The organism is Thermostichus sp. MS-CIW-30, from assembly GCF_054058015.1.
The window spans coordinates 1-44099 of record NZ_JBSRZW010000030.1 but is presented as its reverse complement, the minus strand read 5'-3'; the positions used below and the strand labels follow the sequence as shown (position 1 = coordinate 44099).

General features: G+C 57.0%; 42 protein-coding genes, 1 other RNA gene and 2 pseudogenes. 24 read left to right on the top strand and 21 right to left on the bottom strand.

Annotation, left to right across the window (positions count from 1 at the left end):
* Positions 1 to 180: 180 nt before the first annotated feature.
* The gene (locus tag ACVWXW_RS12150; RefSeq protein ID WP_457404009.1) at positions 181 to 849 is read left to right on the top strand and encodes a PHP domain-containing protein; all 669 of its coding nucleotides are present in this window, start codon (positions 181 to 183) and stop codon (positions 847 to 849) included.
* Positions 850 to 872: 23 nt separating this feature from the next.
* Here the strand turns inward: ACVWXW_RS12150 and ACVWXW_RS12145 are convergent, their stop codons facing one another.
* Positions 873 to 1922, bottom strand: a complete 1050-nt coding sequence (locus ACVWXW_RS12145; RefSeq protein WP_414407990.1) for a potassium channel family protein — start codon at positions 1920 to 1922, stop codon at positions 873 to 875.
* Positions 1923 to 2010: 88 nt separating this feature from the next.
* Here ACVWXW_RS12145 and ACVWXW_RS12140 point away from each other — a divergent pair, with 88 nt between their 5' ends.
* Positions 2011 to 2223 (top strand): DUF2997 domain-containing protein, encoded by a 213-nt coding sequence (locus tag ACVWXW_RS12140; RefSeq protein ID WP_457404008.1) that lies wholly within the window; start codon positions 2011 to 2013, stop codon positions 2221 to 2223.
* A gap of 36 nt (positions 2224 to 2259) precedes the next feature.
* Here ACVWXW_RS12140 and ACVWXW_RS12135 read toward each other — a convergent pair whose 3' ends face one another.
* Positions 2260 to 2490, bottom strand: a complete 231-nt coding sequence (locus ACVWXW_RS12135; protein ID WP_457404007.1) for a hypothetical protein — start codon at positions 2488 to 2490, stop codon at positions 2260 to 2262.
* A gap of 183 nt (positions 2491 to 2673) precedes the next feature.
* On the bottom strand, positions 2674 to 3084 hold the full coding sequence (petE, locus tag ACVWXW_RS12130; protein WP_414373743.1) for a plastocyanin: 411 nt from the start codon (positions 3082 to 3084) through the stop codon (positions 2674 to 2676).
* Positions 3085 to 4653: 1569 nt separating this feature from the next.
* Between petE and ACVWXW_RS12125 the strand changes: the two genes are divergently transcribed.
* From ACVWXW_RS12125 to ACVWXW_RS12070, 12 genes are all read left to right on the top strand, one after another.
* Complete coding sequence (locus tag ACVWXW_RS12125; RefSeq protein WP_457404006.1) at positions 4654 to 5058, top strand: hypothetical protein; 405 nt, start codon at positions 4654 to 4656, stop codon at positions 5056 to 5058.
* A gap of 129 nt (positions 5059 to 5187) precedes the next feature.
* Positions 5188 to 5406, top strand: coding sequence for an NAD(P)H-quinone oxidoreductase subunit O (gene ndhO, locus ACVWXW_RS12120; RefSeq protein WP_011433398.1), 219 nt, complete (start codon positions 5188 to 5190; stop codon positions 5404 to 5406).
* A gap of 57 nt (positions 5407 to 5463) precedes the next feature.
* Positions 5464 to 6291, top strand: coding sequence for a cell division protein FtsQ/DivIB (locus tag ACVWXW_RS12115; RefSeq protein WP_457404005.1), 828 nt, complete (start codon positions 5464 to 5466; stop codon positions 6289 to 6291).
* A gap of 7 nt (positions 6292 to 6298) precedes the next feature.
* Positions 6299 to 7024, top strand: coding sequence for an energy-coupling factor ABC transporter ATP-binding protein (locus ACVWXW_RS12110; RefSeq protein WP_414343792.1), 726 nt, complete (start codon positions 6299 to 6301; stop codon positions 7022 to 7024).
* Between the two features lie 513 nt (positions 7025 to 7537).
* Complete coding sequence (locus tag ACVWXW_RS12105; protein ID WP_011430450.1) at positions 7538 to 7846, top strand: carbon dioxide-concentrating mechanism protein CcmK; 309 nt, start codon at positions 7538 to 7540, stop codon at positions 7844 to 7846.
* Positions 7847 to 7917: 71 nt separating this feature from the next.
* The gene (locus tag ACVWXW_RS12100) at positions 7918 to 8259 is read left to right on the top strand and encodes a carbon dioxide-concentrating mechanism protein CcmK (protein ID WP_011433395.1); all 342 of its coding nucleotides are present in this window, start codon (positions 7918 to 7920) and stop codon (positions 8257 to 8259) included.
* Positions 8259 to 8558: a EutN/CcmL family microcompartment protein gene (locus tag ACVWXW_RS12095; RefSeq protein ID WP_011433394.1), complete on the top strand. Its 300-nt coding sequence runs from the start codon at positions 8259 to 8261 to the stop codon at positions 8556 to 8558. The genes ACVWXW_RS12100 and ACVWXW_RS12095 overlap by 1 nt, the downstream gene beginning before the upstream one ends.
* A gap of 71 nt (positions 8559 to 8629) precedes the next feature.
* Positions 8630 to 10591, top strand: a complete 1962-nt coding sequence (locus ACVWXW_RS12090) for a ribulose bisphosphate carboxylase small subunit (protein WP_457404004.1) — start codon at positions 8630 to 8632, stop codon at positions 10589 to 10591.
* 66 nt (positions 10592 to 10657) lie between these two features.
* Positions 10658 to 11323, top strand: coding sequence for a hypothetical protein (locus tag ACVWXW_RS12085; RefSeq protein WP_457404003.1), 666 nt, complete (start codon positions 10658 to 10660; stop codon positions 11321 to 11323).
* A 32-nt stretch (positions 11324 to 11355) separates the two neighbouring features.
* Entirely contained in the window at positions 11356 to 12072 is a 717-nt protein-coding gene (locus tag ACVWXW_RS12080) for a carbon dioxide-concentrating mechanism protein CcmK (protein WP_457404012.1), read from the top strand.
* Positions 12073 to 12144: 72 nt separating this feature from the next.
* Positions 12145 to 12242: signal recognition particle sRNA small type (gene ffs, locus ACVWXW_RS12075), an RNA gene on the top strand.
* 68 nt (positions 12243 to 12310) lie between these two features.
* Positions 12311 to 12715, top strand: coding sequence for a hypothetical protein (locus tag ACVWXW_RS12070; RefSeq protein ID WP_457404002.1), 405 nt, complete (start codon positions 12311 to 12313; stop codon positions 12713 to 12715).
* A 302-nt stretch (positions 12716 to 13017) separates the two neighbouring features.
* Here the strand turns inward: ACVWXW_RS12070 and serS are convergent, their stop codons facing one another.
* The 4 genes from serS to ACVWXW_RS12050 form a co-directional block, all read right to left on the bottom strand.
* Positions 13018 to 14325 carry a serine--tRNA ligase gene (gene serS, locus ACVWXW_RS12065; RefSeq protein WP_457404001.1) on the bottom strand — a complete coding sequence of 436 codons (1308 nt, stop codon included), beginning with the start codon at positions 14323 to 14325 and terminating at the stop codon, positions 13018 to 13020.
* Between the two features lie 34 nt (positions 14326 to 14359).
* A complete protein-coding gene (gene ilvC / locus ACVWXW_RS12060; protein ID WP_414388787.1) occupies positions 14360 to 15352 on the bottom strand; it encodes a ketol-acid reductoisomerase in 993 nt (330 codons plus the stop codon).
* Between the two features lie 63 nt (positions 15353 to 15415).
* A complete protein-coding gene (locus ACVWXW_RS12055; RefSeq protein WP_457404000.1) occupies positions 15416 to 16897 on the bottom strand; it encodes a glycosyltransferase in 1482 nt (493 codons plus the stop codon).
* Positions 16898 to 17084: 187 nt separating this feature from the next.
* Complete coding sequence (locus ACVWXW_RS12050; protein WP_011433386.1) at positions 17085 to 17546, bottom strand: YlqD family protein; 462 nt, start codon at positions 17544 to 17546, stop codon at positions 17085 to 17087.
* A gap of 278 nt (positions 17547 to 17824) precedes the next feature.
* Between ACVWXW_RS12050 and hemC the strand changes: the two genes are divergently transcribed.
* Positions 17825 to 18811, top strand: a complete 987-nt coding sequence (gene hemC, locus ACVWXW_RS12045) for a hydroxymethylbilane synthase (protein WP_457403999.1) — start codon at positions 17825 to 17827, stop codon at positions 18809 to 18811.
* A gap of 1075 nt (positions 18812 to 19886) precedes the next feature.
* On the opposite strand, the gene ACVWXW_RS12040 is transcribed toward hemC, so the two are convergent.
* From ACVWXW_RS12040 to ACVWXW_RS11995, 10 genes are all read right to left on the bottom strand, one after another.
* Positions 19887 to 20750, bottom strand: coding sequence for a hypothetical protein (locus tag ACVWXW_RS12040; protein ID WP_457403998.1), 864 nt, complete (start codon positions 20748 to 20750; stop codon positions 19887 to 19889).
* 246 nt (positions 20751 to 20996) lie between these two features.
* A complete protein-coding gene (locus tag ACVWXW_RS12035) occupies positions 20997 to 21656 on the bottom strand; it encodes a DUF2157 domain-containing protein (RefSeq protein WP_457403997.1) in 660 nt (219 codons plus the stop codon).
* Between the two features lie 17 nt (positions 21657 to 21673).
* Positions 21674 to 22420, bottom strand: coding sequence for a phosphoribosylaminoimidazolesuccinocarboxamide synthase (gene purC, locus ACVWXW_RS12030; RefSeq protein WP_414344193.1), 747 nt, complete (start codon positions 22418 to 22420; stop codon positions 21674 to 21676).
* A gap of 10 nt (positions 22421 to 22430) precedes the next feature.
* Entirely contained in the window at positions 22431 to 23990 is a 1560-nt protein-coding gene (locus ACVWXW_RS12025) for a sugar transferase (RefSeq protein ID WP_457403996.1), read from the bottom strand.
* A 353-nt stretch (positions 23991 to 24343) separates the two neighbouring features.
* The gene (locus tag ACVWXW_RS12020) at positions 24344 to 25081 is read right to left on the bottom strand and encodes a class I SAM-dependent methyltransferase (RefSeq protein ID WP_457403995.1); all 738 of its coding nucleotides are present in this window, start codon (positions 25079 to 25081) and stop codon (positions 24344 to 24346) included.
* A 77-nt stretch (positions 25082 to 25158) separates the two neighbouring features.
* Positions 25159 to 26106, bottom strand: coding sequence for an FAD-dependent thymidylate synthase (locus ACVWXW_RS12015; RefSeq protein WP_457403994.1), 948 nt, complete (start codon positions 26104 to 26106; stop codon positions 25159 to 25161).
* A 174-nt stretch (positions 26107 to 26280) separates the two neighbouring features.
* The gene (locus tag ACVWXW_RS12010) at positions 26281 to 27039 is read right to left on the bottom strand and encodes a DUF4397 domain-containing protein (protein WP_457403993.1); all 759 of its coding nucleotides are present in this window, start codon (positions 27037 to 27039) and stop codon (positions 26281 to 26283) included.
* A 209-nt stretch (positions 27040 to 27248) separates the two neighbouring features.
* Positions 27249 to 28568, bottom strand: coding sequence for a bifunctional sterol desaturase/short chain dehydrogenase (locus ACVWXW_RS12005; protein ID WP_457404011.1), 1320 nt, complete (start codon positions 28566 to 28568; stop codon positions 27249 to 27251).
* Between the two features lie 145 nt (positions 28569 to 28713).
* A complete protein-coding gene (locus ACVWXW_RS12000) occupies positions 28714 to 29238 on the bottom strand; it encodes a DUF192 domain-containing protein (RefSeq protein ID WP_457403992.1) in 525 nt (174 codons plus the stop codon).
* Positions 29239 to 29310: 72 nt separating this feature from the next.
* The gene (locus tag ACVWXW_RS11995; RefSeq protein ID WP_414389705.1) at positions 29311 to 29487 is read right to left on the bottom strand and encodes a hypothetical protein; all 177 of its coding nucleotides are present in this window, start codon (positions 29485 to 29487) and stop codon (positions 29311 to 29313) included.
* Between the two features lie 36 nt (positions 29488 to 29523).
* On the opposite strand from ACVWXW_RS11995, the gene ACVWXW_RS11990 reads away from it, so the two are divergent.
* The 3 genes from ACVWXW_RS11990 to ACVWXW_RS11980 all read left to right on the top strand — a co-directional run bounded on the left by ACVWXW_RS11990 (position 29524) and on the right by ACVWXW_RS11980 (position 32270).
* The gene (locus ACVWXW_RS11990; protein WP_457403991.1) at positions 29524 to 30855 is read left to right on the top strand and encodes a serpin family protein; all 1332 of its coding nucleotides are present in this window, start codon (positions 29524 to 29526) and stop codon (positions 30853 to 30855) included.
* Between the two features lie 120 nt (positions 30856 to 30975).
* A complete protein-coding gene (locus ACVWXW_RS11985) occupies positions 30976 to 31590 on the top strand; it encodes a Uma2 family endonuclease (RefSeq protein WP_457404010.1) in 615 nt (204 codons plus the stop codon).
* A 92-nt stretch (positions 31591 to 31682) separates the two neighbouring features.
* Positions 31683 to 32270, top strand: coding sequence for a hypothetical protein (locus ACVWXW_RS11980; protein ID WP_457403990.1), 588 nt, complete (start codon positions 31683 to 31685; stop codon positions 32268 to 32270).
* A gap of 18 nt (positions 32271 to 32288) precedes the next feature.
* Here ACVWXW_RS11980 and ACVWXW_RS11975 read toward each other — a convergent pair whose 3' ends face one another.
* The gene (locus tag ACVWXW_RS11975) at positions 32289 to 33482 is read right to left on the bottom strand and encodes an RNA-guided endonuclease InsQ/TnpB family protein (protein ID WP_457403989.1); all 1194 of its coding nucleotides are present in this window, start codon (positions 33480 to 33482) and stop codon (positions 32289 to 32291) included.
* Between the two features lie 249 nt (positions 33483 to 33731).
* On the opposite strand from ACVWXW_RS11975, the gene ACVWXW_RS11970 reads away from it, so the two are divergent.
* Entirely contained in the window at positions 33732 to 37457 is a 3726-nt protein-coding gene (locus tag ACVWXW_RS11970) for a PAS domain S-box protein (RefSeq protein ID WP_457403988.1), read from the top strand.
* On the opposite strand, the pseudogene rpsU reads toward ACVWXW_RS11970, so the two are convergent.
* Positions 37454 to 37597: pseudogene (gene rpsU / locus ACVWXW_RS11965) on the bottom strand (30S ribosomal protein S21). The gene ACVWXW_RS11970 and the pseudogene rpsU overlap by 4 nt on opposite strands.
* A gap of 331 nt (positions 37598 to 37928) precedes the next feature.
* Between rpsU and apcD the strand changes: the two are divergent.
* From apcD to ACVWXW_RS11945, 4 genes and pseudogenes are all read left to right on the top strand, one after another.
* A complete protein-coding gene (gene apcD / locus ACVWXW_RS11960; RefSeq protein ID WP_099812040.1) occupies positions 37929 to 38402 on the top strand; it encodes an allophycocyanin subunit alpha-B in 474 nt (157 codons plus the stop codon).
* Between the two features lie 267 nt (positions 38403 to 38669).
* On the top strand, positions 38670 to 39155 hold the full coding sequence (locus tag ACVWXW_RS11955) for an allophycocyanin subunit beta (RefSeq protein ID WP_099812041.1): 486 nt from the start codon (positions 38670 to 38672) through the stop codon (positions 39153 to 39155).
* A gap of 39 nt (positions 39156 to 39194) precedes the next feature.
* Positions 39195 to 40595, top strand: a complete 1401-nt coding sequence (locus ACVWXW_RS11950; protein ID WP_457387765.1) for a chlorophyll a/b binding light-harvesting protein — start codon at positions 39195 to 39197, stop codon at positions 40593 to 40595.
* A gap of 293 nt (positions 40596 to 40888) precedes the next feature.
* Positions 40889 to 41461: pseudogene (locus tag ACVWXW_RS11945) on the top strand (Uma2 family endonuclease).
* On the opposite strand, the gene ACVWXW_RS11940 reads toward ACVWXW_RS11945, so the two are convergent.
* Positions 41439 to 43217 (bottom strand): flavin reductase, encoded by a 1779-nt coding sequence (locus tag ACVWXW_RS11940; protein ID WP_457403987.1) that lies wholly within the window; start codon positions 43215 to 43217, stop codon positions 41439 to 41441. The pseudogene ACVWXW_RS11945 and the gene ACVWXW_RS11940 overlap by 23 nt on opposite strands.
* 236 nt (positions 43218 to 43453) lie before the next feature.
* Between ACVWXW_RS11940 and ACVWXW_RS11935 the strand changes: the two genes are divergently transcribed.
* Complete coding sequence (locus ACVWXW_RS11935) at positions 43454 to 43684, top strand: DUF2555 domain-containing protein (RefSeq protein ID WP_457385214.1); 231 nt, start codon at positions 43454 to 43456, stop codon at positions 43682 to 43684.
* Positions 43685 to 43719: 35 nt separating this feature from the next.
* Here the strand turns inward: ACVWXW_RS11935 and ACVWXW_RS11930 are convergent, their stop codons facing one another.
* Positions 43720 to 44097 carry a hypothetical protein gene (locus tag ACVWXW_RS11930; RefSeq protein WP_457403986.1) on the bottom strand — a complete coding sequence of 126 codons (378 nt, stop codon included), beginning with the start codon at positions 44095 to 44097 and terminating at the stop codon, positions 43720 to 43722.
* Positions 44098 to 44099: the final 2 nt, after the last annotated feature.

Here is a 44099-nt window from a genome sequence, read left to right as displayed (position 1 = left end):
GTAAACCAGCCTAGAGGTTCGTGGTTGGCTTGCCAACTGCAGGGCTACCGAAAGCCCGCCCTGTACTGCGAAGCAGTCAGGGTCGGGTAGTTTACTAGTCTTTGACCCATAGCACTGACCCTTGCCCCTGGCTACAATGGGGGGACATGCTTAATAAAACTTCAGAACCCAAGGGTGGCTATGGTTGTCAGCTTGGAACGGGATCCCTGCGTGGTGCCTTCTGCTGGGGAGTTGCGGCAGGTGCTACAGGGGGTTGGCCCTCGTTCTTGTCCCTTGCAGTACAACTTTCACCTACACACTCGTTGTTCGGATGGGCAGATGGATCCCGTGGATCTGGCGGAGCAAGCACGCCGGCACGGTCTGAAGGGACTGGCCATCACCGATCACCACACCCTGAAGGGCTACGAGCGAGCCCGCGCCCACCTGGATCGTCCCGACGACCCCATCCTGTGGCCGGGGATCGAGATCACCGCAAACCTGTTGGGCTGTGAAGTGCATATTCTCGGCTACGGCTTCGATCCCACCAATGGTGTCCTGGATCCCTTTGCCCAAGGGGAGCAGGTTCCCGGCTTGCCCGCCGCCGACGCAATCCAGGCCATTCAAGCGGCAGGAGGCTTGGCGGTGTTGGCCCACCCCTTTCGCTATTGCCTGCCTGCAGAGGAAATTGTCCCAGCCGCAGCGGAGTTGGGAATAGATGGCCTTGAGGTCTACTACGCCTACAAAAACCCGGAGATTTGGATCCCTAGCCCGGAAGTGACGGAGAAAGCCGAAGAGCTGGCCGAGACCTACGGACTTTTGAAAACCTGTGGCACCGACTCTCATGGCCCCAGTATTCTGAGGCGGATTTGAGCCAGGCTACCCAGAACAAGCTGCTACGGGCGTGGATAGAGCAACTGTCCAAGCCGGCGCAACTGCTCTGCGGTGCCCATACACAGCAGCAGATCCCCCGGCTGCAACAGGGTTTCTCCGCTGGGGCCACCAATCAACTGGCCATCCGCCCGTCGAATCGCCACCACTAAAGCTCCGGATCGGTTGCGCAAATCGGCTTTCCGTAGGGTTTGCCCGACATAAGGACATTCTTGGGCTGCCAGCTCGTACTCCTCCAGGTAGAAAGTGCGATCCCGACCGACAAGGATGCCATCCACAAAGTCCACAACCCGGGGGCGTAAGGCAGCCGCCGCCATGCGTTTTCCGCCCGTGATGTAGGGAGAAATGGCATGGGCAACGCCCGCCCGCTGCAGTTTTTGCAAAGCCTCCTCCGTATTGGCGCGGGCAATGGTGCGAATGCGGGGGTTCAGGGTGCGGGCCGACAAGACCACGTAGAGGTTCTCGGCATCGGAAGATAGGGCGGCAATCAGCCCCTCCGCCTGTTGCACCCGCGCTTCCAGCAAAGTGGCATCTAGAGTACTATCCCCCTGGAGAGCCACATATCCCAGCTCTTGAGCCACCTGAATCGCCTCAGCAGACTGATCGATCACCAAAAATGGCACCCCTTCTGCTCGAAACTCTTGGGCCACCTGCCGGCCAATGCGCCCGAAACCGCAAATGATGTAGTGGTTGTTCAGCGCTTCCATCTGTTTCTTCCATTTCCGTTGCCGGATCCCTTCCTGAAAATGTCCCTGGATGAGGGCCTCTGTAAAGCGATTCACCATGAACCCGATGCTCAAGACCCCCATCAGGATCAAGGCCACCGTAAATAAACGCCCCCGCTCCCCCAGCGGCTCCACCTCCATAAAGCCAACAGTGGTCAGGGTGATGATGGTCATGTAAAAAGCCTCCACCCACGGCCACTGCTCCACCCCGTGGTACCAGAGGGTGCCGATCAGCACCACACACACCAATGCCCCCACGCCCAAGCCGAGGTCTCGCCGGATTCCGGGATCCTTTTTGGCAGCCTGGAAGAGGGGACGAGCAGAAGCCATAGAGCCCAGCCAGATCTAGCCCAGGAAAAGGAAGCAAGAACTAGAATGGGGAAGAACCCGTTGTTGTTCGGTAACAAGCGGAGTGCCGATGCCTGAATACATCAAAGTGGAATATCGGATCGACAAAAACGGACAGGTCGCCGAGACCGTACTGAATGGTTCTGGCTCCAGTTGTACCCTAGCTACCGCCGGCTTGGAATCGGCGCTCGGAGCCGTGCAGAAACGGGAGCTCTTGCCGGAGTTTCACCAACTGACTGAAATCGAGAGGGAGTCAGAAGTCTCTTTGAAGCAAACCCGCTGACTCCATATCCATTTGCCTAGGGTTCTCACCGTCTTCTCATTTTTTCTTTTTGCTCCCCTTTCCGGCCGTATTGCCGGCCCGTGCCGCTTCAACCGCAGCCTGAAACAGCCAAACAGCCAATGGAGCAGCGACAACCAAGATGATGCTGGTGGGGCCGACGCCAAAATCCGGCTCGCCAGAAGCCAACTCGAAAATTGAGCCAACAGCAGCAATGGCGCTGAGGCAGGAAACGGCCAAGAGCAGGTAACCTTTAACGCTGGTGGTCATAGAGAACCCGTTTGAGAACTACACTTGCGCAGTACAGGGCAAGCCGGTCGAATGCGTATTCATTCGCCAAAAAGCCCTCCCACTCCTGAGAGGGCTACCTTTCATGCTAAGAGCAGGGATCCCTGTCCAGCAAGGCAAAACCAAAAGTGGGATCCCTAGAAGTTCAGCACTTGGGGTGTGGATTTAGCCGTTCACGATGATCTTGCCGACCATTCCGGCCCCGCGGTGGGGCGTGCAGTAGTAGGTGTACTCACCTGGAGGAACATCAACAAAAGCCGACTCCACCACCTGCTTGGGAGCTGTAAGCAGCGCCTTGTGGGAGAGTTTGGCCGCCAAAGCCGCATCTCCACCGGGCACCTTGTCGAAGACAACATTGTGGGGGTAGACCTTGTTGTTCACCCACTGAACGGTATCCCCTTGGTTGATGGTGAGAGAAGGCGGATCGTAGACCAACTGGGCTTTGTCGGATCCCATTTTGACGATGTAGGTTTCGGCAGCAGCAGGGTTGGACAAGAGCGCCACAGCTACCCCCCCAACCACAAGGCTGAGCAGGATGAGCTGCAAACGCTTCACCAGGTTGAAAACTAGAGACATGGATTCCTCTCAAAACGTAACAGCAGTTATCCCAGACTTTGCGGCTCGGTTGCCCCTTTCCAGGTTGCGAAGAGCACCCAGCCAGGCGGATGGGCAGCAGGGACAGTTGAATTCCCAATGCTCATTATAAGAGGGCTCATCCCAGAATAGAGCAATGCCCAACTGCGGGGCGGCAACATCCATCCTTTACAGGGAGCCGCGGCAGACCGAACCCGCCAAACAGCACAGCTCTTCCAGAAACCTACGGCAACCCTGTTGCCAGGCAATCCGATGCGGCTGGATCCCCAACCACTTGGGGTAGAGCATCTTGGCAGTTGGCGAGCGTGCGCAGGGAACCGAGAGCCAGTTTTCCGGGTCGTCCTCATCTCTACCCAAAAGTGCTTCGCAAAGTTTCGCAAAGTAGAGATTCTTTTTCCGTGGGATCCCTTAAAGTCCAAGAGTGTCTTGCCTAACAAATCCGTAGGGTTGTCGATGCACAAGAAGGGCAAATCATCCTAATCTCAAAGAGCAGGTTCTTGGATGCTGCTGGTCGGTATTCCTTTGAGATTCCTCAATAACATCACCTGAAAGTCAGTTGGTTGTTCAGCCCTCACCAAAATAGGGAGTCTGTTAAGATGAGCGTACAGCGTTCACCCGTAGTTGGTCCAAGCAAGAGTCGGCTTGCAACAAGTTTAGAATCGACGGATCAGCGGCTTAACATTCAAATCTTGGCCCGGTGTATTGGCACTGCCTTGAACCTGGGCGCTCCCCTCAGGGTTGAAGTACACTACACCTCAAAAGTGCAGCAGTAAGGTTTTCTTACCAGGCCGATCTGGAGGCACAGCTTCATACTGCAGTTTTTACTTATCTGAGCCTGGAGTGAGTTTTTGGACTTCTTACTTCACTGTATAGCCATATAGCCACTGCTAGCTAAGACAACGCATCTAGCGTATGAGGAAACTCCTCTGGCTCTCTAGAAGAGAGGAGCGAGCGTAAGCCAATTTCTCGGCCAGAAGGTTGTATGGCAGTCGGCTACAGGGATCCCTGAACTTCCTGATCCTGAGATGCTTTGGGGATGAGTTACATTGCCATCGGCCAAACCCTTTGCCAGAGGTTGAAACTGATACATTCACGCTGAACTCTCCTGAACATGGTTCAGGAAAGAAGCGATCGCATCCTGCCTATCTCTGTTCGCGTCAGCGGGACGGAGTCCAAACAGGAAGGCGGTATCCCGCAAAGCCCTGAGGAATACCCCCCGAGCGCTTTCCCCCTTCACTTCCCGGCAACCGTTGCGGTGGACTCAAGGATCAGGGGGAAACTTGGTCTACTATATCCCTCTCAATGACTTTTGCCAAACCGCCTAAAGCTCAGTAAATTCAGCAAAGTTCAGGGTTTTGGGGGTTAGAGGCATGCTCTCTCCCTCTGAGGTGCGGGATCCAGAAACCCTTCTGCCCCGGAGGGCAGGGTGCTCTAAGTTGGCTTAACATTATTTCATGACCGGGCCTGGCCCTCACCTTGCCAAGGGCGGGTGGCCAATATCAGTGCCTAGGGATCCGGCTCAACTTCCTTCCCATTGCAGGCAAAACGACCATGGTAGGCATCTTCAAGCGCTTGTTCGGCTCGCGCGGCAAAGCTGCGGCCACGTCCTCACCGGAAACTGTTGCTAAACCAACCCCTACGAAAGAGAGGAAAGACAATACTTTTTTTCTCGACCCAGATGAAGCCAAAACCCTTGGCAACATCGAGTATATGCGCACCCCCAGGATCGTGAAGCACACCTTCCAGGATTTCGGCAGCAAGGAGAAGGTGGAGGTGGTGGAGCAGGTCTCTTCCCTCAGCAAAGTTAAGTTGTCCACAGAGCAAGCCAAAACTCCTGAAACTGCTGCTGAGCAGGGATCCTCCGCTTCAAGCAGCAGCGGAGCAAGCCCACGCCGTCAGGGGGGATCGGACATGGATACCTTCCGCAATATGGCCCGCAGCCTAAAACGCAAATAAGCCAAACTCAGGTTGATCCCTGTCAGAGCCAACCAGAGGCTGGATCCCAGCTTTCCTCTTCGCAGCAGCGACAGGCGTGATACAACTGCTATCGAACCGGCTAATCTGCGACTGAACTGAGGAGGAGCAATGGCGATTAAGCGAGGCACCTTGGTGCGGGCTATCCGCGAGAAACTGGAGGGTAGCTTAGAAGCGCAGGCAAGCGATCCTTTTATTCCCAACTACGTTTTCGAGACCCCCGGAGAAGTCGTGGATATCAAAGGTGACTACCTGCAGATTAAGTTTGGGGCTGTTCCCACCCCTACGGTTTGGCTGCGGGCGGATCAGGTTCAGGAGATGGCGGGTTGAGTAGAAGCACGGAATGTTCCCCATCTGCATACCCCGTGATGGGGTGAAGGGGGATCCATGGCACTCCTGGCTGCTCCCAACCGTGAACAAATCCTGCAGCGTAGGCAGCTTTTGCGTCGGCAACGGCGCAGCCGGTTTTGGCAGGGATCCTGGCGCCTGACCGGTTCGATGACCCTCTTGACGCTGCTGGTGCTGGGCCTACGGCAGCCCCACTGGCAAATTCGTCAGCCAGAACAGATTCAGGTAAAGGGTGCCCACCGGGTCGATCCCGCCTGGATACGGGCACAATTGCCCCTGCAGTATCCCCTCAACATTTGGCAGGTGCAACCGGCTGTTTTGGAAAGGGCTTTGCTGGGATCCCCGACCCGCCCCTCTCCCATCGAAAGCGTCCAGGTGCAGCGACGGCTGCTGCCGGTGGGTGTCATCGTCCAGGTGCGGGAACGGCAACCTGTAGCGCGCGCGCGATGGGGCGACCAGATGGGCTGGGTGGATGTCCAAGGCAACTGGCTGTCTCCCGATCCCTACCGTTCCCCCAAGTCTTGGCCTGAGCTGGAGCTGCTGGGCTGGGAGAACCACACCCCAGACCAATGGGCGCTGTTGCTCAAGGCTTTGCAGCAATCCGAAATCCAGATTAGGGCAGTGGATTGGCAATCTGGAGCGGGAATTACCCTGCATACTGAGCTGGGCAACGTCTACCTGGGGCCGATTTCCGACCGCTTGCCCTTGCAAATTCAGACCCTCAACCAAATGCGGGATCTGCGCCGCTACTGCGAGTGTACGCCCGACGACATCGTCCAGATTGACCTCACCAGCCCCAGTGTGCCCACCTTGCAACTTACCCCCACGGCCACCCAGGAGCGCTGGAAAGACGTGCGGATGCCCTAGCTTTGCTATGAACCCGGTGCCGGCGGTGGAGGTGAACCAATTGTGGACAGCTTATCCCGGTCATCCGCCGGTGCTGCAAGGGCTGGATCTACGGGTCGAGGTTGGGCAACATCTGGGGGTGATCGGCCCCAATGGCGCGGGTAAAACTACCCTGTTCCTCACCCTCTGCGGCCTGTTGCCCCCCTGCTCTGGCCAGGTGAGTTTGTTTGGCCAGCCGCTGCGGCCCGGCCAGTTTCGCCCTGAGGTGGGGTTGGTGTTTCAGGATCCCAACGACCAACTGTTTGCCCCATCGGTGGCCGAAGATGTGGCCTTCGGACTGCGCAATTTGGCCCGTCCTGAGGCGGAGATTGCGGCTGCCGTTCAGGCCGCCCTGCAGATGACCGGCACCCTCCATTTGGCCGATCGTCCCCCCCATCACCTCTCTGGTGGGGAAAAGCGCATGGTTGCCATTGCCGGGATCCTGGCGATGCAGCCCCAGTTGGTGCTCTACGATGAGCCGACGGCCAACCTCGATTTGCGAGCCCGGCGCCGGTTGATAGTTTTTTTGCAACAGGCCGCCCACACTTTTCTGCTGGCTTCCCACGATCTGGAGCTGATCCTGGAGGTGTGCGATCAGGTCATCCTGTTGGATCAAGGGCGGATCTGGGCCCAGGGATCCCCGGCCCACCTGATGGGCCGAGCCGACCTCATGGAAGCCCACGGCCTGGAAGTGCCCCCCTCGCTGCGCCGATAACGACAAAAGTTGAAAAGATATCAAGAATTATTTTTAAGCTGACAACATTTTTGCCTCTCTTAATAAAAAGCTATCGTGCTAATTAAAAATATTGATTTTCGTCCAGGATTAAATAGGGATATCATTTTGTTAAGTCGGGGATCCCTTCTCTGAGCTGTCCTAGTCAATTTTGTATGATCGATTTTGTACAAGAAAGATGTGGACTTAGCTCAGAGTTGGCAGCTTTGCCCGCCTGAGTGACAGTTGCGCTTAACCCTGATGGCTCCTACAACCTTTTCCGACTTCAGTCTGAGGTCTGCGGCTGGGCAGAGCCTTCTCCCCTCAGAGGGGGGTCTCTGGTGGCTGGGGTAGGTGTCGCCGGGAAAAGCTGTCAATCGAGATTTGGGCAGAGGATCTCTCTGATGAAATCGAAAGGAGATTGCATGAGCGAACCCAACAAGCGAGATCAATTTGCCTTGTTGCTGGGTTCGACAACGTTCAGGAACTGAGTGTGTTCAAAAGTGGAGAGTTGATATGCCTATTGCAGTTGGAATGATCGAAACCCGCGGGTTCCCGGCAGTGGTAGAAGCTGCCGACGCCATGGTCAAGGCAGCCCGCGTTACCCTGGTGGGTTACGAGAAAATCGGCAGCGGTCGGGTCACCGTGATCGTGCGGGGGGATGTCTCGGAGGTGCAAGCCTCGGTGGCTGCCGGTTTGGAGTCTGCCAAGCGAGTGAGCGGGGGTGAGATTCTCTCCCACCACATCATTGCCCGTCCCCACGAGAACCTGGAGTTTGTGTTGCCCATCCGCTATACCGAGGCGGTAGAGCAGTTCCGCACCTAGTCCCCACTTCAGTAAAGTTCGCACCCCAGAAAGTTCGCACCCCACTTTCACTTTCAGCGTAAGGAGTACCTATGGCTATTGCAGTTGGAATGATCGAAACCCTGGGCTTCCCGGCAGTGGTAGAAGCTGCCGACGCCATGGTCAAGGCAGCCCGCGTTACCCTGGTGGGTTACGAGAAAATCAGCAGCGGTCGGGTCACCGTGATCGTGCGGGGGGATGTCTCGGAGGTGCAAGCCTCGGTGGCTGCCGGCATTGACTCGGTGAAGCGGGTGAACGGCGGCCAGTTGTTGTCTTGGCACATTATCGCCCGTCCCCACGAGAACCTGGAGTACGTGTTGCCCATTCGCTACACCGAGGATGTGGCTCAGTTCCGCGAAGGGGTAAATGCCATCCGTCCCTTCACCCGTCCCTGATGCGTATTGCCATTGTGCGGGGCACCGTCACCAGCACTCAAAAGGATCCCAGCTTGACGGGCGTGAAGTTTTTGTTGGTGCAGTACGTCGATCTCGAGGGCCAGCCGCAACCCGATTACGCTGTGGCTGCCGATCCGGTGGGGGCCGGCATTGACGAGTGGGTGCTGGTTAGCCAAGGCAGTGCCGCTCGCCAGCCGCAAGGAAACCAGACTCGCCCGCTGGATGCGGTGGTGATGGCGATTATCGATACGGTCAGCGTTGGCGGTCGCTCTCTCTACAACAAGCGCGATCAACGCTAGCTGGGATCCCTTCCCTTCTCATCTCTCTTGCTGCCCTTGTCCGCCCTACTGCGTTCTAGAGGCTCACGGTTATGCCTGCTCACACCTATGCTGCACCGCCAACGCCCTGGTCTCGCCGACTGGCGGAGCCCAAGATCGATCCCACAGCCTACGTGCATTCTTTCTCCAACCTCATTGGGGATGTGCGGGTGGAAGCGGAGGTGCTGATCGCCCCGGGAACTTCCATTCGCGCTGACGAGGGATCCCCCTTCCACATCGGCGCCAGATCCAACATTCAGGATGGGGTGGTCATCCACGGCCTGGAACAGGGGCGGGTGATAGGAGAAGACGGCCAACCCTACTCCGTTTGGATTGGCAGAAACACTTCCATTGCCCACATGGCTCTGATCCACGGGCCGGCCTACGTGGGCAACGACTGCTTTATTGGCTTCCGCTCGACGGTGTTCAACGCTCGGGTTGGGGATGGCTGCATCATCATGTTGCATTGCCTGATCCAGGATGTGGAGATCCCCCCAGGCAAGTACGTGCCTTCTGGATCCATCATCACCACCCAGGCCGAGGCCGACCGGCTGCCCGACGTCCAGGATAGCGATGCCAAGTTTGCCCAACACGTGATCGGCATCAACCAAGCCCTGCGAGAGGGCTACCAGTGCAGCGAAAACCTCGTCTGTATCGCTCCCATCCGCAACGAACTGCAGCGCACCTCTAACTCAACGGCTACGGAGACGGCACCCATGACTCATTCTTCCCATCGCGGCAATGGCCGGAACGGCGGCGGATCCCCTCTCAAGCCGGAGGTGGTGGAGCAAATTCGTGCCCTGTTGGCCCAAGGCTATCGCGTGGGGCTAGAGTATGCCGATGCTCGCCGCTTCAAAACCTCTTCCTGGCAAAGCGAAAGCCCAATCACCAGCACCCACGAGGCGGAGGTGGTGCGATCGCTGGGGGCCATCCTGGCGGAGCACCAGGGAGAATATGTGCGCCTACTGGGGATCGATCCCAAGGCCAAACGGCGGGTGCTGGAGCAAATCATCCAAACCCCCGATGGGCCGGCGCTGGTTTCTGGGATGCCCAGCCGCGTCTCGGCAGCCGCTGCCCCGAGTTCTGGCACATCCGGCCCTCAGTCTGGCTCAGGGCTAGAGGAAGAAATCCGAACGCTGTTGGCGCAGGGGTATCGCATTGGCCTGGAGGTGGCCGATGCCCGCCGCTACCGCACCTCTTCTTGGCAGACCTTGGGCAATTTGAGCGGTCAGCCGCAGGAGATTCTAGCCGCTGTTCAGGCTGCCCTAGCAGAGCACCAGGGAGAATATGTGCGCCTGTTGGGGATCGATCCCAAAGGCAAACGGCGGGTGCTGGAGAAGGTCATTCAAACCCCGCAAGGCCAGGTGAGCAGCAGTCCTGCAGGAACCGGCGTGGTGGCAGATACGGCTCCTGCGGCAGGGAGCAGTGCCGGCCTGGATCTGGAGGTGCAGGAGGAGGTGCATCGGCTGCTGGCTCAGGGCTATCGCATCGGCTACGAATATGCCGACGAGCGCCGCTTCAAAACCTCTTCCTGGCAGAGTGGGCCGGCCATTCGCGCCACCCGCGGGCCAGAGGTGTTGGCTAAGCTGACGGCTGCCCTGGCGGAGCACCAGGGAGAATATGTGCGCCTGCTGGGGATCGATCCCAAAGGCAAACGGCGGGTCTATGAGCGCATCATCCAAACCCCTAGCGGAAAATCTGCTGCTGCTGCCGCGGCTCCTGCTTCTGCCCCCAAGGGATCCCCTTCTGGCACCCGCCTCAGCGCCGAGGTGGTGGCTCAGGTGCAGCAGTTGCTCAGCCAAGGCTACCGCATCGGCACCGAACATGCGGACAAGCGCCGTTTTCGCACGTCTTCCTGGCAAAGCTGTAGCCCCATCGAGGCCACCCAAGTGCCGCAAGTGGTGGCAGCTCTGGAAGCCTGTCTGGAGGAACATCGCGGCGAATACGTCCGCCTGCTGGGTATTGACCCAAAAGCCAAACGGCGAGTGCTGGAGCAGATCATCCAAACCCCTTGAGGGATCCCAGCTTTTTTTGACCTCTGTTGGTTCAAGCCCAACCCCCCAGCGATGAGGAGCACTTTGTTGGCCTCTACTTTGCCCAACTCCATGACGCTCCGCGCCTTGCCTGGCCAGAACGACGAAACTCGCTATTTTGTCAGTGGTGAGGTACAGGTGGAAGCCGGGGCGGGGATTGGGGCAGGGGTGCTGCTGCGGGCCAACCCCGGCTGTCGAATTCACATCGGGCGCGGCGCGTGTATCGGCATGGGATCCGTTCTGCACGCCTGTGGGGGATCCCTCATCGTGGAGGCGGGAGCAACCTTGGGAATGGGGGTGCTGGTGATCGGGCAGGGCACCATCGGCAAAAACGCCTGCATCGGCTCAGAAACCACGGTGCTGAATTGTTCGGTGCTCAGCCAAGCAGTCATTCCCCCCGGCTCGCTGCTCGGGGATCCCACCTATGGTTTCGATCTCCAGGAGGCGGGCGGCAGCAAGCTCACCCCGGCAGAGCCCTCGCCGGCGGCAGTGGAAATGGCTCCAGAGATGTCGCCTGAGCCGTCTCCCCCACCCAGTTCTCCGGTGGCCAATGTTGAAAAGCAAACCCGCCGTTGGCACCAAGAAAAATCCGACTCCCCAGAGACCAAAACCCATAAGCTCAATGGGATCCCTGGCCATTGGGAATTGGATCGCCTCTTGAGCAAGATTTATCCCCATCGACAGGTGCTCTCCTCTGGGGATAGCCGGATCTGATGGCTAAACTGGCGTGAGTAGTTAGGATGCCGATGTCAACCTCCCTGGGCCTGATTCAGACGCGCAGCTTTCCGGTCATCGTGCGCATTGCCGACGCTATGACCAAGTCGGCAGGCGTGACGCTGATCGGCTTTGAGAAAACCTCGGGGGGCTATTGCACAGCCATTGTGCGGGGGGGAATTGCCGATGTGCGCATTGCCATTGAGGAGGGAATTGAGCTGGCCCGCCAGTTCGAGCAAGAGGAGATCTCCAGTTTGGTGATCCCGCGCCCCCTGCCCAACTTGGAAGTGGTGCTGCCGATCAGCAGCAAGCTGTCTCAACTGGCACAAAACCGCGGCTACAGCCGCCTCAGTAACTTGGCCGTGGGCCTGCTGGAAACTCGCGGCTTCCCGGCAATGGTGGGAGCTGCCGATGTCATGCTCAAAACCGCGGATGTCCAACTGGCGGCCTACGAGACCATTGGGGATGGCCTATGTACGGCCATTATCCGCGGTACAGTGGCCAACGTGGCCATTGCCATCGATGCCGGCATGTACGAAGCAGAGCGCATTGGGGAATTGCACGCGGTGGCAGTGATCCCCCGCCCTCTGGACGAACTGGAGCAAGCGCTGCCCGTGGCCAGTTGTTTTGTTGCTCAACCGGTTACCCTGCCGGTAACCCTTCCTCAAGTTCAGGAACAGGAAGTGCAGCGCAACGATACGGCTGTGGAACGGATCCCTGTTTATCTGGAGCCGCCTGAAACTCCCTAGCCCCCTGAGCAATCCATCTGTTGCCCAAGAAAGCCGAGCAGGGCAGAACGGAAAAATGCTAGGCTACTGAAAGACCTGGGTCCGTGCAGCTCCGACGCCCAAACCGTGTCAGGATCGGAAGATAGCAGCACCACGGGATGCTCTGAGCAGGCGCGTCAACCCGGGTCGCCCTTTGCTACCCCACTTTCCTCTCTGCTGGGTCATTCCCCTTCTCGCCTTTCTCCCCCTTGTCCTAGCAATGTCCGAGACAGACAATCCCCTCGCCAACTGGGCTCAAAAAGCCTTTTACTTCGGCATGGGTTTGGCGGCTGTGGCGGCGGATAATGCTGCCAAGGTGGCCAGCAAAGCGGGTATCCGTCTGATGGAGTTGCGCAAGCAGGCGCAAGCTTTGGTGGACGAGCTGGTGGAGCGGGGGGCGATGACCGCTGAAGAGGCGCGGGCTTACATGGATGCCATCGCCGCCAACGCCAACCGCAAGGGAGAAGACAGACAAACTGCCGGTCCCCGCAAGATCACCATCGACGACATTAGCAATGCCGAGGGCGAGGCAGGCACGGCCATCGAACTTTCAGAAGCGGCCCGTTTGCGCCAGAAGATCGCCGAATTGCAAGCTGAGTTGGATCGCATCAAGGGCAAATCTTGAGCGGAAGGACAGCCCGGCAGGAAGGTAGGAATGCATTGCTTCCTAGCTCCTCTCCCCTTTTGCATAGCGGAAGCGGTACCGCAGAGCACTTGGGAAGTGTCTCAACCTAACTTGAAATGACCCTAAAGATTGAGGCTACCGTCAGGTGGATCGTCTCTGTGAAGTGTTAGGGATCCTCATCCTTGTAGAGCGAGGAGCAGGTCAAGCTGATTCATTTCCAAACTGCAGAAAAGATAAGGGCGTCTGCCGGGTGGGCAGGAGCGTCTCAATCGAGTCTCAATCAAACTGGGTTGAGTTTGAGCTCAGGCAGCAGGAATGAGGATCCCGTCTTCCGAGAGAAACCGGGAGCTGAGAAAGGGACGCAGCGCCTTGGGAATGCGAATCGAGCCATCCGGCTGTTGGTGATTTTCCAGCAGGGCAGCCAGAGAGCGCCCCACCGCCAAGCCAGATCCGTTCAGGGTGTGGACAAACTGGGTGCCTTTCTGGCCGGCTTCTTTGTAGCGCAGGTTAGCACGGCGGGCCTGAAAGTCCCAGCAGTTGGAGCAACTGGAGATCTCGCGGTATTGATTTTGGGAGGGGAACCACACCTCCAAGTCAAAGCAGCGGGCTGCCGCAAAGCCCAAATCGCCGCTACACAGCTCCACCACCCGGTAGGGCAGCTCCAGCATCTGTAAGATGGCCTCGGCATCCTGCACCAGCTTCTCGTGTTCGGCTTCCGATTGATCTGGGCGAGTGACCTTGACCAGCTCCACTTTTTGAAACTGGTGCAACCGGATCAGCCCCTTGGTGTCGCGGCCATAGCTGCCCGCCTCACGGCGAAAACAAGGGGTGTAAGCACAGAAGTAAAGAGGGAGGGACTCCGCAGGGATTACCTCATCCCGGTACAGATTGGTAAGGGGAACTTCCGCCGTCGGGATCAGCCACAGGTCGTCGTCAGCACAGCGAAAGCTGTCTTCGGCAAACTTGGGCAACTGCCCCGTCCCCTGCAAAGCGGCGCTGTTGACCAAAAAGGGTGGGATCACCTCGGTGTAGCCGGCTGCAACGTGGCGCTCCAGCATCATGGCAATCAAAGCCCGTTCCAGGGCCGCGCCCGCCCCTACCATAGCCACAAAGCGGCTTTGGGCCACTTTGACCGCACGGCCAATCTCCAGCAACCCCAGTTTTTCGGCAATCTCGTCATGGGGAAGGACAGGATGGGCCGGCTTTAGCTCCTCACCCCAGCGGCGCACCTCTACATTGTCGGCCTCATCTCGGCCAACCGGCACGCTGGGCAGGGGCAAATTGGGCAGGGTAAGCAGCCGAGCACGAATCTCCTCTTCCAGCTCCCGTTCCTGCTGCTCCAGTTGGGCAATCTCGGCCTTGAGATCCACCCCCCGCTGCCGGAGGGCCGCCACTTCGGGGCCTTGGGGATCCGCCCCCTGGCGGAGGATCTCGCCGACTTTTTTGCCGAGGCTGTTGCTTTCGGCCTGCAGGGATCCCTTGCGGGCCTCCAACTGCCGCCGCTCCCGATCCAACTGCAGGATCCCGTCCAGATCGACTGTGGCCCGGCGGTTTTGCAGGGCTTGGCGTACCTGTTCAGGGCGATCCCGCAGCAGCTTCAGATCCAGCACAGAGACGGCCTACACTTAGCTCCAGATATCCGACCTATTTCTTTAGCCAGCTAAACATGGCCCGCAGCTCCCTGCCCACCTGTTCAATGGGGTGTTCGGCCTCGCGGCGCCGCATCGCAGTAAGCCCTGGCTTGCCGGCCTGATTTTCCAAGACAAATTCACGGGCAAATTGGCCGCTTTGAATCTCGGCGAGGATGCGTTTCATCTCGGCGCGGGTTTGCTCCGTAATGATGCGGGGGCCACGGGTGTAGTCGCCGTATTCTGCCGTGTTGGAGATGCTCTGGCGCATTTTTTCCAGGCCGCCCTCGACGATGAGATCCACGATCAGCTTCACCTCGTGCAGGCACTCGAAGTAGGCCAGTTCCGGCTGGTAGCCCGCTTCCACCAAGGTTTCAAACCCCGCTTTGATCAGAGCCGTCAGCCCACCGCAGAGCACCACCTGCTCGCCAAAGAGGTCGGTTTCGGTCTCTTCCCGGAAGGTGGTTTCCAAAATGCCGGCCCGCGTGCCACCGATGGCTTTGGCATAGGCCATGGCCCGCTCCCGTGCCATTCCCGAGGCATCTTGATAGACGGCAAACAGGCAGGGCACCCCTTCCCCCGCTTGGTAGGTGCGCCGCACCAAGTGCCCAGGGCCTTTGGGGGCAACCATGATGACATCCACGTCTGCCGGCGGCTGGATCTGCCCGAAGTGAATGTTGAAGCCATGGGCAAAGAGGAGCACGTTCCCCGGCTGCAGGTGGGGACGGATTTCGCCCTGGAAAACGGCCTTTTGCACTTCATCGGGCAGCAAAACCATTACCCAATCGGCGGCAGCGGCAGCATCCGCCACCGTTTTGACCATTAAGCCGTCTTGCTCGGCTTTGGGCCAGGAAGGGCTGCCAGGGTAAAGGCCAACGATGACCTGGACACCGCTATCGCGCAAATTGAGGGCGTGGGCGTGGCCTTGGCTGCCATAGCCGATGATGGCAACGGTTTTATCGGCCAAAGGCTCCAGGTTGGCGTCGGTGTCGTAGTAGAGGCGGGCCATGGTCGAGCAGGGCGTGAGCAGGTGCTTGACTAGGATAGCAGGATTGGATCCAACTTGCTGACCTCAAGCGCCGTGATGAACAGTTTTCACCCACCTTAGGCGCTTGGGCTGTACACACATGCGAGCGGTTGTGGCGATCATAACCGGCAGCCAGTGGAGCATGTAGACCAAGCCCAGGGCGGTGTGCCACCAAAGTCGCCGTCCGCGCAAGCCCTCCACCTGGCGTAGCCCCCGGTAAAAAGCCACCGTCAGGCAGCCCATCACCAGAGCGTTCAAGGGGAGCAGCACCGAGGAGTGGCCCGCCAACAGCACCCAGAGGGTGTCGGGAACCAAGGCCATCGGCAGCAAGTACTGAGAAATAAAGAAGGCCCAGAGATCTACTGTTTTGGCCATCCCCATGCGGCGACCGAGGATCCCTGGCCAGTAGTCGAGATAGCGCTGGTAGCCCCCTTCCGCCCAGCGGCAGCGCTGGTGCCAGAGACTTTTCCAAGAGGTGACCCCTTCTTCGACGATGGCCGGCTCCGTCAGAAAGGCGATATCTACGCCCGCCAGGTGCAGCTTGAAGGTGAGATCCAGGTCGTCAGTGAGGGTGCTCTCATTCCAGCCGCCGCACTTTTCCAAGACATCTCGCCGCACCAGTTGGCCATTGCCGCGTAGCTCGCCAATGCCCCTCACGGCCACGCGCTGCTGCTGAAAATAAGCGTCGGAGGCCATTTCCGCCACCTGCCCCAGAGTCCAGAAGTTGACGTTGGGGTTGCTCAGGGCCTTGCGCACCTGGACAGCGCCTACCGTCCGTCTGCTGAAACGGCTGCGCAGGCTTCCCACTTGAACAAACAAGGGCAGAGTGCGGGCAAGAAAATCCGAAGGCACCACAGCATCGGCATCGCAGACCAGGATGATCTCCCCTTGGGTGAGGGGCAGTACCTCGTTGAGGGCGCCGGACTTACCCCCGCCCCGCCCCGGCTGCCGCCGGTAAACCCGCAGATGGGGGATCCACTTTTGGGCTTCCCGCAGAACTTCAGGGGTGGCATCGCTGCTGTTGTCGTCGATGGCCCAGAGCTCCAGATGGCTGGTGGGGTAACGGAGCTGGGTCAAGCTGTGCAACAGCCGTGGGAGCACTGCGCTCTCATTCTTGGCTGGGATCAACACAGCCACACGGGGCAAGGCCAGCCCGCCCAACTCAGAAAGCCCGCTCTGCCCATCCCGTTGCATTGGCAGGACAGAGTCATTGTTGTTAGGGTCATCGCTGTTATCTGTTGACCTGGGATCCCGGCGGGTCGCAGCGGCAGGAGGAAGTCTCAGAGGGGGCAGGGAGGTCGCCGGTTGCAGGCGAAATAAGCGGCTAATGTGGATCACCATGAACGTGGCCAAACCAACGGTGATCCAACGGGCCGTCGGCACCACATGCATCAGGCTGACCAACCCCCACACCATGGCCAGAACCAGCAGAGCCTTGAGACGGCGGCGCTGGGCCGAGGTGAGCAACCAATCGGGAAGATGAAGATCCTCGAGAGGCTCTGGCTCTGACCAGACGAACTCAGACATGGGAATCCTCCCCCGGCCGGCAATGTTACCCAACCTCGCCAGCCTGTGCGAGCGTTAACCCAAAGGCTGTTAAGAGGTTGTTACCTATTGTCACCCATTGTGTTGGCGAAACGGAGTTCTCGAGAACCTACAGGCGAGAAAAATTGGGGATCCCGACTGCCGCTTCTCCGGCAAGGGGGTGAGTAGCCTATGGGTTACCGCGAATCTCTTTGATCACCCCATCTTCCAGAAGGATCTCGACCTGCATTTTCTGGATCAGGTTGTCTCCTTTTTGGACTCGGAAGAAGCTCTCCACATTGCCCTGCAGCACTTCTTGGTTAAGCTCCAGGGTGCTCAGTTGGTTGATCTGCTGCAACAATTGGTTTTTCTGATCCAAGAGGCGGATTTTCTGCTCGTTCACGCGGCTTTTCACCGCTTCCACCTGTTGGAGCACTTGGGGGCTGTTGGGGTTGGGGCTCTGTTTCTCCAGTTCGGCAATAGCCCGCTTGCCCTGAAACTCCAGTTGTTGCATCTGAGCATCGGTGGCTTCGATCTGCCGCTCTAATTGCTCCTGCATTTCCTTTTTCCAAAGGGGTGTGACCACCACCTTAACGGGAATGTTGCGTTTGAGCAGTAATTGAGTGCCGTTGCTGACGTTGTTTTCTTCCATAAGACTCATCCAGGCAGACGACCAACCAAACCAGGGGCTTGTGCCCATTGTAGAAAGCTCCCCTCAAAAGCTCTGGGGTTGGGGAAGAGGAGCTTGACAGACCGGATCCTCCCCCGCCGAGCCGGAGAATCCATCTACTTATCCTACCGGCTGGGATCCCTGCGGTAAAGTCCTGATTTCGGGAAACTGCAATTTTGGTTAAGGATCTTAAAGGCCGCCGCCTTGCCCTGGCACAGATTCGGCTAGCGTGAGAGACAGTGTTCTTTTTTGCGGCAGCCATGAGCGAACGGGCCTCGACCCCTTCCAAGCCCTCTGCTGGGATCACCGAGCCGGTGCGGATTGCCTCTCGAAAAAGCGAGTTGGCTTTGGTGCAGACCCAGTGGGTGATGGGTCAGTTGCAAGAACACCATCCGGGATTACCTCTGGAGCTCAACACTCTCTCCACCCAGGGAGACATCATCCTGGATGTAGCCCTGGCCAAAATTGGAGACAAAGGTCTCTTTACCAAGGAATTGGAGGTTAGCCTGCTCAACGGCAGCAGCGACTTGGCGGTACACAGCCTTAAAGACTTGCCCACTCGCCTGCCGGAGGGCTTGGTGTTGGGGGCGATCACGCGGCGGGAGGATCCGTTGGACGCTTTGGTGGTGGGGGAAAAGTTCCGGGATTACCGACTGGCCACCCTGCCAGAGGGGACGGTGATCGGCACTTCATCGCTGCGGCGGCTGGCCCAACTGCGCCATGCCTTTCCCCACTTGCACTTTAAGGATGTGCGGGGCAACCTCAACACCCGCTTGGCCAAGCTGGAGAGGGGAGAGTACGACGGCCTTATTTTGGCAGTGGCCGGGTTGAAGCGCCTGGGCAAAGCCGACCGGATCCACGAGGTGCTGGATCCCGGCGTGTCTCTGTACGCGGTTGGCCAGGGATCCCTGGGAATCGAGTGCCGGCAGGGAGATGAGCGGATTCTGGAGCTTATCCGACCCTTGGCGGATGTGGAAGCGACGGCGCGCTGTTTGGCCGAGCGGGCCTTCTTGCGGGCTTTGGAAGGAGGGTGTCAAGTGCCCATTGGCGTTCACAGCCAAGTCCAAGGGGAGGAGCTGCACCTAACCGGTATGGTGGCCGACCTGGATGGCCGGCGGCTCATCCGCGACAGCCAAATGGGATCCGTAGCCGACCCGGAAGCGGTGGGGGTAGCTTTGGCAGAAAAGCTAAAACGGCAGGGGGCCGACGAGATTTTGCAAGCCATTTTTGCCCAGGCCCGCCGTTAGGCTTTTCCATCCTTTCTGAGTAAGCTTTGAGGTCTGCAGCCAGGGGGAGTTGAAGAAAAGGGGGGCACGGAAGTCCCCCCTAAGGCAAATTTCACTCAACTTCAAATGGGAAATTCGCATTCGCAGCAGCAGTATCTAAGCTCTAGCTTAGCTTCCAAAACCGCCGTATCATCTTGAACTACTAAGGTCACTCGGTTGTTGGCAATCTCTGCCGGCGAGAGGGTTAGAGTTTTGGTGAAGGTTTGGCCAGGCGGAATTGGGGTAGGCGGACTTGAGAAAGTATACAAAAACCCCGCTTGAGTTGAAGTCCCGCCGTTGAATAGGTAGTACCTGTCGTTCCCGGCATTAGGAGCTGTGTTACTTGTTGCCTGCAAGTTATTGCGATAGGTAAACGTAAGGGTGCCTCCCATCCGGCAGCCTATTCTACAAGGGGGGCTCCATTGGAAGGTATGAGCAAAGAGTTTATTGGCTTGGCGCTCTCCCCAGTTGACTGTCCCGAAAGGGCCCTGGAGAGTTGTCCAAATGTTGGGGTGAAGCTCCGATTGCAGGGGGGAAGCAGGGTTTGGCGGAGGAGCGCTGAGGGTTACTGAGCGCAACACCATGGGTCTCGAGCACGGAAGGCCAGGCAGAGGTCTTGGCGAAGGGGGGAAAGGAACCTGGCGGAATAGCTCATCTACAGTTTCTAAGGATTCTGCCGGAGCTATGGGAACTGGGGAGGGTATCGATCTAGGCACAGAAGGCATAGGCTGCCTAGCTGGCTCCGGGGCCTGAGCCACTAAAAGATGATCTTCAGCCAAGGCAACACCCGAAAGAGAACCACTCTCCCAAAGGGGCGTAAGTAGCAAAGCCAAAATGCCCAAACGCAGTCCTACTTCTCATTTGTATTCTCCAAATCTTGATAGAGATGCCCACTTCCTTCTCAGCTCAAGCCAAAGCTGAGAATTTACTAGCAAAGACATTGGCGAATACAAGCAGGTTCCTTAAACTTTGTAAATTCTTGTGAATTCCAGCTCAATTCCAGCTTTTTCCTTTGCTTGATCATGTAGCGGGGCTTGGCTTCCTAGAAGGGCAAGAATTAGAGACGGGAGAAAATCCGCCGCTCAAACTTCAGCCCAATCCAGATCACCCCGATCCCACAGGCCACCAACACCGCCGACTTGGCCAACAGGCCGGTTGGGTACTCGAAAAAGCGGGTCAGCACCACCAGGGTTAGCCCCAACAGTCCCTGCCAGAAGCGCCCCCGCCGCCCTTGCTGTAGCCCTTCCCAGCAGAGCACTGCTGACAGCCCCAGCAACAGCAAGGTCACTATCCAGGGGGCAAAGAGGACCAAGGCTGCTCCTGCCGTCACGTTCAAAGGCACAGAGCTGCCGATCCCCAGCAAAAGCGCCAAGGCAACCAGAGAAATCAGAACAGCAGCATCCTTCAGCCAAGACGAAACGGGCTGGGATCCCTTCTCCTGCCAACCCTGCCACCAGCTCCAACCGGCTAGCAATAGCAATCCTGCTGCCGACAGGCCCGCCCAGGGATCCCCAACGTTCCAGAGGGGATCCTCGGAAAGATCGACCCACCTCCCGACAAAGCTCCAGACATAGAGCAGGACACCCAGCCCCAGCAGAGCCAAGTTCTGGGCTGTCGGGGCCAAATCCAAGCCTTGCTCCAGCTCGCCGGGAAGCTCTGGATCCCTTCCTTCAGTTAAAACCCGGCTTAGCCAAGGCTTATGGCGTTGGTGCCACAGACCCAACCCCCACACAACTGCAACACCAAGCAGATGCAAAAGGGTTAAACCTTGGAAAGAGCTGCCCAAACGCTCGGCTAACCCTTGCAACGCCAGGCCAAAGTTCACCACGGCCAGGGCAAAAACCCAGCGAGAGCAACACCAATAGGCCAGAGGAACCAGCAGGCCCAGGGTCAACCAAGGATAGAGGATGACTCTAGTCAATAATAAGCTCAACTATACTGAAAATAATGTATAATATGCTCAGTACGGATTACTACCAGTTGATCTTTCTGTTTACTTTCGAGTCTGCCAACATGGTAGCCAAAGCAAAGCAGAAAATTGGTAGTAAGACGACACGGAAACTGCGCTTTGGGTATTCTACTCAAAGCTTTGCGGGATACCGCCATTCTGGTTGGAAACAAACAGAATGCTATCGCTGCATAGTTGAACAGTGATGTTCAGCAGTGTTCAGCGTAAATGTATCAGGAAGTTGACAGTCCCCCAATCCACGAAGTCGGCTACCATCCCCGAGCCCAGCAGAAGGCAGGCCAGTACACCGCTGGGGCTGTGACGCAAGCCGTAGGCCATGGCCAAACTGCCCATCCCCCAGGCCCAAAACAAGCCTGCCGCGGATCCGCCAAGCTGAACCCACTGGGCCATCAGGCCAATACAGGCTCCCAGGGTCAGTTCACCGGCTATCAGCAGGGCGCTACCCAGACGCTGGGATCCCTGCTGCCAAACCTGGAAGCCAGCCACCTGCAGCCCTACCATGAGGGCCAAGCACCCCCAGGCTCTGGCCCAGCGGGGAATGGCAGCCCAGTTGGCCGCCACAAAGGAGATCACCCCTAGGCCCACCAGAACTGCGCCAAACAGCAGCAGCACCAGGGCAAATCGCCCGCCGGCTGAGCGTTGCAAACTCTCCAGTTGGTAATACGCCCGCAGCCGATCCCGCTGCTCAGGTTCAATCAACTCCTGCTCCACCCAGGCATCCAGCAGGTTGGCCAGTTGGCGGCGGAAACGCTCGCCGGGGTAGGGGGGGCGGGGAGAGGTCATGGCGGGATCCCGACAAGCGAAAGGAGGCTCGGGCGTTAAAGGAGTGGGATCGCTGAGGCGATTATAGTCCCTCACCCCTGGCTCCTCTCCCTCTAGGAGAGAAGGAATTGGGATCCCACTGCCTGAAGCACCCGCTGCAACACCTCCTGGTAGCCAGCTACTGGATCCCCCAGATCAAAGCGAAAGAGATCTTTATCCAGCACCCGCGGCTCAGATCCCCCCCGATCCCAAAGACGGCAGGTATCGGGGCTAATCTCGTCGGCTAGCAGGATCTCTCCCTTCTCGTCCAGGCCAAACTCCAGCTTAAAGTCCACCAACTCTAGGCGGCAGCTTCGCCAGAAAGCCTGCAGATGGTTGTTGATGGCCAAAGCCAGGGATCCCAAGCGCTCCACCTGCTCCGGCGTGGCCAACTGCAATAGGCGGATGTGATCTGGGGTCACCAAGGGATCCCCCAAGGCATCGTTTTTGTAATAGAACTCCACCAGCGGCGGCTCGATGGGAAGGCCCTGCTCCAGGCCCAGCCGTCGGCAGAGGCTACCCGCTGTGCGGTTGCGCACCACCACTTCCAAAGGCAGGATGTGCAAGGCTCGCACCTGCATCTCGGTGGGGCCGGTTTGGGCCAAGAAATGGTTGGGGATCCCTTGCTGCGCCAGGTAGGCAAACACATGGCTGGAGACGGTGCAATTCACCTCTCCCTTGCCGGCGATGGATCCCCGCTTTTGGGCGTTGAAGGCCGTGGCGTCGTCTTTGTATTGGCAAAGATAAACCCTGGGATCGGCAGTGCGGTAGATGCGCTTGGCCTTGCCCTCGTAGAGCAGCTCTTGGGGGGAGAATGGCATACGCTAACCCCTAGTATCCGGCCAGCCGTCCGCGGATCCCTTGCCAGAAGGTGATGGCCAAGATGCGCAGATCCAGCCACAGCGACCAGTTTTGCACGTAATAGAGATCATACTGGGTGCGGCGGGCAATGCTGGTATCCCCCCGTAGGCCGTGGATCTGGGCCCAGCCAGTCAGGCCGCTTTTCACCAAATGCCGATCCGGATACTTGGGGATCTCCTGGCTAAACTGCTCGACAAAGTAGGGCCGCTCTGGGCGGGGGCCCACTAGGCTCATTTCCCCTTTCAGGACGTTCCACAGTTGGGGCAGCTCGTCCAGGTTGGTGCGGCGCAAAAAGGCTCCTATCTTGGTTCGGCGCGGATCCCCGGGGCGCGTCCAGCCCGGCTGGCCGGCTGCCTCAGCATCCACTCGCATGGTGCGGAACTTGGCAATCCAAAAGCGACGCCCGTCCAAGCTCACCCGCTCTTGCCAATACAGAATGGGGCCAGGACTGCTGCAGGCTACCAGCAGGGCAATAATCAAAAACAGAGGGCTAAGCAAGATCAGGCCCAGGGAAGCTCCTAGGATGTCTACAGCTCGCTTGAGGAACCGGTTGTGGGCGTAGCGCAAAGGGGGCTGACGCAGAGTTAGCAGCGGGATCCCGTCGAGAGACTGCAGGCTGAAGTTCACCGTTAAAAAACTTAAGATATCCGGCACCAAGCGCACCTGCACCGACAATGTTTGCAAACTGAGCAACAGAGGAGCAGTTGCCAGCTCCGGTTGCCCAAACCACACCTCCTGCACTTCTGGGTGGGCTTGCAGATAGGCAATCAAATGGACCAGATCCAGACGCCCAAGAGCCGACCAGGAAGGCTCAAGCTGACTGCACAAGCAGGAGAGGGTTCCTCGGGATGAGCCGGACAGAGTCCTGTCGGCAGACTCAACCCCGCCAGAGGTAGGGCGGGCGGTGTTTAGTACTGGATATGAATCTTGACAGGGATCCCCATTTTGAGATGGGGGATCTTCCTCAAAAGAGCCTTGCTCTACGCCTGCCCAGGCGACTACCTGGAAGCCCAACTGCGGGGATCGCTGCAATCGCTCCAACACTTCCGCCAACACCGACCAGGATCCCACCCAGATGACCTGCCGCCGACCGTAGCCCCTAGAGCACAACCAGCCCATGCCCAGCCGCAACCCCACCCGTACCAAAGTCAAACTCAGCAGAGCCAACAAGCCGGCGTAGCCCACCACCAGCCGCGACAAAGAGACCGAGCGAACGAAAAAGGCCCCTGCCAGCACCAAACCAAACGTCAATCCCAACCCCACCAGCAAACTGGCCCATTCTTCAAAGCGAGACAAGCGCTTCGACTCACCGTATCCGCCTAAGCCCGCCTGAATGCCCCAATAACTGAGGGCGGTCAACAATCCCAAGGCCGCGTAGACATCCCAAGGCAAGAGCTGATGAGGACGCAAGCTGCGCAGCCAGTAGCCCGCCCCAAAGGCCAACCAAATACAAAGGCCATCGCCAAAACAGGCCAAGGGCACCCACAAACGATGCAGATCCAGACGAGTTTTATAGCCGCGTTCGGCCAAGGGTTATCTCCTTCGGCATCAAGACTGTTGACAATCTTACAGAAAAGATTGTGCATCTGAGGCTATTGGACAAGATCAGTGTTGACCAAAACTTGAATGGGTAGCCCTCACCAGATAATTCTATTGACGGCCCTTCCCAGCTTCAAATGACTTCATGCTGCTGACACAAAATAAGTTCTTTAAGTAATTGGGATCCTCATCATGCAAGAGATAAAAATCCCTGTTGAGTGGGTTAAGTACCGTCGGAAAAGGCTGTTGTAGAAACTACCAGAATTGCAGACATTGGATGTCGAAACATGAGAGTTTAAGCAATGATCAAAGTACAGTCTGAGAACAGCAATGATGACAGGATACTACGATTTCGTTGCCGGGCCGGCTACTGCCAGCAGAGATACACCAAAGGGCAGAGAAAACTTAGGTATCAGATAGGCTTCTGCAGCAAAAATACCCGTCAGCAGTCGATTGAGCCAAAGCGGCGGCATTTTCAGATCTTGGCTTTCCCTCAGGCGAAGCACTTTCTGCATTATGCGGATCCCTGAAATGATTGGGAAAAGAAAACTGTTGAAGAAAACAAGGGTATAAACTTCTAGACCTGAGCTTTTAAGCAACGACAAAAGTTGCCCGCGGGTATATCGTCTCTTGTGATGATTAAGCTCATCATGTAAACTCCACAGCCACGGATAAGCCGGAACAGTTACAACTAAGCAGCCAGATGGGGTTAACCTTTGACTGAGGGCTAGGAGAGCTTCTTTGTCATTCTCCAGATGCTCCAGCACATCCAGCAAAGCAATCAAATCAAATCGTTGAGAACCAAAGGGGATCCGGTTTGGCAACTCCCCCTCTGCCACGATCCCAATACCGCGAGCTTGGGCCAGCGGCAGTGCAATTTCACTCTTTTCCATAGCCCAAACTTTGCCAAATCTGGACAACATCTCCAGGTTGCCGCCGCTACCGCAGCCAGCTTCCAAAATATAAGCAGAGGGGGGAAGCGACAGGGATCCAATAACCCGACTCAGAATGTGACGGCGACCCAAAAACCACCAATGCCGGTCTTCCAAGCCTGCCATTTGCTCATAAGCTTCGGGATCCATACCCGTAACCCAACAAAAGATCAAAAACAGGATTAGCCGCAGAAGGGGTTAGCAGAGCATATCTATCTAAACTAAGTTTAGGGGGATAATCGAGCCTTTCCCCAGCGATGCTTACGATACCAGGCCGCCACGTGGGGACACCACGCTTCAAAGTGGGGCCAAATCAGTTCACACAGATGTTGAATTTCTCGTTGAGCATCTTCTTTGGCTCGTAAATCCAAAAAATGCATTAGACTACGGCAATTGAAAGAGACCACGAAGTGTTGTCGGATCCCGTAGCCAATGATGTTGCGAGCATCTTCATAGGGCAATCCGCACTCTTCTACCAGGCGATAATAAGCGATGGCCTGGCTGCGATATTGCGCAAGAATGATATCCAAAGCTGCGGGGGAGATGGGCCTAAAGCCTTGGCGGGTTTTGGCTTTGCCCTCCTTGACGCTGGCAGGAACGTAAAACAAAGTTTCCAGCTCTTGCAAAGACAAGGAGGACTCCGTCCCGCCACTGTGCTCCGCAATGTGCTCCGCACCGCTGACGCGATAGGCCTCCGGCCCGCTGACGCGATAGGCCTCCGGCCCGCTGACGCGATAGGCCTCCGGCCCGCTGACGCGATCGCTGACGCAACCGCAGCCGGTCTCGCCAACAGGAGCAGCAGTCTCGGTTGTGCTCCGCACCGCTGACGCGAACAAGAGCTTTTTGCCCAAATCGGCAATTTGCTGGCCTGTATATCGGAAGGATTGAACATCAAAAGAAATTCCCACCCGATGAGTACGGGCCTGTTGCATGACGGCGTGGGGAAAATAGCCCACCCCAAACGTGATCTGAGGATGCTCTAGAGGCCCATAGTGGCCACGGTTGCCCTCCAGCAAATGCCGCACCACGGCCTCTCCATGCTTTTCCGGGATCCGGCTTTCTGAGGTGACAAAATCAGGGCTGTAATCCTGGTGCATTGCCTGGTAGATGACCCGTTCTGGATCTGGGGTTTGATTCAGCACCACAACTTGAAACAAAGCATCCACAGGCTGCATCCCCTAGTGCTTCGCACCGCATGTTAGGATTCTGAGATCCTTGTAAGATCATATTGGCAGCGGAGAACGCCAACGGCATTGGCCTGCTCCACCACAGAGCATATTCCCTATCTGCCCCCACCCTGAGGTATTCCTTAACTCAGTGTAAGGAGAAGAGAGACCGAAACACCTTGGCTATAGGAGCCTGCGAGCTCGAGTTTCCTCTGCCAGCACCAGGCTTAGGGCCGGATTGCTGCGCAACAATCCCGCTACATAGAGGGTATAGACTTTCCCCGCCTCCAGCTGCAGGTCAAACCGCTGCAGGGGAATGCTCCGGCTGGGAGCCGACTGCACACCTGGCGCGGAGGCTGAAGGGGCTATGGCCACTTGAATTTGGGTAAAGCCGGGGCGCATAGCTTGAAAGGTGGATACTTGTCCAAACGCCAACTGGGGCAGCAGTACCCGCCCTTGCTCCCCTTGCCATTGCAGGGCCGGCGCATCAGGGGCAGCGTGGACAAACCGCACCAGGGCTTGATCAAAGGGCGGATGGATGTTGTCTTCCAGCACCAGGGCCGTCATGCGATTCGGCTCGTTGGCAGCAACCACCGAGAATACTCCCCCGCCCCTGAGATTGGCTACGGTTCTGGCCGCAACCAAAGAACTCGCAGGCTGGCCAGGGTTCTCAGGCGTTGAAAACAAAACAATGTCGTACTCGCCCGCCGGTATGCGCACGTACTCGCTCACCGAGCCATAGGCTATGCCCTGAGCAGCTCTCACCCCTCCCACTTCCAAGTCGATCCGAGGGGCATTGGGGGCCACATGCACCAAGCGCACTTGGACTTCAGAAACTCCCGCAGATGCCGAAGGCATCGGGATGGCACAGCCGGACAAAAGCCCCGACATCAACGATCCACCCACCACGCAGAGTACTGCGCCCACCCACCGTCGCACCATGTTCACGCTCACTCCTACTCCTCACACCCAACGCTCACCGGGGATCGAGCTGCTGTGTTCCGCCAAGCCAAGGGGCGCTCTCGCTCCCCAAAAGTTCGTATTGGCGCAAGGGATCCCACCCTGCTGACGCCAAGGAACCTGCTCTTGTCTTACTCCACTTTTGCGCCCAATGCCATAGAGCTATGGGACGAGTTGGGATCCGATCCCTTCTAAACCAAAGGGAACTCGCGGGACTTCGCCTCACCTGCAGCATCTGGGTTGGGGGCAGGGATCCCTGTCTGTTCGCGCTCGCGGGACGGAGTCCTTGGAGACCGACGGCTAAACAGGCGGAAATAGGTGCTCACGGCCAGCTCTTTCAGGGGGAAAAGCAGGTAGGTGAGGGGGTTGATGGTGACGATGATGTTGCGGCAATCTCGTTTGGCTTGAGCCAGGATCTGAGCGGCCACCCAATCTCCTGACATGACCCCGATGGGATTGAGCTGGCTCTTGAAGGGGCCGAGGATAAGCTTGCGCACCACACAGGGGGCATCCAGACGGCGCAGGGTAACCAGGTCTCCCAAAGCCCGCTTCGAGAGTTCATAGAGGGGACTGAAAGCAGGGCTGACCTCAGCTTCGGAAGTGTTGACCCACACCTCTTTGGTGGCCATTTCGGGGTTGCTGCGAACCGTTTGGAAGAATAGCTCCATCAGGCGCCAACTGGAGAAGGTATTGACGGCGTAAGACTGGCGAATGGCCTCGGGATCCCGATCCCCATGAACATTGAAGCCGTGGTTGAGCACCAAGATATCCACCCGCTCCAGCAGCTCTGCCAGGGATCCCTCTTGCCCCACCTGCCAGCGAACGGTCTCCACCGGCTGGATCTGGCCGTCCACTTCGATGTGAACCGAATCCGAATGGGAGCTGAGGGCGATGACTTTGGCCCCCTGCTGGTGAAAATGCTTGAGCAAGGCCCGGCCCAGGGTGCCGGAGGCGCCGGTGACGGCTACTCGCTTGCCTTTCAAGGAGAGACTGGTGCCCATGAGCCGATCTACGAGAGTCAGGGTGCCGCAAAAATAGGCGTTGGTATCGTCGAAGTGGTGCCGCCAGTGGTAGGCGCGGTTGACATGCCATTGGCTGGGAGGAACGGGGAAAGGCCCCGGCTGGTGGGTGATATCCGTCTGCAGGGCCAGCCCCCAACCCCGCAGCATACCAGCCACCCAGAAACTGGCCGAGTAGACCACCCCCACCGCTGCCGCCAGGCCGTACAGCCAGGATCCCTGGCCCAATACCACCACCCAAGGGATCCCGGCCAGGATCATCGTTGCCGCTTCGGGAACGTCGTGGTGCCACTGGGATTCTCGGTACAGCTGTGCATCCACCACGCTAAGGTCGGGGCGGAACAGGCGGTGGTGCAGGATGTGTTTGGGCATCAGCCAGGGCCACCGGTGGGCCAGCCAATGGCGCACATCCCGCACGATCTCAGCCCAAAGGATGGAGGCTAGGGCGACAGCCCCCACCCCTATCCAATGACTTACGCTGCTGACATCCATAGACTCGCTTGCGGTGGCCAAACCAATCCTGAGCTCGCGGTCGCCTCTTTTATGGACTCAGTTGGCGACTCTCAAAAATCATCGCAAAAATTCTTCAAAAGATCATCTGCGAGCCCGTCTTCCTTGTCCCCAAGGGAGGGAGAGATCAAGGGGCTGCGGGCTGAAGCTCTCGGATCTCAACCGGATCTCCAACGGCCAAACCCAAAGCAGCAGCCGTCCCGCCGCGGAACTCCAGCACACCGTCCACCAACTGGGAAGGAGGCGGCCCATAGGTGGGGCAGGGTCGGGCGGGGCAGCCGGGCACATCGGCGGCAATGTACACCACCTTGCCTTGGTGAAGGAAAATGATGTCCAGGTTAATCAGAGTGTTGAACATCCAAAAAGAAGCCGGCTGGGGCGGATCAAAGGGAAACCACATGCCCCGATCCGGCGGCAAGTCGGTGCGAAACATCAGGCCCAAGCGCTGCTGCTCAGGCGTGCGGGCCACCTCTAACTCAAAGCGTTGGCCGGCAAGGGTGACTTCCGCTTCAACCGGCAGTTGCTGGGGCTGCCCTATTGCCGGGGGGGATGGGGAGAGGGCTTCCGCCACCTGAGTTTGGGAGGCGGGAGATCTCTCCGGGGCAGCAGTACACCCCAAGCCGGATCCCAGGAGCAGTAGAGCCAGGCCCAAGGCGACTCTGCACCCTTTTGGAACGTGTATCGTGAACAGAACCATGTGGCGCTCTCCTGTGCAGGCTTCATCCTATCGCGCCAGACGCTGCTGCTGCGACTTGACCAGCCAGACGCAGGAAGTTCCCCCCTGGGAGAGCCTTGCCAATTCTTGCTTGCCGGAAGCGGCCTGTGCTTTTCCCCCTTGAGCGCAGCCGGAATGGCGGCTCTGGGCAAGGGCAGCCCACAACCGACCCGATAGCATAGCCATAGACTTTATCGTTCCCCACCCTGCCAGGAGAGCCGTATGAAAGACCCTTTCAATTTCAATTTCAATAGATTCAATAGATCCTCGGTGAGCCGGATCCCGCTTCTGGCTCTGCTTGGCCTGGGGCTCCTGAGCCTCTGGCCCACTCACGGGATGGGATCCCGTTCACAGGAAACCCCGGTGCGGATTCCCTTTGAGCCAACGGTGACCTATGGGGAAGGGTATGGGGAAAAGACCGTGGCCCAACAAGCCCAAAGCCGCTTTGCGCTGAAACTGTTTGATCACCTGCTCCGTCAGCAGCCCCAAGAGAACCTCTTTTTCTCCCCCTTGAGCATCCGCCTGGCCCTGAGCATGCTCTACAACGGCGCCTCTGGGGAGACTCAAACGGCAATGGCCGAGGTGCTGGAGGCACAGGACCTTTCCCTCAATGAGTTGAACTGGAGCAATGCCCAAATGGTGGGCTGGCTGGCGGAGGGATCCCCGGCAGGAGGGCCAGTCCAGGTGCAAATGGCCAACGGCCTCTGGGTGGATCAAACCCTCACCTTACAGCCCCAGTTTTTGCAGGCTTTGGCCACCTACTACCAAGCGGTGGTGAATCGGGTGAATTTGGGATCCCGGCAAACGGTGAACCAGATCAACGGCTGGGTGGCCGAGCGCACCCAGGGCAAGATCAACCGCATTGTGGATCGCCTCAGCCGCGAGGATTTGATGGTTTTGCTCAATGCCATCTACTTCAAAGGCGAGTGGACTCAGCCCTTCGATCCGGAGCGCACCCAAACTCAGCCCTTTACTCGGTTGGATGGCCGCCGCGTCCGAGTACCCATGATGGTTCAATCAGGTCGTTACGACTACCTGGAAACCGAGCAGTTGCAGGTGGTGAGCCTGCCCTACGGGGAAGGAGAACTGGAAATGCTGATCCTGCTGCCCAAGAAGGGAGTGAAGCTGGAATCGCTGCGGGCAGAGCTGAGCCCGGAAACTTGGCAAGAATGGACGGGATCCCTGCGCCCCCGTGCCGGTTCGGTGCGGATCCCGAGATTTGAATTGGCTTATGAAACGGATCTCACTTCCGTTCTGCAGCAGTTGGGCCTGGGAGTTGCCTTTTCCAACCGAGCCGATTTCAGCCAGATGACCCCAGAGCCAGCGCGGATCAGCAAAGTCCTGCACAAAGCAGCAATTGAAGTGAACGAAGAGGGATCCGAGGCGGCAGCCGCTACTGGGGTGATCGTCTCCCGGACTGCTGTCGACCGGCAAGAGCCCTTTCAATTTGTGGCAGATCGGCCCTTCTGGTTTGCCATTGTGGCCTCCAGATCCGGCGGCAACCCAGCGGCCCAAACCGTGTTGTTCATGGGATCCCTGGTGGATCCTAAATAAGGGGATCCCTCAGGGCAGCTTGCTGACTTCTTACCGGGCGTGCAGATCGCTCTTCAGGATGTGTTGACCCCAGACCGGCTCCCTTGGTTGGTTTAGCCGTTTTTCATTGCGGAGGTCATGATGGTCGAGGTTTTGGAAAGAGAAAAATTGGCCGAGGCACCTGCTGATAGTTCTCCGGCAGCTTCTCGAAAAATTTGGACTGACGAAGAGTTTATGGCTTTACCGGAGGATGGCAATCGCTATGAGGTTGTGAACGGAGAACTGGTTACCGTGGGCTCGGCAGGTGCAAAGCATGGGTACTACGTAAGTTTGATTCACATCATTCTGGGCTCCTACGTTCGCAGTCAAAGGATTGGATTTACCTTCGATTCCGATACTTCCTTCAAAATGAAATCCGGCAATCGCCGTTCTCCGGATTGTTCTTTTTTTTCCAAAGAACGACTGCAATCTCTGGGCAGGATCCCAAGGGGTTATATTGAGGGATCCCCAGACTTGGCTGTAGAAGTTCTCTCCGATGCCAACACCGTTGGAGAGATCCATGATAGGCTCGTTGAGTATTTTGAGAATGGATCCCGGCTGGTCTGGATCATTCATCCTGAAGAGAAATACGTTCTGGTCTATCGCCGGCCTGAGCCTGAAGCATTGAAGAAACCCGGCGACATCCTGGAAGGTGGAGAGGTGATCCCTGGATTTGCGCTGGATTTATCAGAGTTTTTTGCCGAGCCGGAGTTGTAGTTTTTCACCAACGCAATGTACGGATAAGACGCCTTCAGCACCTAGGGAAGAGCAGCCCTGTTAAACTAGTCTCAACAGTGGGATCCCATTTCATGGCATTGGTTTATCCGCAGGTTCTGGAGCGCAATCCCAAACGGCTGCGCATTGCCCTACAGCGGTTTACCTCTCAGCAACTGGCTTGGCGGGCGGCAGGGGGCTTGGTGCTGCTGATTGTGGGATCCCAACTGTGGGCCCGTTCGCCGCTGTTGGGTTTGGTGGCTGTGGGGATGGGCCTGTGGGCTGGGATCCCTTGGGGGTTGGGGCAGATCCTGAATCTAGATTGCCAAAGCCAACGGGTGACCTTGACCCGGCTGGGTGGCCCTTGGGGCTTTTGGCGGCAGCAGGTGTTTTCCTATCCCTTGGCTCAGTTGCAAGGAGTGCGGCTGCATCGAGTGGGTCAGGAAGTTTTGGATAACCAAGCTCAAGAGAGTTTTCAGGTCCAAAGCCAAGTGCGGCTGCAGTTTCGCAGCGATCCTTCTAAACCGGAGCTGAACGAGGAGGTCATCGCCTGCTTTAGCAGCCAAGTCGGCATCAAAGGGGACGAACCAGAAGCTTTCGTGCTCTCTCAGCGGCTGGTGCGCTGGATTCAGAACTATCTATCCGAACACTCAGGAAATCTAAGAAACAACTCTTCACCGTAAACTACCCGGCTCCGACCGCTAAGCGGTACGGAGCGGGCTTTCAGTAGCCCTGGGCCTGCTCTGCTCTACCAGAGAACAAAACAAGCCCGGACCTCCAGGCTGGTTTACGGCAGCCCCCAAGAGCGCAATTACGTTTGCACCATTCAAGTCCGCATCTCCTTCCCATCCACAGTGCCCACACTTAAACTTCTTTCCACTGCGATAGGATTGCGCAGGGTCGGGATGGATGTGCAAACACCGGTGACAGGTCTGCGAGGTATAAGCAGGCGGAACAAGAATCAGAGAAACCCCTGCAACCCTCGCCTTGTATTCCAGAAACTGACGTAGTTGGTAGAACGCCCAACTGTTGGCCCTGCGCCGCTCGGCTTTGCTGCGCGGCTGTTGATTGACCCTTTCCCGGATCCCTGTCAGGTCTTCCAGAGCAATAGCGCTGTTGGTAGCTTTTGCCCTAGAGACAATAGCTTTGGAGATGCGATGATTGACCCACGTTTGAAAGCGTCTCTCCTTGCCAGACAGCCGTTGCAACAGTTCTCTGCATCTGCGCCGCGAACTGCGGGTGCCCTTACTGGCTTTACGTTGGAGTACCGCCCTCAGCTTGGAGTAGTGGTCTCGGATTCGGTTCAACTGCTGTCCATTCCAGTTATCCCCTTCTGACGTATGGGCAATATCCGTCCTTCCCAAATCCACCCCCAGCACTCTATCCGTGCGTTGCGGTGGGCACGGTTCCGTTTCCACACAGATTTGAATGGAGTAGGAACCGTCTTTGCGCTTGACCAGAGTGGCAGATTTGGGATTGGAGCCTGCCAACTGTTCTCTCTGGTAACGGCCAATCGCCAGCTCAAAGCGCTCCCGACCCTCCACCGTGGTCAGCGACACCGTCCAGTCTTTCTCGCGAAACGAAAAGATACGGGCATCGTAGGTCGCAAAGCCTCTCTTGAACGCTTTGACCGGACGGTTTTTCTGTCGGGCAACTTTACGGGCACCGGCCAGCCGTCTGCAGACCTGCTGAGCCAAGTTACTGGACAAGCCAAACCGAGCGCGAATCTGGTAATAGCAAAGGGACTGGAGTTTGACTGCGTTGACTACTTTTTCTGGTGTGTTTTGGTTGACCCAGTTCAACGCCTGCACAAAGGCATCCATTGTCGCGTCCAATTTGGCGGCTTGCGACGGGGACACCTTGAGCTTGCAGGGGACGGTCAGGACTTGGGTCATGGTTCTATCATAACTTCCGCATTCCTCCCGACACTGACCCTACGGGTACAGTGCGGGGCTCCTGCGATTTCTAGCTGAAAGCCCCCTTTTCGAGGATACTGCCCCACCGTTCCAGTAGACTCAAACTTTGCTCTCCTTTTCGGGGAGATGGGGAATTGTTGGCACAGTGCTTGATCCTGGGTTAGAAATGCTACCGAAAAGCAGTGCACTCCTTGACACTTTCTAAACTTAACTTAATCGACAACCTTCATGAGCGCCTCCTGGGATCTGGTCAACCTGCTTACCTTACTCAACTGGAACACTCTGCCCGGATGGCTTTGGCTGCTCCTTTGGGGATCCTCACTGGCCGTGGTGATGTACTGGCAAAAGCGCTGGCTGCAGCGGGATCAGGTGGGTTTTCCCGATGTCATCATGCTGGGGCGTGCAGATACGACGGTGGTGGAATGTAACGAAGCTTGCCAGAAAATCTTGGGGGATTGGCGGGGCAGGCGCTGGATCGACGTGCTGCCGGCAGAAGAGCAGGAGCAGGCGCAGCAAAAGATAGCCCACCTTACCCCTCAGCAGCCCACCTTTACCCGGATTAGCAGAGTGGCGGATGCAGCGGGGCAGGTGCGGTGGTTTGAGTGGATCAACCAAGGCATTTTTGACCGGCGGGGCCGCTTGCAGTTCATCCGCGGGGTGGGCCGAGACATTACCGAGAAGAAACAGTTGGAAGAAAACCTGCGGCTGCGGGAGGCCCAACTGCGCACCTTGTTGGATGCCCTGCCATTGGCAGTGTGGGCCAGGGATCCCCAGGGAGTGCTAATTTTGCAAAATGCCACTGACCGCGCCTGGTTTGGCGATCTGCTGGGTACTTCTCTGGAGGAGGTGGCTCAGCAACATCCCCACTGGCCGGAGTACACCTCTCAAGTTCTATCCGACGTAGAGCGGCAAGGGTTTTGCCAATTCGAAGGTAAGGAAATGATTCAAGGCCAGGAGCGCTACACCTATCGCTTCGCTGTAAAGCTTCAGGATCAGTCTAAAGGATTAGGACTTCTCGGCATTGTCCTAGATATCACCGAACAAAAGCGGCTGGAACAGGAGGTGTGGGAACAAGAAGAGCGTTTTCGCGCCTTCCTCAACAACAGCCACGACATTTTGTGTCGTATCGATGCCCAAGGTCTGCTGCATACCTTAAATCCTCCGGCTGCTGAGAAAATTTTGGGGCGTGCTCCCAATCAGGGAGAGGCCGTACCCTTGGATTGGGTTCACCCCGAGGATCGGCAGAACGTTGCTAATGCTCTTGAGCAACTCAAGGCTCGACCTGGCGAGACACTCAGCTTTATTTACCGGGCCCAACACGCCGATGGCCAGTGGGTGTGGCTGGAGAGCCTCTGCACCAATCTTTTGGAGGATCCCTCTGTGCAAGGGATCGTTTCCAGTACCCGCGATATCACCCAACAAAAGCAGGTGGAACTGGCTTTGCGAGAGAGCGAAGCCCGCTTCCGAGAAATTGCAGAGGCTGTACCGGTGGTTTTCTTTGTGTATTCTGCAGACTTGAGCCAGTCTCTCTACAAAAGCCCCCAAAGCGAGAAGATCTGGGGTTACACAGCAGAAGAGTTTCGCCGCAAGCCAGATCTCTGGAAAGACAGGATCCATCCCGAAGATCTGCCAAGGGTACTGCAGGCGGCCGCCCGAGCCACTCAAGAAGCCCAGCAGATCACCTACCGCCTTTTCCATCGGGATGGCAGGCTGCGCTGGCTGCGTACTTCTTGCCGACCCATCTTGAACGAACAGCAAGAGGTTATCCGTATTGTTGGCATTACCGAAGATATTACGGAGCAGAAAGAAGCAGAGCTGGCTCTACAAGAAAGCGAAGCTCGGCTTAGGGCTATTCTGGATGGGATCCCTTTTTCTATCTTTCTCAAAGATCTGGAAGGGCGCTATCTTCATGTAAACAAGACTTATCTAAAACAGAGAGGCTGCAAGGCAGAAGAGCTCTTTGGAAAGTTGGATAGTGAGCTGTTCGCATCAGAAGAGGCTCTAGAATTTCGAGATCAGGATCAAAAAGTCCTGCAATCTCCGCATCCTGTCAGCTACGAGCGAACCTTTTTCCGCGATGGCAAGAGATTGACCCAGTGGGTCACCAAGTTTGCCCTGCGGGATCAGCAAGGGGATCCCTATGCCGTTTGCGGTGTTGTTGTGGACATCACCCCCCTCAAAGAAGCTCAAGAAGTGCTTCGGCAAGAGGCAGAGCGGGAGCGACTGTTGGGGGCCTTATTGCGGCGGATCCGCCAAGCTTTGGACTTGCAAACCCTCTTGGAAACAACGGTTGCGGAAGTGCGAGAGTTTCTCCAGGTAGATCGGGTGATGATCTACCGACTGCAGGGAAACGGGGGTGGGATTGTGGCCGCCGAGTCGGTAGCGGATCCCTGGCCCAGCCACCTGGGCCGCTACGTGTGGGATGAGTATTTCCAAAGGGATCCGTGCTATCGCAAGTACCAAGAGGGCTTTGTCCAGGCAGTGGGGGATGTAGCAATAGCCGATTTGGATCCTTGCTATCGGGAGTTGCTGGAGTCTTTCCAAGCCCAAGCCAACTTGGTGATCCCGATTCGGCAGGGTGAGGCTTTGTGGGGTCTATTGGTAGTTCAGCACTGCCAATCCAGCCGCCCTTGGCAAGAGTGGGAAATCCGGCTTTTACAAGAGCTGAGCGATCAATTAGCCATCGCGTTGCAACAGGCCCAGTTATATGAACAACTGCAAGCCCTCAATCAAACCTTGGAAGAAAAGGTTCGGCAACGCACCTCTGAGTTGCAGCGATCCCTGCAATTTGAGGCCCTGCTGAAACGCATCACTGACCGGGTGCGCGACTCTCTGGATGAAGCTGAAATTCTCAACACCGCTCTGCGCGAGCTGGGAGAAAACCTAAATGCAGATGGCTGCGATATTGGCCTTTACAACGCCGATCTCACCCTTTCCGCCATCAGCTACGAGTATTGTCCTCGCTTGGGGTCGGCCTTGCATACTTGTATTCCCTTTGCCCAATATCCAGATCTCTACGCCCAGTTGTTGCGAGGAGAGCCCTACATATTTTGTTTACTTCCTGACGCCCCCCGCCAAGGATCAGTCTTGGTCTGCCCTCTGCGGGATGGGGAGCAAGTCTTGGGGGATCTGTGGGTTTTTCGCAGCAGCGAGGAAAGTTTTGATGAGCAGGAAATGAATCTCGTAGCTCAAGTGGCCAATCAATGTGCTATCGGCCTAAGGCAGGCGCGCCTATTCCGAGCTGCCCAAGAGCAGGTGCAAGCCCTGGAGCGCCTTAACCGCTTGAAAGACGATTTCATCAGCACTGTCAGCCACGAGCTGCGCACTCCTCTAACCAGCATGAAAATGGCCCTGAAAATGTTGCAGATGGCTCCCACTGGGGAGAAACGAGCTCAATACTTAGCCATTGCAGAGCGAGAATGCCAGCGGGAAATCGAGCTCATCAACGACCTGTTGGATCTGCAGCGGTTGCAGTCCGGGACCTACGCTCTAAGTGTGCAAACCCTCACCTGGCGGGAGCTGCTAGGGGATCTGTTAGCCATTGCCGAAGAGCAGGCCCGCGCCAAAGGGCAAACCTTTCAAGCCAGTGTCCCTCTGGAGAGCACCCTCACGACGGATCCCTTGCTGTTGGGACGCATCCTGCGGGAGCTCCTGCACAACGCGGTGAAATACACCCCCGGCCAGGGATCCATCCGCCTAGAAGTCAGGGTTGAGGCCAACCGAACTCGCATCCAAGTCAGGAATAGCCAAGAGATCCCGGCTGAGGAACTCACCCGCATTTTCGAGCGCTTTTACCGGATCCCCAGCCATGATCCTTGGAAAGAAGGGGGCACCGGTCTGGGCTTGGCTTTGGTGAAACAAATGGTGGATCAACTGAGGGGATCCATCGAGGTCAGCAGCGCCGCCGGCTGGACAACTTTCACGCTCCACCTGCCCCCTCTGCCCCAGTTTTAAAGGTTGAGCGGATCCCTGGGGACTCCTGCTTTGCGCTTGCGCTTTTCCAGGTTGGTTTCAAAGTAGCGATGGTTACGCAGATCTGGCAAGATTCCTGCCTCAGAAACTTAGCCCTTAAAGCGGCGCAGCGCCGATTTGATCCCTACCTTAGGGGTTCTCTCCCCCGGTACCTCTGCACAGCCCGTCTTATTGTAAGTTCTGTAGCAACAGATACGGAAATAGTTCCCAACACAGATGCTCATCTCGGCCAGAAGAGATAGAGGCTGAGTATTCTGAGGGTTGCTGTCGTATCCGGGATCTGGATTGGCCGCCAACCCAACCTTCTCAATCTGGTCACGCTGCCGAAGACGCGAGGCAGAGAGGATTTGTTGCAAGTAAGTTTCAATTCACAACTTTTTCTTAATAAGTGATTTCGGTTCTTGAGGATCTGGCTTACTTTGTTACCTGTAGAGTGTTCCTTGCCAAAAACCTATGAGCATTGTTGCCCAAGTCATCGCGCAGTCGGACGCGGCTGATCGCTTCCTCAGCAGTGCCGAGATCGCCAAGCTAGAGGATTTCTTCAGCAAGGGTCAAGTTCGCATCCGAGCCGCCCAAAAGTTAGCAGAGAACGAGCAAAAAATTGTCCAGGAAGGCAGCAAACGGTTTTGGGCCAAATGCCCCAACACCCCCAGCAATAAGGGCAACCCTCAAAAAACTGCCCTCTGTCAACGAGATCAAGGCTGGTATATCCGCTTGGTTAGCTATTGCATCTTGGCAGGCAACGATAAGCCGCTGGAAGATATCGGCTTGAACGGCATGCGAGAAATGTACATCTCTTTGGGCGTGCCGCTACCCAACCTGCGGGTGGCGATGAGCTGCCTAAAAGAGGTAGCTGCCGGCATTCTTTCTTCAGAGGAGATGGCTCTAGCTGCCCCCTACTTTGATCGACTGATTCGCGCTTTTTGAATCGATGAATGGATAGACAAATCGCTGCCCTCTCGCTCAGTTTTAGAGTTGAGGCGCGCTACTCCTGCCTCTGTGAGCTTGAGGTTTCGGCTGGCTTTGCGAGCTTGACCTGCAAGCTGTGAAGTTGTCTTAAGTTGCAATCCATAAGAGTTCTCACAGGCAATGCCTGAGCAAGCGGTGCAAGGACTCCGTCCCGCTAACGCGAACAGCATTTGCCCAATTGCCTCAAGAAATCAGTCCCTACTAGTGCTTAGAGGAGAAAAATCCATGAAAGATACCATCACTTCCCTGATTAACCCCGCCGATGAGAAAGGCTCTTACTTAGATGCCGCAGCTCTGGAACAATTAAATCGCTATTTCCAGAGTGGCAACATGCGCGTCAAGGCGGCCAAAACCATCAGCTCCAGCGCCAGCAGCATTATCAGCAAAACGGTTGCCAAGAGCTTGCTCTACGGGGATATTACCCTACCGGGGGGCAATATGTACCCTACTCGGCGCTACGCGGCTTGCTTGCGGGACCTGACCTATTTTCTACGCTATGCCACCTACGCCATGTTGGCTGCCGATCCCTCAATTTTGGATGAGCGCGTGTTGCAGGGTTTAAAAGAAACTTACATCACCCTCGGCGTTCCCATCGATCGCGTCATTCAGGCCCTCAATGCCATGAAAGAGGTCCTGACCGAAAGTCTCGACACAGAGGCAAGTCAAGAAATGGCCGTTTATCTTGACCATATCATTGCCGGTCTGAGCTAAACGTGCCTGTATTTTTGAGGGCTCACTGAGGAGCTATCTATGAATGCCAAAAAGATGCACCCATCGGGCTACCCCTGGTGGTCAGGTAACGCTCGATTGATGAACCTCTCTAATACTTTTATCGTGGCGCATGTGGCCCATGCGGCCTTGATCATGGCTTGGGCGGGGGGCTTTACCTTGTTTGAGCTGGCCAAGTTCTCGCCAGAGCGGCCCATGTACGAGCAAGGGCTGATTTTGCTGCCCCACTTGGCCACATTGGGGTGGGGGGTTGGCCCCGGTGGCCAGATCGTCAATACCTTTCCCTATGTGGCCATTGCCTCAATTCACCTGGTGGCTGCCGGCGTGTTGGCTGGAGGAGCCTACTTCCACCAAACCCAACTTCCCCCCAGCTTAGATATGGAATTCGGCAGGGCTGCCAAGTTTCACTTCACTTGGGATGATGCCAAAACGTTGGGAGTGATTCTGGGGCACCACCTACTGATTTTGGGCCTGGGATCCCTATTGTTGGTGGCCAAGGCGATGGTGTTCGGGGGGCTGTATGACGCCAACACCGGTCAGGTACGCCTGGTTACGGCTCCAACTTTGGACTTTGCCACCCTTTGGAACTACCGCACCCACCTGTTTGATGTCAATAATTTGGAAGACTTGGTGGGGGGCCATATCTATGTGGGAGCTCTTCTCTTGTTGGGAGGGGTGTGGCATATCCTGGTTCCGCCGTTTGAGTGGGTTAAAGCTCGCTTTCTCTTCTCAGCAGATGGGATCCTCTCCTACTCTCTATTCGGCATCGCCCTAGCCGGTTTTGCGGCTTCTTACTACTGTGGGTTTAACTCGCTGGCCTACCCGGTGGAGTTTTACGGCCCCACCCTGGAGCTGAAATCCGCCTTTACTCCTTACTACTTCGATCCAAATCAAACGGGAGCGTGGAACTACTCCTCAAGGGTTTGGCTGGCGAATGCTCACTTCTACTTAGCCTTCTTTTTTCTACAAGGATCCCTGTGGCATTTTCAGCGAGCGATGGGATTTGATGTCGGCAAGATGCTGCAGCTTTGGCAGCAGAGTCGGCAGGAAATGACCTCTCAGTCGGTGTATCAGGTTCAATTTCAGTGCCGACCTCAGCCTGACTTTGCAACTTTTTACGAGCCGCCCTTTGCAGGTCCAGAGCCTCTATCTGTATCTCCCGAGGATATCTACTGGTATCAGCCGCCAAAGGCTCCCAGCTCCAGATCTCTATCGTTGATAAACGGCGTTCGGCAAACTCTCTATGAAGTGAACTACACCCTTAGGAGGTGGATCTTCTACGAGCCCGCAAGAGAGAAGATAGCTTTCAATCGTTCTGACTTAAAGGCAGATTATGGTTCGCGCAAGTCAAGGGCTGATTTCTCGAAGTTTGCTCGATCTCTGCCCAAAGTCTTCTACGAGCCGAGCAGAGTTCAGGCTTAACCTACCTGGGATTTGAGGGGGTTTGGCCCTCAGGAGAGGTGATTACCCTGCCTGGGGGCTTTTTGCTTTGCTAGGGCTCCGCAGTGTGGGCTAAGGAAGGGAGTACCGATCTAGACTTGGCCTTGGTGAAACAAATGGTGGATCAACTGAGGGGATCCCTCGAAGTCAGCAGCTCTGCCGGTTGGACGACTTTTACGCTACATCTACCCGAATTGCCGCAATTTTAATTCCACTTCTTCCCCTCGCTTTGGGATACATTACTGGCAGGGATCCGGGGGGCTTTGCCTAAACCTATGACAACTCGCCTAGATTTGGCTCTCACTCTTGAAGACTTCCTCAAGTTGCCTCACATAGAAGATTCTCCGGCATGGGAGTACGTGGATGGAGTTGCCATTCAAAAACCGCTGCCCAAAGTCCGCCATTCCATTTTGCAAAAACGCCTCGTGGCTGAGGTTGACGGCAGCACCACCGACTATACTGCCCTACCCGAATTGCGATGCACTTTTGCCGGTCGTTCCATTGTTCCCGATATTGCCGTAATTGCGTGGGATCGAACTCGCCTCAGTGAAACAGGCGAGCCAGAGGATGACTTCACCGCAGCACCCGACTGAATTATCGAAATTCTTTCGCCGGGTCGAAGGGTAAGCCGTGTAACCGATAATATCCTGCATTGCCTAAAGCACGGCAGCAAATTAGGGTGGATGGTGGATTTAGACGATTACTCTGTTTTGATATTTGCCCCTCAACAAGAGCCGGAAATTTGCCGAGCAGATCGTCAGCTCAAGGTGATCGACGGGATCCAGTTAGCATTGACTCCACAACAAATCTTTGTTCTCCAATACACTACCCCCGCCGCATGGCCGTAACCCCCGTGGGATCCAGCACCTTGCCCCGTTCCACCTCGGCATAGACCAGGTAGCGATCCCCGCAGTCCATCCAAGTTTTCACACGGCACTCCAGGTAAGCTAAGGCATCCAACAAAATGGGGCAGCCATTTTCGGCAGTGGCCGTGGCCAAGCCGGCAAAGCGATCTTCTCCAGGGCGCTGGGGCCGCTGAAAGTGCCGTTGCAAGTTGCTGCCCTTGCCTTCCCGCAAGATGTTGAGCACAAAGGGGGCCTGGGGATAGGTCAGCAATTCGGCTTCTTGTTCCTTGTTCACCGACAGGGTTAGCCCCGGCGGATTGAAGCTGGCCTGGGCCACCGACCAGGTGAGGAAGCCGCGGCGGGTCTCTCCTTGCAGGGCGGTGACTACACACAGGGATCCCACCACCCGGCTCAGGGCTTGCCCAACCCGATCCGCCTGAGTTTCGCTGCTGGTTTGGCGAGGGGCGCGGGCTCGTTTGGCTTTGCGCAGGGCCTGAGCAAACTGGGATCCCGCCTCTTGACAGGCTTCTAGGATTTCAGGGGTGGGCTTAAACTTGGCGCGGATCGTCTCAAACCCCAGAGAAAAGCCGGCATTGAGCAACTTACTCTCGATGAGATCCACCGCTTCTCCGCTCCAGCCGTAGGAGCCAAAAACCCCGGCCAATCGGGTGGTGGGAACCGAAGAAAGGATGATGCCGAGGGCGGTTTGAATTTGCACCGGGGGATGGCCAGCCAAGGTCGGGGATCCGATAACAAACCCCTGGCAGCGCTCCAGAGCTTGGGCGATCTCTTCCGGGGTGGACCATTCGCAGTTGATCCGCTCCACCTTAACGCCGGCCCGCTCCAACCCTTGGGCTATGGCCATGGCCATCAAACCTGTATTCCCGTAAGCGGAAGTGTATAGGAGAGCTACCCGCTGCTCGCCGGGATCCTCTTCGCACCAAGTGTGGTAGTCCAACCGCAACCGCCGCAGGCTGTGGCGCACCAAGGGGCCGTGGGCAGGGGCATAGATTTGGGCGGGAAATTCTTCCAACTTGGCCAGGGCTGCCTTCACCTGGGGCAATTGGTTGCGGTGCAAACAGTCGAAGTAGTAGCGACGGTCTTCGCTAAGCTGCCGCCAATGTTCGTCAAAAACTTGCTCATCGCACACATGGGCGCCGAACAGCTTATCGGTGTAGAGGATCCCGGTGGCCGGATCGTAGGTACAGAGGGCATCGGGGTGGCGGGGCGTGGGCACGGTGCGAAAGTGCAACTCATGCCCTTCCCCCAGATCCAGGCGATCCCCATCCCGGATGACCCGCAAACGGAAAGACTGGTCGCCATTGTAGAAAATGCCCAGATCGGCGGCTTCTTCTTCGTCGCGACTGCGGGGCAAGGGATCCATCTCTTCAAAGGCAGCCCGTAGCGTAATGGATCCCGGCTTGGAGCAGAGCACCATCGCATAGGGAGCCAGAGGCAATAGGGCCTTGAGAGTGGCAATGCGGTTAAAGTTGACGTGGCTGAGCAAAATAAAGTCCAACCGCTGTAGGTACTGGTGTTGGGCCAGCTCTTCTAAAAAGATGCTGGTGAACGATTCCCCCGGAGGATCGATGAGAAGGGTTTGGCGGGCCTGGATGAGGTAGCTATTGGCAGTGGTGCCCCGTTGCCGAGCGTATTCCAGCTCAAACTTCAGGCGATCCCAGGTGCGGGAGCGGAGAACCAACGTGGACGGGCCGATAAGGGCAACTTGGACATCGCGGGCGGGGATCTTGCTCTCCATAGCAGCCTCCGATGCGGTATCTGTCCTCACCTTGCCACGAAACTGGAGGAATGGGGATCCCTTTTCAGAGTTTGGGAGCCCACGGCCCGGCTTGCCCAAAAGTTAAGTCTGAGGCCCCGTCCTCACAACTGCGCAAGAAGCAAGCGATTGAGGTGGGGAGTGTGTCAAGTTTTTTCAAAGTCGGCCGGGCAAAAAGGAAGAGGCTAAGATCGGCTTGTAGCGTGTTCAGGCTGCCTATGTCTGCCCGATCCAAGTCCAAAGTGGAGGCCCCTACCAAGGGGATGGATCCCCGCCAGTTTACCGAAGCTGAGGTGGCGGCAATTGCAGAGCGGTTGGAGCGCAATGAGTATCCGACCGTCTTTGGCTGCTTGGAAGACTGGCATGCCCTTCGAGCCATCGCCTTTTACGCCCCCGACTTGGTGGCCCCTTATGCACATCTGTTGGAGTGGGAAGTGGATGAAGATTAGGGCTGTCCTTGCAGTTCTTAAAGGGATCCCAGTGCTCAGGGCAACGAGGGGGGAGGATTTCCGTCAGAGCCTTGCCGGCGAATCAGATAGCGCACTTCTTCAAGGAGAACGTTGAACCTCTGATCCGTTTCCGCCTGCCGTTGGTTGATGGCCTGAATGGCGCGTTCGTGCTCTCGTTGTAGAGCGGTGAGGGTAACCAGAGCTTGAGTCACTTCCTCTGCCCACTCGGCAAGGTGAGCTAAGTCAGAGCGGGTCTCGCTGACAACTTGCTGTAGCTCTCGCAGGCTTTGAGCTTGGGCAGCAGCTTGTTCGGCAAATTCGGCGCGGCTTTCTTGGATGGACTGACGCAGCTCCTCGATTTCCCGCAGACGGGCGGCGTTCTCCTCGGCAGACTGGGCGCGGCTTTCTTGGATGG

Excerpts from the sequence above, each read along its gene's own strand:
- ACVWXW_RS12020 (WP_457403995.1), bottom strand. The coding sequence starts at position 25,081 with ATGGATCCCGAAGCTTATGAGCAAATGGCAGGCTTGGAAGACCGGCAT.
- hemC (WP_457403999.1), top strand. The coding sequence starts at position 17,825 with ATGAGCGAACGGGCCTCGACCCCTTCCAAGCCCTCTGCTGGGATCACC.
- ACVWXW_RS12150 (WP_457404009.1), top strand. The coding sequence starts at position 181 with ATGGTTGTCAGCTTGGAACGGGATCCCTGCGTGGTGCCTTCTGCTGGG.
- ACVWXW_RS12105 (WP_011430450.1), top strand. The coding sequence starts at position 7,538 with ATGCCTATTGCAGTTGGAATGATCGAAACCCGCGGGTTCCCGGCAGTG.
- ACVWXW_RS12070 (WP_457404002.1), top strand. The coding sequence starts at position 12,311 with ATGTCCGAGACAGACAATCCCCTCGCCAACTGGGCTCAAAAAGCCTTT.
- apcD (WP_099812040.1), top strand. The coding sequence starts at position 37,929 with ATGAGCATTGTTGCCCAAGTCATCGCGCAGTCGGACGCGGCTGATCGC.
- ACVWXW_RS11950 (WP_457387765.1), top strand. The coding sequence starts at position 39,195 with ATGAATGCCAAAAAGATGCACCCATCGGGCTACCCCTGGTGGTCAGGT.
- ACVWXW_RS11940 (WP_457403987.1), bottom strand. The coding sequence starts at position 43,217 with ATGGAGAGCAAGATCCCCGCCCGCGATGTCCAAGTTGCCCTTATCGGC.
- ACVWXW_RS12140 (WP_457404008.1), top strand. The coding sequence starts at position 2,011 with ATGCCTGAATACATCAAAGTGGAATATCGGATCGACAAAAACGGACAG.
- purC (WP_414344193.1), bottom strand. The coding sequence starts at position 22,420 with ATGCCATTCTCCCCCCAAGAGCTGCTCTACGAGGGCAAGGCCAAGCGC.
- ACVWXW_RS11980 (WP_457403990.1), top strand. The coding sequence starts at position 31,683 with ATGGCATTGGTTTATCCGCAGGTTCTGGAGCGCAATCCCAAACGGCTG.
- ACVWXW_RS12090 (WP_457404004.1), top strand. The coding sequence starts at position 8,630 with ATGCCTGCTCACACCTATGCTGCACCGCCAACGCCCTGGTCTCGCCGA.
- ACVWXW_RS12010 (WP_457403993.1), bottom strand. The coding sequence starts at position 27,039 with ATGGTGCGACGGTGGGTGGGCGCAGTACTCTGCGTGGTGGGTGGATCG.
- ACVWXW_RS11990 (WP_457403991.1), top strand. The coding sequence starts at position 29,524 with ATGAAAGACCCTTTCAATTTCAATTTCAATAGATTCAATAGATCCTCG.
- ACVWXW_RS12080 (WP_457404012.1), top strand. The coding sequence starts at position 11,356 with ATGTCAACCTCCCTGGGCCTGATTCAGACGCGCAGCTTTCCGGTCATC.
- ACVWXW_RS12145 (WP_414407990.1), bottom strand. The coding sequence starts at position 1,922 with ATGGCTTCTGCTCGTCCCCTCTTCCAGGCTGCCAAAAAGGATCCCGGA.
- ACVWXW_RS11975 (WP_457403989.1), bottom strand. The coding sequence starts at position 33,482 with ATGACCCAAGTCCTGACCGTCCCCTGCAAGCTCAAGGTGTCCCCGTCG.
- ACVWXW_RS12005 (WP_457404011.1), bottom strand. The coding sequence starts at position 28,568 with ATGGATGTCAGCAGCGTAAGTCATTGGATAGGGGTGGGGGCTGTCGCC.
- ACVWXW_RS12115 (WP_457404005.1), top strand. The coding sequence starts at position 5,464 with ATGGCACTCCTGGCTGCTCCCAACCGTGAACAAATCCTGCAGCGTAGG.
- ACVWXW_RS12015 (WP_457403994.1), bottom strand. The coding sequence starts at position 26,106 with ATGCAGCCTGTGGATGCTTTGTTTCAAGTTGTGGTGCTGAATCAAACC.
- ndhO (WP_011433398.1), top strand. The coding sequence starts at position 5,188 with ATGGCGATTAAGCGAGGCACCTTGGTGCGGGCTATCCGCGAGAAACTG.
- petE (WP_414373743.1), bottom strand. The coding sequence starts at position 3,084 with ATGTCTCTAGTTTTCAACCTGGTGAAGCGTTTGCAGCTCATCCTGCTC.
- ACVWXW_RS12110 (WP_414343792.1), top strand. The coding sequence starts at position 6,299 with ATGAACCCGGTGCCGGCGGTGGAGGTGAACCAATTGTGGACAGCTTAT.
- ACVWXW_RS11995 (WP_414389705.1), bottom strand. The coding sequence starts at position 29,487 with ATGGCTATGCTATCGGGTCGGTTGTGGGCTGCCCTTGCCCAGAGCCGC.
- ACVWXW_RS11970 (WP_457403988.1), top strand. The coding sequence starts at position 33,732 with ATGAGCGCCTCCTGGGATCTGGTCAACCTGCTTACCTTACTCAACTGG.
- ACVWXW_RS12100 (WP_011433395.1), top strand. The coding sequence starts at position 7,918 with ATGGCTATTGCAGTTGGAATGATCGAAACCCTGGGCTTCCCGGCAGTG.
- ACVWXW_RS12125 (WP_457404006.1), top strand. The coding sequence starts at position 4,654 with ATGGTAGGCATCTTCAAGCGCTTGTTCGGCTCGCGCGGCAAAGCTGCG.
- ACVWXW_RS12095 (WP_011433394.1), top strand. The coding sequence starts at position 8,259 with ATGCGTATTGCCATTGTGCGGGGCACCGTCACCAGCACTCAAAAGGAT.
- ACVWXW_RS11935 (WP_457385214.1), top strand. The coding sequence starts at position 43,454 with ATGTCTGCCCGATCCAAGTCCAAAGTGGAGGCCCCTACCAAGGGGATG.
- ACVWXW_RS12055 (WP_457404000.1), bottom strand. The coding sequence starts at position 16,897 with ATGTCTGAGTTCGTCTGGTCAGAGCCAGAGCCTCTCGAGGATCTTCAT.
- ACVWXW_RS11985 (WP_457404010.1), top strand. The coding sequence starts at position 30,976 with ATGGTCGAGGTTTTGGAAAGAGAAAAATTGGCCGAGGCACCTGCTGAT.
- ACVWXW_RS11955 (WP_099812041.1), top strand. The coding sequence starts at position 38,670 with ATGAAAGATACCATCACTTCCCTGATTAACCCCGCCGATGAGAAAGGC.
- ACVWXW_RS12135 (WP_457404007.1), bottom strand. The coding sequence starts at position 2,490 with ATGACCACCAGCGTTAAAGGTTACCTGCTCTTGGCCGTTTCCTGCCTC.
- ilvC (WP_414388787.1), bottom strand. The coding sequence starts at position 15,352 with ATGGCCCGCCTCTACTACGACACCGACGCCAACCTGGAGCCTTTGGCC.
- ACVWXW_RS12050 (WP_011433386.1), bottom strand. The coding sequence starts at position 17,546 with ATGGAAGAAAACAACGTCAGCAACGGCACTCAATTACTGCTCAAACGC.